At 65.6% G+C, this 57,671-nt stretch carries 43 protein-coding genes and 1 pseudogene (2 of these 44 cut by a window edge); 38 read left to right on the top strand and 6 right to left on the bottom strand.

Annotation, left to right across the window (positions count from 1 at the left end; all coding sequences use genetic code 11):
* The 6 genes from GE073_RS20500 to msrB all read left to right on the top strand — a co-directional run.
* Nucleotides 1-2,624, top strand: partial view of a CHASE3 domain-containing protein gene (locus tag GE073_RS20500; protein WP_052333101.1) — the 3' portion only. 190 nt of this gene lie to the left of the window's left edge; only the last 2,624 of its 2,814 coding nucleotides appear in the window; the start codon falls outside the window, past its left edge; the stop codon is at nucleotides 2,622-2,624.
* 104 nt (nucleotides 2,625-2,728) lie between these two features.
* On the top strand, nucleotides 2,729-3,031 hold the full coding sequence (locus GE073_RS20495; RefSeq protein ID WP_307719986.1) for a LapA family protein: 303 nt from the start codon (nucleotides 2,729-2,731) through the stop codon (nucleotides 3,029-3,031).
* Nucleotides 3,032-3,149: 118 nt separating this feature from the next.
* Nucleotides 3,150-4,598 (top strand): nicotinate phosphoribosyltransferase, encoded by a 1,449-nt coding sequence (locus GE073_RS20490; protein WP_028598328.1) that lies wholly within the window; start codon nucleotides 3,150-3,152, stop codon nucleotides 4,596-4,598.
* On the top strand, nucleotides 4,576-5,730 hold the full coding sequence (locus GE073_RS20485) for an alpha/beta hydrolase (protein ID WP_052333100.1): 1,155 nt from the start codon (nucleotides 4,576-4,578) through the stop codon (nucleotides 5,728-5,730). The genes GE073_RS20490 and GE073_RS20485 overlap by 23 nt, the downstream gene beginning before the upstream one ends.
* Nucleotides 5,705-5,932 (top strand): hypothetical protein, encoded by a 228-nt coding sequence (locus GE073_RS20480; RefSeq protein WP_127464505.1) that lies wholly within the window; start codon nucleotides 5,705-5,707, stop codon nucleotides 5,930-5,932. The genes GE073_RS20485 and GE073_RS20480 overlap by 26 nt, the downstream gene beginning before the upstream one ends.
* 59 nt (nucleotides 5,933-5,991) lie before the next feature.
* Nucleotides 5,992-6,954: a peptide-methionine (R)-S-oxide reductase MsrB gene (msrB, locus tag GE073_RS20475; protein WP_028598326.1), complete on the top strand. Its 963-nt coding sequence runs from the start codon at nucleotides 5,992-5,994 to the stop codon at nucleotides 6,952-6,954.
* Between the two features lie 123 nt (nucleotides 6,955-7,077).
* On the opposite strand, the gene GE073_RS20470 is transcribed toward msrB, so the two are convergent.
* Nucleotides 7,078-7,671, bottom strand: a complete 594-nt coding sequence (locus GE073_RS20470; protein WP_028598325.1) for a TetR/AcrR family transcriptional regulator — start codon at nucleotides 7,669-7,671, stop codon at nucleotides 7,078-7,080.
* Between the two features lie 245 nt (nucleotides 7,672-7,916).
* Here GE073_RS20470 and GE073_RS20465 point away from each other — a divergent pair.
* The 7 genes and pseudogenes from GE073_RS20465 to nrdF form a co-directional block, all read left to right on the top strand.
* Nucleotides 7,917-9,419: pseudogene (locus tag GE073_RS20465) on the top strand (YhgE/Pip family protein); the annotation flags it as partial.
* Nucleotides 9,420-9,551: 132 nt separating this feature from the next.
* Nucleotides 9,552-10,193: a YhgE/Pip family protein gene (locus GE073_RS26095; RefSeq protein ID WP_416362108.1), complete on the top strand. Its 642-nt coding sequence runs from the start codon at nucleotides 9,552-9,554 to the stop codon at nucleotides 10,191-10,193.
* Between the two features lie 212 nt (nucleotides 10,194-10,405).
* The gene (locus GE073_RS20460) at nucleotides 10,406-14,053 is read left to right on the top strand and encodes an S-layer homology domain-containing protein (RefSeq protein WP_194843425.1); all 3,648 of its coding nucleotides are present in this window, start codon (nucleotides 10,406-10,408) and stop codon (nucleotides 14,051-14,053) included.
* A gap of 243 nt (nucleotides 14,054-14,296) precedes the next feature.
* Complete coding sequence (locus tag GE073_RS20455; protein WP_228551680.1) at nucleotides 14,297-14,941, top strand: TVP38/TMEM64 family protein; 645 nt, start codon at nucleotides 14,297-14,299, stop codon at nucleotides 14,939-14,941.
* 555 nt (nucleotides 14,942-15,496) lie between these two features.
* Complete coding sequence (nrdI, locus tag GE073_RS20450) at nucleotides 15,497-15,856, top strand: class Ib ribonucleoside-diphosphate reductase assembly flavoprotein NrdI (protein WP_028598323.1); 360 nt, start codon at nucleotides 15,497-15,499, stop codon at nucleotides 15,854-15,856.
* Nucleotides 15,843-17,927, top strand: coding sequence for a class 1b ribonucleoside-diphosphate reductase subunit alpha (gene nrdE / locus GE073_RS20445; RefSeq protein ID WP_028598322.1), 2,085 nt, complete (start codon nucleotides 15,843-15,845; stop codon nucleotides 17,925-17,927). The genes nrdI and nrdE overlap by 14 nt, the downstream gene beginning before the upstream one ends.
* An 81-nt stretch (nucleotides 17,928-18,008) precedes the next feature.
* Nucleotides 18,009-18,965 (top strand): class 1b ribonucleoside-diphosphate reductase subunit beta, encoded by a 957-nt coding sequence (gene nrdF, locus GE073_RS20440; RefSeq protein ID WP_028598321.1) that lies wholly within the window; start codon nucleotides 18,009-18,011, stop codon nucleotides 18,963-18,965.
* Between the two features lie 95 nt (nucleotides 18,966-19,060).
* Here the strand turns inward: nrdF and GE073_RS20435 are convergent, their stop codons facing one another.
* The 3 genes from GE073_RS20435 to metE all read right to left on the bottom strand — a co-directional run bounded on the left by GE073_RS20435 (nucleotide 19,061) and on the right by metE (nucleotide 25,848).
* Nucleotides 19,061-22,846, bottom strand: a complete 3,786-nt coding sequence (locus tag GE073_RS20435; RefSeq protein WP_153784209.1) for a DUF7507 domain-containing protein — start codon at nucleotides 22,844-22,846, stop codon at nucleotides 19,061-19,063.
* Between the two features lie 133 nt (nucleotides 22,847-22,979).
* Nucleotides 22,980-23,297 (bottom strand): hypothetical protein, encoded by a 318-nt coding sequence (locus GE073_RS25600; protein WP_043111142.1) that lies wholly within the window; start codon nucleotides 23,295-23,297, stop codon nucleotides 22,980-22,982.
* Nucleotides 23,298-23,529: 232 nt separating this feature from the next.
* Nucleotides 23,530-25,848, bottom strand: a complete 2,319-nt coding sequence (gene metE, locus GE073_RS20425; protein WP_153784208.1) for a 5-methyltetrahydropteroyltriglutamate--homocysteine S-methyltransferase — start codon at nucleotides 25,846-25,848, stop codon at nucleotides 23,530-23,532.
* A 256-nt stretch (nucleotides 25,849-26,104) separates the two neighbouring features.
* Between metE and GE073_RS20420 the strand changes: the two genes are divergently transcribed.
* From GE073_RS20420 to GE073_RS20330, 18 genes are all read left to right on the top strand, one after another.
* Complete coding sequence (locus GE073_RS20420) at nucleotides 26,105-27,799, top strand: PucR family transcriptional regulator (RefSeq protein WP_153784207.1); 1,695 nt, start codon at nucleotides 26,105-26,107, stop codon at nucleotides 27,797-27,799.
* Nucleotides 27,800-27,821: 22 nt separating this feature from the next.
* Nucleotides 27,822-29,138, top strand: a complete 1,317-nt coding sequence (locus GE073_RS20415) for an XdhC family protein (RefSeq protein ID WP_194843424.1) — start codon at nucleotides 27,822-27,824, stop codon at nucleotides 29,136-29,138.
* Nucleotides 29,139-29,380: 242 nt separating this feature from the next.
* A complete protein-coding gene (locus GE073_RS20410) occupies nucleotides 29,381-30,061 on the top strand; it encodes a nucleotidyltransferase family protein (protein ID WP_153784205.1) in 681 nt (226 codons plus the stop codon).
* Between the two features lie 1,616 nt (nucleotides 30,062-31,677).
* Nucleotides 31,678-32,877, top strand: coding sequence for a BMP family ABC transporter substrate-binding protein (locus GE073_RS20405; RefSeq protein ID WP_194843423.1), 1,200 nt, complete (start codon nucleotides 31,678-31,680; stop codon nucleotides 32,875-32,877).
* Between the two features lie 109 nt (nucleotides 32,878-32,986).
* On the top strand, nucleotides 32,987-34,594 hold the full coding sequence (locus tag GE073_RS20400) for an ABC transporter ATP-binding protein (protein WP_084137045.1): 1,608 nt from the start codon (nucleotides 32,987-32,989) through the stop codon (nucleotides 34,592-34,594).
* Nucleotides 34,591-35,793, top strand: coding sequence for an ABC transporter permease (locus tag GE073_RS20395; protein WP_153784204.1), 1,203 nt, complete (start codon nucleotides 34,591-34,593; stop codon nucleotides 35,791-35,793). The genes GE073_RS20400 and GE073_RS20395 overlap by 4 nt, the downstream gene beginning before the upstream one ends.
* A 21-nt stretch (nucleotides 35,794-35,814) precedes the next feature.
* Nucleotides 35,815-36,744 (top strand): ABC transporter permease, encoded by a 930-nt coding sequence (locus GE073_RS20390; RefSeq protein ID WP_028598491.1) that lies wholly within the window; start codon nucleotides 35,815-35,817, stop codon nucleotides 36,742-36,744.
* A 54-nt stretch (nucleotides 36,745-36,798) separates the two neighbouring features.
* Nucleotides 36,799-37,851, top strand: a complete 1,053-nt coding sequence (locus tag GE073_RS20385; protein WP_153784203.1) for an FAD binding domain-containing protein — start codon at nucleotides 36,799-36,801, stop codon at nucleotides 37,849-37,851.
* Nucleotides 37,848-40,292, top strand: coding sequence for a molybdopterin cofactor-binding domain-containing protein (locus GE073_RS25595; protein ID WP_153784202.1), 2,445 nt, complete (start codon nucleotides 37,848-37,850; stop codon nucleotides 40,290-40,292). The genes GE073_RS20385 and GE073_RS25595 overlap by 4 nt, the downstream gene beginning before the upstream one ends.
* Nucleotides 40,293-40,653: 361 nt before the next feature.
* Complete coding sequence (locus tag GE073_RS20375; RefSeq protein WP_043111186.1) at nucleotides 40,654-41,109, top strand: (2Fe-2S)-binding protein; 456 nt, start codon at nucleotides 40,654-40,656, stop codon at nucleotides 41,107-41,109.
* 14 nt (nucleotides 41,110-41,123) lie between these two features.
* Complete coding sequence (locus GE073_RS20370) at nucleotides 41,124-41,606, top strand: nucleoside deaminase (RefSeq protein WP_028598493.1); 483 nt, start codon at nucleotides 41,124-41,126, stop codon at nucleotides 41,604-41,606.
* Nucleotides 41,603-42,109: a 2-oxo-4-hydroxy-4-carboxy-5-ureidoimidazoline decarboxylase gene (uraD, locus tag GE073_RS20365; protein WP_101808115.1), complete on the top strand. Its 507-nt coding sequence runs from the start codon at nucleotides 41,603-41,605 to the stop codon at nucleotides 42,107-42,109. Before GE073_RS20370 ends, uraD begins: the two co-directional genes overlap by 4 nt.
* Nucleotides 42,110-42,127: 18 nt before the next feature.
* Complete coding sequence (uraH, locus tag GE073_RS20360; protein ID WP_028598495.1) at nucleotides 42,128-42,511, top strand: hydroxyisourate hydrolase; 384 nt, start codon at nucleotides 42,128-42,130, stop codon at nucleotides 42,509-42,511.
* Nucleotides 42,512-42,566: 55 nt separating this feature from the next.
* Nucleotides 42,567-44,024 carry an allantoinase AllB gene (allB, locus tag GE073_RS20355; protein WP_153784201.1) on the top strand — a complete coding sequence of 486 codons (1,458 nt, stop codon included), beginning with the start codon at nucleotides 42,567-42,569 and terminating at the stop codon, nucleotides 44,022-44,024.
* A 25-nt stretch (nucleotides 44,025-44,049) separates the two neighbouring features.
* The gene (locus GE073_RS20350) at nucleotides 44,050-45,588 is read left to right on the top strand and encodes a Zn-dependent hydrolase (RefSeq protein WP_153784200.1); all 1,539 of its coding nucleotides are present in this window, start codon (nucleotides 44,050-44,052) and stop codon (nucleotides 45,586-45,588) included.
* Nucleotides 45,585-46,958: a pyridoxal-phosphate-dependent aminotransferase family protein gene (locus tag GE073_RS25590; protein WP_228551678.1), complete on the top strand. Its 1,374-nt coding sequence runs from the start codon at nucleotides 45,585-45,587 to the stop codon at nucleotides 46,956-46,958. Before GE073_RS20350 ends, GE073_RS25590 begins: the two co-directional genes overlap by 4 nt.
* A complete protein-coding gene (gene ggt, locus GE073_RS20335) occupies nucleotides 46,955-48,550 on the top strand; it encodes a gamma-glutamyltransferase (RefSeq protein WP_153784199.1) in 1,596 nt (531 codons plus the stop codon). The genes GE073_RS25590 and ggt overlap by 4 nt, the downstream gene beginning before the upstream one ends.
* A 135-nt stretch (nucleotides 48,551-48,685) precedes the next feature.
* Entirely contained in the window at nucleotides 48,686-49,234 is a 549-nt protein-coding gene (locus GE073_RS20330) for a chromate transporter (protein ID WP_028598498.1), read from the top strand.
* Between the two features lie 115 nt (nucleotides 49,235-49,349).
* Here the strand turns inward: GE073_RS20330 and GE073_RS20325 are convergent, their stop codons facing one another.
* Nucleotides 49,350-49,583 (bottom strand): pyridoxamine 5'-phosphate oxidase family protein, encoded by a 234-nt coding sequence (locus GE073_RS20325; RefSeq protein ID WP_153784198.1) that lies wholly within the window; start codon nucleotides 49,581-49,583, stop codon nucleotides 49,350-49,352.
* Nucleotides 49,584-49,857: 274 nt separating this feature from the next.
* On the opposite strand from GE073_RS20325, the gene GE073_RS20320 reads away from it, so the two are divergent.
* A complete protein-coding gene (locus GE073_RS20320; RefSeq protein WP_153784197.1) occupies nucleotides 49,858-51,093 on the top strand; it encodes a PAS domain-containing hybrid sensor histidine kinase/response regulator in 1,236 nt (411 codons plus the stop codon).
* 81 nt (nucleotides 51,094-51,174) lie between these two features.
* Complete coding sequence (locus GE073_RS20315; RefSeq protein ID WP_153784196.1) at nucleotides 51,175-51,714, top strand: NADPH-dependent FMN reductase; 540 nt, start codon at nucleotides 51,175-51,177, stop codon at nucleotides 51,712-51,714.
* Between the two features lie 791 nt (nucleotides 51,715-52,505).
* Here the strand turns inward: GE073_RS20315 and GE073_RS20310 are convergent.
* Nucleotides 52,506-53,459, bottom strand: a complete 954-nt coding sequence (locus GE073_RS20310) for a D-2-hydroxyacid dehydrogenase (RefSeq protein ID WP_153784195.1) — start codon at nucleotides 53,457-53,459, stop codon at nucleotides 52,506-52,508.
* 489 nt (nucleotides 53,460-53,948) lie between these two features.
* On the opposite strand from GE073_RS20310, the gene GE073_RS20305 reads away from it, so the two are divergent.
* From GE073_RS20305 to GE073_RS20285, 5 genes are all read left to right on the top strand, one after another.
* A complete protein-coding gene (locus GE073_RS20305) occupies nucleotides 53,949-54,422 on the top strand; it encodes a hypothetical protein (protein WP_153784194.1) in 474 nt (157 codons plus the stop codon).
* 29 nt (nucleotides 54,423-54,451) lie between these two features.
* Nucleotides 54,452-54,826, top strand: coding sequence for a hypothetical protein (locus GE073_RS20300; protein WP_153784193.1), 375 nt, complete (start codon nucleotides 54,452-54,454; stop codon nucleotides 54,824-54,826).
* Complete coding sequence (locus GE073_RS26090) at nucleotides 54,822-55,055, top strand: S26 family signal peptidase (protein ID WP_153784785.1); 234 nt, start codon at nucleotides 54,822-54,824, stop codon at nucleotides 55,053-55,055. The genes GE073_RS20300 and GE073_RS26090 overlap by 5 nt, the downstream gene beginning before the upstream one ends.
* Nucleotides 55,056-55,431: 376 nt before the next feature.
* Nucleotides 55,432-57,435 (top strand): threonine--tRNA ligase, encoded by a 2,004-nt coding sequence (gene thrS / locus GE073_RS20290; RefSeq protein WP_153784192.1) that lies wholly within the window; start codon nucleotides 55,432-55,434, stop codon nucleotides 57,433-57,435.
* Between the two features lie 63 nt (nucleotides 57,436-57,498).
* On the top strand, nucleotides 57,499-57,671 hold the 5' portion of the coding sequence (locus tag GE073_RS20285) for an aspartyl-phosphate phosphatase Spo0E family protein (RefSeq protein ID WP_153784191.1). It continues 10 nt past the right edge of the window; the window shows 173 of its 183 coding nt (coding positions 1-173); it begins with the start codon at nucleotides 57,499-57,501; its stop codon lies beyond the right edge, outside the window.

The following is a 57,671-nucleotide window of genomic DNA, read 5'->3' as shown; positions in this document are numbered from 1 at the left end:
CCAACGCGATCGAGAAAAACCTGCTCGACATGGAAACGGGACAGCGGGGGTTCATCATCACCGGGGAAGAGGCTTATCTCGATCCGTACCGCTCGGGCTTCTCCCAATGGCAGAACAACTACAGCGAGCTGCTGGCGCTCGTGAGCGACAATCCGAGCCAGACCAAGCTGCTGGAGCTGGCGAGAGGCTCGATCGAGCAATGGCTCGCCATCACGATGCCGGTCATCGAGGCCAAGCAGAACGGCGACGAGGCGAAGGTCGGCGATTTTTACGCGATCGACCGCGGCAAGCAGAACATGGATCAGCTGCGCGGCAGCTTCGACGCGTTCCGCCAGACGGAGCATAAGCTGGCGGGGCAGCGGCTGGAAAGGCTGGACCGGAGCAACAGCCTGCTGCGGACGACGCTGCTTTCCCTGTTCCTCGTCTCCATCGTCCTGTCGGGCCTGTTCGGCTGGCTGATCTCGCGCTCGATCGTGCGCACGATCGGCAGCGTCACGGAATCGATCGCCGGCATGGCGGATTCGCGCGGCAGGGACCTGGCTCAGCTCGCCAAGCGGATCGAGATCCGCTCGCGCGACGAGATCGCCGATCTGGCGGCCGCGACGAACCGGCTGCTCGACGAGGTCGAGGGCCACGACTGGAAGCAGCGGCAGGCGCTCGCGATCGGCTCCGCGCTGCAGCAGACGGGCGGCGCGGCCGAGACGCAGGAAGCGTTCCTGCGCTTCGCTGCCGAAGCGCTCCGGGCGCCGTTCGCGGTGCTGTACGCGGTCGAGTCGCTCAAGCCGAGCCGCCGGCTGCAGCTCGCCTGCTCCGTGACGGGCAGCGGCGACGGCGCGGCTGCGCTGCCGCCCGCCATCGAGCACGGCGAAGGCCTCGTCGGCCGCTGCTTCGCCGAGCAGCGGATGCGGCAGTATGACGTGCCGGAATCGTACGTGAAGATCGGCTCCGCCCTCGGCGAGGCGAGTCCGCCGCAGCTGCTGCTCGTGCCGGCGGTCTACGAAGGCCGTACGCTCGCCGTGCTGGAGGCCGCCCGCTTCGAGCCGTTCACGCCGCTGGAGCAGGACTTGGCGCTGGAGGCCGCCGAGCAGCTGGCCTTGGCGCTGCACCGCGTCCATACGGGCGAGGAGATCCGCACGCTGCTGCAGGAATCGCAGGCGATGACGGAGGAGCTGCAGCAGCAGGCGGAGGAGCTGCAGACCCAGCAGGAGGAGCTGCAGACCCAGCAGGAGGAGCTCGAAGCCTCCAACGAGCAGCTTATCCGGCAGGCGCGACTGTCGGAGGAGAAGTCTCAGGAGCTGCAGAGCATCCAGCAGGAGCTGACGCTGTATGCGGCGGAGCTCGAGCGCAGCTCGCGCTACAAGAACGAGTTCATGGCGAACATGTCCCACGAGCTGCGGACGCCGCTCAACAGCATGCTGATCCTGTCCCAGATGCTGGCGGAGAATCCGGGAGGCAACCTGTCGCCCAAGGAAGAGGAGTTCGCCAAGGTCATCCATACGGCCGGCGAGGATCTGCTGGTGCTGATCAACGATATCCTGGATCTGTCGAAAATCGAAGCCGGGAAGATGGAGATCAGTCTCGAGCCGCTCAATCTGAGCGAGCTTCCGGCGCTGCTGCAATCGAGCTTCCGCGCGCATGCCGAGCGGAGCGGGCTCGAGTACGCCGTCATCCGCAGGCTGAACGTGCCGGACATGATCGTCAGCGACGAGCAGCGGCTGATGCAGATTCTCAAAAATCTGCTGTCCAATGCGTTCAAGTTCACGAAGCAGGGCGGCGTGACGGTGACGATTTCGCGGGCGACCGAAAGGGAGGTGCTGCAGCATCTGCCATCCCATGCGGGACGTCAGGTCGTGGCGTTCGAGGTTCGGGATACGGGCGTCGGCATCGATCCGTCCAAGCTCGACCTGATCTTCGAGGCGTTCCGCCAGGCGGACGGCACGACGAGCCGGCAGTTCGGCGGCACGGGCCTCGGCCTGTCGATCTCCCGCCAGCTGGCGAGCCTGCTGCAGGGCTGCCTCTTCGTCGAAAGCCAGCCGGGCCTCGGCAGCGCGTTCACGCTGCTCTTGCCGAGCCTTGGCGAGGCCGTCCGCGCGGAGGAGCCCGGCCGGGCTTCCGGCTTGCTGCAGGAGGCGGCAGGTTATTTGGACGAGGAAGCGGCGGCCGGCCGTTCCTTGGAGGAGATGCTTGCCGAGCGGCTCCGCCTGCCGTCGTCCGAGGCGGAGCCGCCGAGGCGCGGCAGCCGGTACGGAGGCCGGCGCGTGCTGATCGTCGACGACGACATCCGCAACGTCTACAGCCTGACGAGCTTCCTTGAGCAGCAAGGCATCGAGGTGCTGACGGCGGCCAACGGCCGCGAGGCCCTTGACGCGCTGGCGGCGTTCGGCTGCGATCTCATTTTGATGGACATGATGATGCCGGTGCTGGACGGGTACGATGCGATCCGGGAAATCCGCTCCATCGAGGCGCATCGCAGCTTGCCGATCATCGCGCTCACGGCGAAGGCGATGCCGCAGGACCGGGAGCTGTGCCTGCAGGCGGGAGCGACCGATTATATCACCAAGCCGCTCCATCTGGAGCAGCTCAGCTCGCTGCTCGAGGTATGGCTGCCGCGGCGCAAGGTTTGACCCCGGGAGGCCGGGGTAAAAAAGGTTGATTAAGGATACAATGCGGATAGGGTGGTTGAACGATGAGAACGCAGGGGTTGCTTATTTCGGGTCTTGTCTTCGCTTTGCTGATAGCCATTTTCGCGGTCATTAACGTCGATCCCGTTCAGGTGAACTTCCTGTTCGCGCAGACGAACCTGCCGCTCATCCTCGTCATTCTCGGCTCGGCGCTGCTGGGCGGCGCGAGCGTGGGCCTGTTCGGCATCATCCGCTCGTTCAGGCTGCAGAAGCAGCTCAAGGCGCAGCAGAAGGAGCTGGACGGACTGCGGGCGCAAGCGCGCCTGGAAACCGCGCCTGTGCTTGCGGATGATCCGCTGCCGGCAGGCTCCATCGAGGCGGGGCCGGCGGCACGGCCTTCGGCCGAGTAACGGACGAAACGACGAGCTGCGCCCTGCGAGGCGCAGCTTTTCCCTTTTATGACGCGGACGGCGCGTGCCTGCGGCGGCCGAGAGCCGCGGGATGCCGATGAAAAGGAGGACGACACGGATGGAGACGGCGAAGCTGGCGCTGCATACCGACAAATATCAAATCAATATGATGTATGCCCATTGGAAGATGGGGACGCATGAGCGCAAAGCCGTGTTCGAGATGTACTTCCGCAAGCTGCCGTTCGGCAACGGCTATGCCGTCTTCGCCGGGCTGCAGCGGATCGCCGACTACATGCTCGGCCTGAGCTTCACGGAGGAGGAGCTCGCCTACCTGGAGGAGCAGGAGGAGCGGTACGAGCCGGAGTTCATCGAGGAGCTGCGGCGGTTCCGCTTCAGCGGCAGCATCGACGCCGTGCCGGAGGGCACGCTCGTCTTTCCGAACGAGCCGCTCGTGCGCGTGGAGGGACGGATCTTCGAGGCGCAGCTCGTGGAGACGGCGATCCTGAACATGGCGAACTACCAGACGTTGATCGCGACCAAGGCGTCGCGCATCAAGCAGGTCGCAGGCGCCGACGCGCTGCTGGAGTTCGGCACCCGCCGCGCCCAGGAGCTGGACGCGGCCGTATGGGGAGCGCGCGCGGCTTACATCGCGGGCTTCGACGCGACGAGCAACATGCGGGCAGGCTGGCTGTTCGGCATCCCGGCCAAAGGCACGCACGCGCATGCCTGGGTGCAGGCGCATGAGTCCGAGCTGCAGGCGTTCGAGCGTTATGCCGACGCGCTGCCGGACGGCGTGACGCTGCTCGTCGACACCTACGATACGCTCGGCAGCGGCGTGCCGAACGCGATCGAGGTAGCTCGGCGGCTGCGCGCCAAAGGGAAGGAGCTGCAGGCGATCCGGCTCGACAGCGGCGACCTCGCCGTCCTGTCCAAGGAGTCGCGGCGCCTGCTGGACGAGGCGGGCTTCCCGGACGTGCGCATCGTCGCCTCCAACGATTTGGACGAGAACATCATCCTCAACCTCAAGGCGCAAGGAGCGGCGATCGATACATGGGGCGTCGGCACGCAGCTGATCACGGCGGCGGACCAGCCCTCGCTCGGCGGGGTGTACAAGCTCGCGGCGATCGACCGCGGCGCCGGCTATGAGCCGGTCATCAAGCTGTCGGGCAATCTCGACAAGGTGACCAATCCGGGGTCCAAGACCGTGTACCGGCTCCTCGACCCGGCGACGGGCTGCGCGGTCGGCGACTACATGGCGCTGAGCGCGGAGGCGGCCCCGTCCGGAGAGCCGCTCCGCCGCATCGACCCGGCTCATCCGTACGTGAAGTCGGTGCTGACCCGATACGAGCCGGTGGAGCTGCTGCAGCCGCTGCTGCGCGAAGGGAGTCTCGTGCGCGAGCTGCCGGATCTGGAATCGATTCGGCGCTACCACCGGGAGCAGCTGGCGCTGTTCCGCCAGCCGCATTTGCGCAAGCTGCATCCGGAGCCGTATCCGGTATCGTTCAGTCCGGAGCTGTGGAAGCTCAAGACGGAGATGATCGAGCGTGTCCAAGACAGGAAAGAGTGAGCAAGAGCGGCCGCCTGCCGGCCGGCTGGCGCTGCCGCTGCGGCTGCTGCTGGCGGCCGTGCATGCCGGCGCTTGGATGACCGGACGGCCGCTCGCGGGCATGCGCGGACGGATGGCCGCCTTCATGCGGGCGATGGATGCCGTCGCCTGCCTGCGCCTGCCTGGCCGGGTCGACTCGGGGGACATCGACCTGCAGGCGGAGGACGGCCGCTTCATCCCGGCGCGCTGGTACCGGCCGGAGATCGAAGCGGGCGAGAGCGGCCGGGCGGAGCCGCTGCCGGTCATCCTGTATTACCACGGAGGGGGCTTCGCGCTTGGCGGCCACCGGCTGCGGCATCGCTACAACCGCGCCTGGGCGCAGCTGAGCGGCTGCCTCGTGCTGTCGGTCGGCTATCGGCTGGCGCCGGAGCACGGCTTCCCGAAAGGAGCCGACGACGCCTACGAGGCGCTGCTCTGGGCATCGCGCGAGGCAGGCTCGCTCGGCGGCGATCCGGCGCGGCTCGCCGTGGCGGGCGAGAGCGCCGGCGGCAACATCGCGGCGGTGACCGCGCTGCGCGCCCGCGACGCCGGCGGTCCGCCGATCCGGGGGCAGGCGCTGCTTTATCCCGCGGTCGACCTGACCGGGCGGGGCGGTCCGGGGGCTGCGAGCCAGCCGTCGCTGCGACAGAACGGCCGGCAGTACATGCTGACGCTGCGGCTGCTGCGTCAATTCGCCGACGGCTACGCGCCGGCGGAGCTGCGCGCGCAGCCGCAAGTATCGCCGCTGCTCGCGCCGGATCTCGGCGGACTGCCGCCGGCGCTCGTCGTCACGGCGGAGCTGGATCCGCTGCGGGACCAGGGCAGGCTGTACGCCGAGCGGCTGCGCGCCGCGGGCGTGCCGGCCGAATACCGCTGCTATGCGGGCATGATCCATGATTTTACGGCGATGATGCCGGGCTGGCTGCCGGAAGCGGAGCAGTCGCTGCGGCAGGCGGCCGGGTTTTTGAACGATCGGCTGCGCCTTCCCGCGCATGGCGGCAGCCGTGCGGAAGCGTCCGTCTCCGACGATCCAGACGGAGGGATCGGGAGCGCAGCGGCGGGGCAGCAAGGAGAGGAGACAAGAGAGCATGAGCATGGGCAACCATTCGGCTGAGGGCGGTTCGCAGGAGGAGCTGATGCAGCTGCGGGCGCGCTGCGCGGAGCTGGAGAGCCGGCTGGCCGCAGCCGAGGCGGAGCGCGAGCGGCTCGCGGCGGAGACGGCGAGGCTCGCGGCGGAGGCGCAGCGGCTGCGCCGCAGGCTGGGCGGAGCGGAGAGCGCGATGCATTCGCGGCTGAAGGACGCGCTGCGCGAGTAGCGGCTTGGACTTCGGTCCCGGACGTCCGCTATAATAGAAGTCTGAGGAGGGATGGCAATATGGCAAACAACAACGAGCAGCTGGCGACATTCGCCGGCGGCTGCTTCTGGTGCATGGTATCGCCGTTCGAGGAGCTGCCGGGCATCATTCGCGTCGTCTCCGGCTATACGGCCGGCCACGTGGAGAATCCGACCTACGATCAGGTGTGCGAAGGCAACACCGGCCATACGGAAGCCGTGCAGATCACGTACGATCCGGATGTCTTCCCGTACAGCAAGCTGCTGGATATCTACTGGCAGCAGGTCGATCCGACCGACGCGCTGGGACAGTTCGCCGACCGCGGCGATTCGTACCGGCCCGTCATCTTCTACCATACGGAGGAGCAGCGCAAGCTGGCGGAGGAATCCAAGCGCGCGCTGCAGGAAAGCGGCCGCTTCGACAAGCCGATCGTCGTGACGATCGAGCCGGCCGCTCCTTTCTACGAGGCGGAAGACTACCATCAGGACTACCACAAGACGCATCCGTTCCGCTACAAGATGTACCGCAGGGGCTCCGGCCGCGACCAGTTCATCGAAGAGCACTGGAAAATGGACAAGAACGAGGACGAGCTGCGCGCCCGGCTGACGCCGATGCAGTACGAGGTGACGCAAAACAGCGGCACCGAGCCGCCGTTCCAAAACGAGTTCTGGGACCACAAGGAAGAGGGCATCTACGTCGACATCGTCTCCGGCGAGCCGTTGTTCAGCTCGCTCGACAAGTACGATTCCGGCTGCGGCTGGCCGAGCTTCACGAAGCCGCTGGCCAAGCCGAGCATCAAGGAGAAGACGGATACGAGCCACTTCATGGTCCGCACCGAGGTGCGCAGCGCCGGCGCCGACTCCCACCTGGGCCATGTGTTCGACGACGGCCCCAAGGATCAGGGCGGCCTGCGCTACTGCATCAACTCCGCCGCGCTCCGGTTCGTACCCGTGTCGCAGCTGGAGGACGAAGGCTACGGCGAGTACCGGAGCCTGTTCCGCTAAGCGTTTTCGATCCGTCAAAAAAAGCTGCCTTCCGCCATTACGGCGGGGGCAGCTTTTTTGCGCTTGAAGCAGAGGGGAAAAAAGGCGGTGATAGATGCCCCTGAGCGGGTCAGTCAATACGTCCTAAAGCGGCGAGCCGCTCTTTTGCGAGATGCCGTCCAGGAAATACAGCTCGAACAGGCGCATGACGTCCTCCTCCTGGAACGGCCTGCCCGAGACGGACGGCCAGTCCACGACGAGCGTAATGAACAGCTTGACCAGCACATACGCCGTCAGCTGCGGATCGCAGGGCTTGATCTCGCCCTTGGCGACCGCGTCCTCGACATGCCGCGCGACGAACTCCAGCAGCGCCTCCTCCATCATGCGGATGCCGAAGCCGGCGGCGGCCGTGCCGATCTCCTTCATCTCCAGCGACAGCCTCGTGAACAGCTCATGCTCCCGTCGAAAGTTGAGCACGTCGAGCAAGGCGCGGTGCAGATTCTCGGCGAACGGCTTGGCCGGGTCGACCGCCTTTTCGGCGAGCTGCACGATCTCCTCCACGAACGCGTTCATGATCTCTTCGAACAGCTGCTCCTTGTTGTCGAAAAAGGTGTAGATCGTTCCTTTCCCGACGCGCGCGATCTTGGCCACCTGGTCCATCGTCGTCGCCTTGTAGCCGAACAAGGCGAATGACCTGGCGGCGGCCTGGACGACCTCGGCTCTCCGATCGATCGACATCACGTGCAGACCTCCCGTATATGACTCTAGAACGAAAATGGTTCTTCTGGTCATTTTGATCGTAGCATAAGGTTTTTATACGGTAAACTGCCGTTTCGGGTTTCAGAAATGAAATCGCTTCAAGGGAAAAAAGCGGACAGGCGGCCGAAAAGAGCCGGTTGCATGTTGAAAACAAGCGTGATAAAGTAGGATTCTGACCAAATGACCAAAATAGATTTTTAGTCAGAGAGGAGAAGGGAATACCCATGAAGGCTGTGAAAACGATCGGCCACGACTTGAAAGAGATGTTCAAGAAGCCGATGCTCGCCATCTCCTTCGTCGCCGTCGCGTTTGTTCCTATCCTTTATAGCGGCTTTTTGATCGAGGCTTCCTGGGATCCGTACGGCCATCTGGACAAGATTCCGGTCGCGGTCGTGAACGAGGATCAAGGCACCGTATACGAAGGAGAGCGGATGGATGTCGGCCAGGAGTTCGTCGACGAGCTGAAGAAGAACGGGAAGTTCGCCTGGAGCTTCGTCACGCCGGAGCAGGCGGCGCAGGGAATCGCCGGCAACGACTATTATATGGCGATCAAGATTCCGAAGGACTTTTCCGCGAAGGCCGCCACGTTGATGGACGATCAGCCGCAGCAGGCGGAGATCGTCTTCGAGCCGAACGGCGACTACAACTTCATCGCGGGCCAGATCGGCTCGACGGCGATGAAGGACGTCCGCGCGGAGTTGAATGCGAGCATCACGGAGGCGTATGCGCGCAGCATGCTGTCTCAGGTGAAGGAAGTGTCGGAGGGCTTCGCGGAAGCGGCGGACGGAGCCGGGGAGCTCAAGGACGGAGCCGGCAAGCTGGACGAGGGCGCACGCGCGCTCCAGGAAAATCTCGCCAAGCTTGCCGAGGGCACCGGCAAGCTCAAGGAAGGGGTATCGCCGCTCGTCGGCGGAGCGCTCAAGCTCAAGGACGGCACGGCGACGCTCGCCCAGGGCAGCGGCTCGCTCGCCTCCGGCCTGGCGCAGCTGCAGCAGGCGGGCGGACAGCTGGCCGATGGCGCCGCCGCTGCCGACAATGGAGCGGCTCAGCTCGAGCAAGGGCTGGCGGCAACCGCCACAGGCGCGGCCAAGCTGCAGCAAGGGCTGCAGCAGTCGGAGCAGGGCAGCGCTAAGCTGGCGGACGGCCTCGAGCAGTCTGCGGCCGGCAGCGCCAAGCTGGCCGATTCGCTGGCGGCTGCGGAGGAAGCCGGCGGCAAGGTGTCGTCCGGCGCGGCCGAGCTGAGCGCCGGACTGGAGGCGCTGCTGCAGGCGAACCCGCAGCTGGCGGAGTCCGAGCAGGGCAAGCAGCTGCTCGCGGCGAGCAAGCAGCTGGCCGAGGGCAGCAGCCGGCTGAGCGCGGCCCAGCAGCAGCTGAGCGCGGGCGGCCGCCAGCTGGCGGACAGCCAGCAGCAGCTGGCGGCTGGCGCGGCCTCGCTGCATGACGCGCAGAGCCAGCTGCTGCAGGGCAGCGGCGAGCTGAGCGCGGGGCAGCAGCAGCTGCTCGCCGGCGCGAAGCAGCTGCACGCGGGCACGACGCAGCTGAGCGGCGGGCTGCAGCAGTTCGGCGCCAAGCTGGGCGAGGCTGCGAGCGGCAGCGCCGAGGTCGCCGGCGGCGCCAAGACGCTGAGCAGCGGCGCGACGCAGCTGACGAGCGGCATCGGCCAGCTGGCCGAGGGCGTCGGCACCGTCGCCGGCGGCGCGGTTCAGCTGGAGGACGGAGCCGTCCGGCTGCAGGACGGCACGCTCAAGCTCGTCGACGGCTCGGGCGAGCTGCAGAGCAAGCTCGGCGAGGCGGCCGACAAGACCGCCAGCGTCCACGACGGCGACGACACCGTGTCGATGTTCGCCGATCCGGTCCGCATCAAGGAAGACGACAGCCGCAAGGTCGAGAAATACGGCCTCGGCATCGCGCCGTACTTCATCTCGATCGCGCTGTTCGTCGGCGGCCTGTTCTTCACGACGGTCATCTCCTCGCGCGACTCGTTCCAAGCGGATGCGACGCGGCTCGGCCGCTTCCTCAGCCGCACGGCGACATATGTGCTGATGAGCGTCAGCCAGTCGCTGGCGGCGGTGCTGATTCTGCTGTACGGGCTGAAGCTCGACATCGGCAACGTGCCTCTGTTCATCGCCTTAGTGTTTGCCGCGAGCCTGACCTTTACTCTGATCATTCAGGCGCTCGTCACCTGGGGCGATCAGGTGGGCCGCTACGTGGCCGTCATCATCATGATCCTGCAGCTGACGTCCAGCGCGGGCACGTTCCCCAAGGAGCTGCTGCCGGACTGGATGCAGGCGGTCCATCCGTGGCTGCCGATGTCGCACAGCATCGCCGGCCTCAAGGCCGCCATCTCCAGCGGGGATGCCGCGGTCGTCTACGAGCAGCTGAGCTATCTCGGCATTTATGCCGCCATTGCGCTCGCCTTTACCGGCCTGTACTTCGCGGTGAAGGCGCGGCGAACCGCGGAGGCTTCGCCTCTGGAGCGGGATGGAGCGCTGCAGGCTTGACGGGAACTAATCGCTCGTTCTGATTTCATGAGTTTCAGCGCCTAGACCGGCTCCTTTGAGCCGGACGGGCGCTTTTTTCATGTCGTGAAGGAGCTGCCCCCGCTTTCGAGCGGACACCGTTTTTTAGCGCCAATTTCTTCCGTTGCCAGAAACTTTCTCCGATGGTATAACCAAGCATGGATCATTCAATCGAATTATCGGAGGAATCATACGTGGGGTGGAAAGCAACATACGCAAAGAGCGCCATGGCGGCGGGACTGTCTTTGCTGCTGGCGGCAGGGCCGGCATTCGGCGCAGCGGGAACGGCTAGCGCGGGTCTGTATGCATCGGGAGCGGACAGCTCCGCTTATCGGGATATCAAGGGCCATTGGGCGGAGCAGCGGCTCGCCGAATGGGCGGCGGCGGGATGGCTGTCCGGCTACGGCAATGGCGAGCTGCGTCCCGATCAGCACATCAGCCGCAGCGAGTTTGCAGCGCTCGTCAACCGGGCCTTCGCGCTGCAAGGAACGGCGCAGCTGTCGTTCAAGGACGTCAAGCCGCAGGCGTGGGATTATGCCACGGTCTCGACGGCGGTGTATGCGGGCTATGCGTCGGGGTACGAGGACGGCACGTTCCGCCCGGCGGGACAAGTGACGCGCCAGGAAGCGGCGGTCATGCTCGGCAAGGCGTCTGGCGTCGAGACGGCTTCCGCGGCAGAGCCAGCGTTTCGCGATAGTGCAAAGCTCGGCGCATGGAGCCGGCCGTTCGTCGCCGCGCTCGCCGCTCAAGGCGTGCTCGGCGGCTATCCGGACGGCAGCTTCAGGCCGGCGGGCCGGCTGACGCGGGCCGAGGCTGTCACGGCCATCGGCAAGGCGGCCGAAGCGCGGAGCGGAGCGGCTTCTTACGCCAAGGCAGGCGTATACGGCCCGGCCAGCGGCCAGAACGAGATCAAGGGAGACGTTCGCGTCGAGGCGGGCGGCGTCTCGCTGCGCAACCTGCATGTGCGCGGCGACCTGATCGTCACGGAGGCGGTAGGCGAAGGAGACGTCAACCTGTCCGGCATCCAGGTCGACGGCAAGACGATCGTGCGCGGCGGCGGCGTTCGTTCCATTCATATTTTGAACAGCAATCTCGGCCATGTAATCGTAGAAAAAACGTCCCCGGTCCGCTTGTCGCTCGAAGGGACGAGTCGTCTCGGCACGGTAATCGTCTCGCAGCAGTCTTCAGGTTCAGTCGTCGCTCTCGGCGCGGACAGCCGGATCGACGTGCTGCAGCTGGAGGGCAAGACGTTCGTATCCGGTCAGGGCACCGTCTCGCAGGCCAAGCTTGCGGAGGCGGCCAAGGACAGCGTATTTGAAAAGGAGCCGGGCTCCAAGACGCTGCCGACGCCTAGCGTCTCGCCGAGTCCGACCCCGGCTCCTGGCGGGGGCGGAGGCTTCTTCCCGGGGTTCCCGGGCCTGCCGGGCAACCCGAGCCCGACGGCGTCGCCGACGATTTCTCCGACCGCGTCGCCTAGCGCGACTCCGACGGCAACGCCGACCGCGACGCCGGCAACCGGCGATTTCCTGACGAGCTTGTCGATCGGGTCCTATCCCCTTGTCCAATTCGTGTCGGGCAAGTCCGGGTTTGATCCAGAAGTGATGGAATACGATCTCATCCTTCCGGTGGATTATGCTGCGGGACAGATTGAACTCACCGCTGCAACAAACGTTTCCGGAGCTAAGATCAGATTGCTTGTGCGGGACGAGTTCATGGAGACGCTGGCGGATTGGAAAGATTTTGTCGGAGGCAAGTCCAGCTACCTCCAGAACGCTCGCGAGAAGACCAACCTCTCCGTTTCGCTTGAAACGGCCGATGGCGAGTTTTTGAGCGGATATTCCATTCGCGTGCTCTACGAGCCCGCGCTAGCTGAAAAAACGAGGGCAACCATCAATGGCGAAATAATCGTCGAGAAAGTCCCCAAAGGCGCAACCGTAAGGACGTACCGTTCGGAATCGGATGCGCAGCCCTATTCGGAGATTACTCAGCTAGAAGACGGGCGTGGGATCGGCATGAAGCCTTTCGTCGGAATAGACATGGATGTTTTGAAAGGACAGAAAGGGCAGTTCTGGATCAGCATTCAATATCCTTCCCAGCCGGAGCAGCCGCGCCAAAAGGTGGAGTATGACTTTTCGCCTCTTGCCAAGACGTCGGGAGGACTGAAGGGGCGAAGCCTTACCGCGGCGGAAATGGAAGCCGTCTATGGTTCTTCCATAACCTACAACGTTCAGCTGTTGAGGGACCCTTCTTCGGAACTTCCGTCAGGAGCGGTGTACGTGAAAACCAGATGGTGGGACAGTTACGAGCCTTACCTTGAACGTCCGTATATTTCGATGGAGGATGCCAAGCAAGAGATGCTAGGACCGTCGGTCTTGAGCAAGTTGGAAAAGGCGAATCCATACCTCGACGATTTCATCGGTTGGAAAGGCGACGATTTTACAGGTGCGTTCAAGGTATTTTATTACGACAAGGACCGGAAGCCGATCGGCTATGACTTCCTGCCTGTGAACGTGAAGGTCAACCTGACCTCAGCTCAAGTCATGCATGCGATCTCGAGGCTTTCCGTACCGGTGCAGCTCAAAGACATCCAGCCCGTGTATGAAGCCTTGGCTCTGTACGACCGGCTGAGCGCGGAGGAGCAGAAGAAAGTCGCCAACTACAGCGTGCTGCAGGCGGCGCTGGCGGAGCTGGATCGTCTGAGCCAGCAGTCGGGCAATTCGGACAAGCTGAACTCGCTTGCATTGTCCGGCGCGCGGTTGGACCGTCCTTTCGACAAGACTTACTCTAATTACTCCGCAACTGCCGCGCTTGGCTATGAACAAAAGGAAGCCGTCCTGAACCTGGATTATGATGAGAACATATCGGAAGTTTCTGTGTGGGTTCAAGGAATGCACGATTTGTTCGTTCCAGTGGAAGGGAAAAGCTTCCGTTTCCGCTTCCCTCCTCAAATGCAGCAATGGCTGTTAGTCAAGGTGAAATCGAAAATCAACGCGAATGAGCGCGCCTACGCTTTGAGCGTAAAAGGGGAGCAGTCGGTTTACCTTTCTGCGCAGGAAGGCATCGTCACAGGTCTGGAGAAAGGCGACGCCCTCCATGTATATGCTGCCAAAGAAGACGTGGACGCTTATGATGTCGCACGCCTTGCAGATCCAAATTCAGAAACGCCTTATGGTCCAATGCTCGCCCAATTCCGCTACCCGGTATCTTCCTCGCAACGAGGAAGCATCTGGCTGGCTGTAGAGAAGAACGGCGTGCTCGGGGAACGAATGGAGAAGCAGTATGATTTTCGTCCTCTGCAGGAAGTAACGTTGGATCAGCCTCTGACGGCTGTTTCGAATGAGTTCATGGTCAATGCAGCGAATGCCTTCGCTGGCATCAGAGGATTTTTCAGCTTTACCGATTTCAAGCTCAATTCAGCCGCCTTGGCTCCTTCGGTTCGTTATGTCGCGTTGGAACCTTCTTTGACGGAGTACACGCCTACGCATCAGCATGCGCTGCAGGCGGGCCGGCGAATGACGACGGCAGGAAATCCTCTTTTGGACAGCAAGGCAGGCGAAGATATCGCTCCAACTGTCCAGCAAGCCGTTCTTTATCTCTATGATGCAGACTACCGTCCGATTGGTTTTGTTCGATATTACTATATGCCGACCGTAATCGTGATTTCTGCTGCGGTTCGCAGCGCAATCAGCCAGATTCGATTGAACGATGACAGGGCGGTTCTTCAACTTAACGTGGAACGTGCTCGCAAAGCCTACGATCTGCTTGCCGAAGACAGCAAGCAGGAAGTTTACAACTACGCTTTTCTCCAGGCTGCCGAAGCCTACCTGAAGCAGCCTAATTGAACAACCGTGCCAGCCTCCCTAGGGAGGCTGCTTTTTTTCATCATGCTGTCCCTCGCCAAAATAAAATGCCGCCTGGCCGGATCGCTCGACAGGGATGCCCGCATCCCCGTCGAATGGAGGAGGAGCAAGCGCGTCGGGCTCTTCTCGGGCTTGGAAATCCATGTATTTGTGCGGAGGCGTCCGAATAGACTACACTTACTAAAGGCAGCGGCTGAAAAAATGAGCGGATGAGGAGGAGGAGCCATGCTGGATCGCATGAACGGCTGGATCGATTCGCTCGTCGCCGCGAGCGGCTTGGGCGGACCGGCCATCCTGCTGCTTACGATTCCGCTCGCCGTGCTGCAGGGGCTGTTCGGCTTCTTCCCGTTCGCGACGATCATCCTCATCCATATCTCGATCCTCGGCATCGCGGGCGGCCTGCTCGCCAGCTGGCTCGCCGGCACGGTGGCCGCGCTCGTCGTCTACCTGCTGTTCCGCTACTTCTTCTACGGCAAGGTGCAGCGGCGCTTCCAGGCGCGTCTGGAGCGCTACGAGCGCTATCAGGCCGCGCTCGACGAGTACGGAGGCTGGATGGTCATCCTGCTGCGCACGATCCCGGTCATGCCCAACAACCTCATCTCGTTCATGTCGGCCATCGCGCCGGTCAAGCTCCTGCCCTATCTCTGGTCGTCGATCATCGGCAACCTGTCCCATATATGGATGTTCGGGCTCATCAGCAGCTCGCTCATTTTCCCTGGCCACGACCTGCGGCTGCTGATCGCCGCCTACCTTGCGTTCCTTCTGATCCTCTCGATCGCGTTCGCCGCGGTGCGGATTCGGAAGGCGTTCCGAAGACGAAAAATTTTGCGGATGGGCGGAGAGAACCCATCCACAAATATCCCGCTCTAGCGTTGTGGATAAGCTTGGGATAAACGAGAAAGAGCCCGTCGGACGGGCTCTTTTTTGCTTATTCACAGCTGTGGGCAACCGCCTGTTTCAAGCCCCGGATCTGGAGGGTAATGCCCGTCCATCGGCTTGACAACCACAATATATTGAGGTAAATTTAACTCCTAGCCTCTACATATGGATAATCAAGCACGAACTAGACAGGCTGTCAAGTCCCAAAAATAGCCTTTAGCCGGACGCCCGCAGGCATCCCCGGCACGCGTCGGACCGGAAGCGCCGGACGCGTCCGGGCAGCCGCTTTCCGCCCGAAGAGGCGGGGGAAGAGCAGGACGGGCGCAGCCATGCATCGACAACTTAGGCAAGGCCCGGACGGAGAGAGCACCCAACGAGTGACAGCTCCGATCGGGTTGTTTCGGCTGTTTCCGCAAGCCGCCTTGGCCGCTGCTTCGCCGTCGGAGCCCTGGTTTCTCCAGCTGGAGGAGCTACTAGATCTAGTAGCAGGGCTTTGCCGGCGAATTCGCCCCGAGACAGCCACAAAAGAGAGAAGGAGTGGACCGCATGCTCATCGCCTACACGTCCCGCACGGGCAACGTGCGCAAGTTCGTCAGCAAGCTCGGCTATCCGGCCGTGCAGATCAGCGATTCGACGACGATGGACGAGCCTTTCGTCCTGGTCACCTATACGACGGGATTCGGCGAGGTGCCGCCGGCGGTCGACGCCTTCCTCGAAAAGAACCGGACTTATCTGCGCGGCGTGTCGGCCAGCGGCAACCGCAACTGGGGAACCTGCTTCGCCGGCAGCGCGGACAAAGTCTCGGAGCGGTACGAAGTGCCGGTCATCTGCAAGTTCGAGCTGTCGGGGACGGCTCGGGATGTCGAACAATTCATGCGGGAGGTGCAGCCCCTTGCGGCATATTGAGCTGAACAACGAGATCATGAAGCGCGGAGCGGACGGATTCTTCAAGCTGGAAAAGGATAAGGAAGCCGTCGCGGCGTTCATGGAGGAAGTCCGGGCCAAAAGCCCTTCCTTCGCGAGCCATAAGGAGAAAATCGATTACCTGATCGAGAACGACTACTACGAGGACGTATACAAGCACTATTCCGAGCAGGAAGCGGTCGCCGTGTTCGAGCTGGCGCACAGCCTCGAGTTCGAATTCCCTTCCTATATGGCGGCATCCAAGTTCTACACGGACTACGCGATGCGCAGCAATGACCGCAGCCAGTTCCTCGAGCACTACCCGGACCGCGTCGCGATCACGGCGCTGCATCTCGGACGCGGCGACGCCGAGCTCGCCAAGTCGCTGGCCGTGTCGATGATGGAGCAGCGCCTGCAGCCGGCGACGCCGACGTTCCTCAATGCCGGCAAGAGCCGCCGCGGCGAGATGGTCAGCTGCTTCCTGCTGGAGATGGACGACTCGCTCAACTCCATCAACTACAACCTCTCGACCTGCATGCAGCTGTCCAAGATCGGCGGCGGCGTAGCGGTCAACCTGAGCAAGCTGCGCGGACGCGGCGAGCCGATCAAGGGCGTCGAGGGCGCGGCCAAGGGCATCATGCCGGTGCTCAAGCTGATGGAGGACGCCTTCTCCTACGCCGACCAGATGGGCCAGCGCAAAGGCTCCGGAGCGGCGTACTACAACATTTTCGGCTGGGACATCATGGAGTTCCTCGACAGCAAGAAGATCAACGCCGACGAGAAGACGCGCCTGAAGACGCTGTCGATCGGACTGATCGTGCCGAACCGCTTCTACAAGCTCGCCGAGGACAACCAGCCGCTGCATGTGTTCGCGCCGTTCTCCGTGTTCAAGGCGTACGGCAAGCATCTCGACGACATGGACATGGACGAGATGTATGACGAGCTGATGGCCAACCCGGCCGTCCGCAAGAAGCTCATCATGGGCGCGCGCGACATGCTGGTCAAGATCGCTACGATCCAGCTGGAGTCCGGCTATCCGTACATCATGAACAAGAGCAACGCGAACCGCTTCCATGCGCTCAAGGATATCGGCAGCATCAAGATGTCCAACCTGTGCACGGAGATCTACCAGCTGCAGGAGACGTCGGAGATCGGCGACTTCGGCGAGCCGGATACGATCCGCCGCGACATCAGCTGCAACCTGGCCTCGCTCAACATCGCGAACGTCATGGCGCACGGCAAGATCCGCGAGACGGTGCAGGAGGGCATCGCCGGCCTGACGGCCGTCAGCGACATGACCCGCGTCTCCAACGCGCCGGGCGTCGTCAAGGCCAACGAGGAGATGCACTCCGTCGGCCTCGGCGCGATGAACCTGCACGGCTATCTGGCCAAGATGAAGATCGCCTACGAGAGCCCGGAAGCCCGCGACTTCGTCCGCACGTTCTTCATGATGATGAACTTCTACTCGCTCGACAAGAGCGCCGACATCGCCGCCGAGAAGAACGAGCGCTTCCGCGACTACGACCGCTCGGAGTATGCCAAGGGCACCTACTTCGACCGTTACCTGGCGACGGACTACCGTCCCGTGACGGACCGCGTCAAGGAGCTGTTCGCCGGCATCGAGATTCCTTCGCCGCAGGACTGGGCGGAGCTGAAGGCCAAGGTCGCCCGCCAAGGGCTGTACCACGCGTACCGCCTGGCGATCGCGCCGACGCAGAGCATCTCCTACGTGCAGAACGCGACTTCGAGCGTCATGCCGATCGTCGAGCCGATCGAGACGCGCACTTATGCGAACTCGACGACCTATTATCCGATGCCGTTCCTGTCGCAGGACAACTTCTTCTACTATAAATCGGCCTACGCGATGGATCAGTTCAAGGTCATCGACCTGATCGCCGAGATTCAGGAGCATGTCGATCAAGGCATCTCCGCCGTGCTGCACGTCAACAGCAGCGTGACGACGCGCGAGCTGGCCCGGTATTACCTGTATGCGGCCAAAAAGGGACTGAAGTCCCTCTATTACACCCGCACGAACCGGCTCGGCGTGGAGGAGTGCGTCAGCTGCGCGGTCTAATTTAAGGAGGAACCACCCATGAAACCGATCGATCTCGCCACGCCGGCAGCTCCGGCCTCTGGCGCCGCCGCTGCCGCGCCGCTGCGCGCCGTCAACTGGAACCGTCCCGACGACGACTTCACAGCGACGTTCTGGAGCCAGAACCTGATGCAGTTCTGGACGGACGAGGAGATTCCGCTGTCCGACGACAAGATGAGCTGGATGTACCTGAACGACCAGGAGCGCGACACGTACATGAAGGTGCTGGGCGGCCTGACGCTGCTCGATACGGTGCAGGGCGGCGTCGGCATGCCGAGCCTCGTCGAGCATGTCGAGGGACTTCAGCGCAAGGCGGTGCTCGGCTTCATGGGCATGATGGAGCAGATCCACGCCAAGTCGTACAGCAGCATCTTCACGACGCTCGCTTCGACGGAAGAGATCGACGCCGTATTCCGCTGGGTGGAGAAGCATCCGCAGCTGCAAAAGAAAGCCTCCGTCATCTCCGGCTACTACCGCAGCATCGAGTCGCCGCGCGACTTGTACATGGCGATGGCCGCTTCCGTGCTGCTCGAGAGCTACCTGTTCTACAGCGGCTTCTTCTATCCGCTCTATCTCGCCGGCCAAGGCAAGATGACGAGCAGCGGCGAGATCATCGACCTGATCCTGCGCGACGAGAGCATCCACGGCCTGTACGTGGGCGTGCTCGCGCAAGAGGTGCATGCGTCGCTGAGCGAGCAGGAGCAGGCGGAGACGCTGCAGGAGCTGGACCGGCTGCTGCGCGAGCTGCATGCCAACGAGGAGCAGTACACGGACGAGCTCTACGTCGGCATCGGCCTGCAGGACGAGGTCAAGAAGTTCGTGCGCTACAACGCTAACAAGGCGATGATGAACCTCGGCCTGGAGCCGATCTTCGAGGACGAGGACATCAATCCGATCGTGCTCAACGGCATCAGCACCCGGACGAAGCAGCATGACTTCTTCTCCAAAAAGGGCAACGGCTATGTCCGCACGCTCAACGTCGAGCCGCTGCGCGACGAGGACTTCCTCTTCGACTTCTAGATTCGGACTCAAACAAACGGCAAGCCCCCCGGAAAAGCGCGCCTAGCGCGGTTTTCCGGGGGGCTTTTTTTGCGGACTGGAGCCGATCGGCAGCGTTATTCCTCTTCTTCCTCGATCAGCACTTGAACGGTGTTGGAGAGGGCCACCTGCGGAAGACGGCTGCCGTTCGGCAGCAGAAGCTCATAGCCGGCCGAAGCGGAGTTGACGACGACCGGGATCGGCGGCGCGAACGCGGCGAGCACTTGGAAGGCGACGATGACGGAGCTTCCTGCCGGAACGGCGCCGATCGGGATGCGGGACGGCGTCAGCTCGGGGGGCAGAGCCGTGCCGCCGACGGTCAGGCTGCCGGGCACGAATTGAAGTCCCGCGGCCAGAGCGTCGTAGACGATGACATTTTCGATCGGCTGCGTGTTGGGGTTGAGCACGGCAAGCTCGAAGCGCACGGAGCCGCCGACCGTGACGGTCGAGGCGCTGGCGCGCTTGACCAGAGAAGCGAGCGCCAGCACGGGCACGGTGACCGGATTGGTAGAGATCGTCTGCGAGAAGATCCGGCCGTTCGGCAGCTTGAACGTCAGATCGAGCCGGGCCTGGTTGACCAGCACGCCTCCGGGAGGGAAAGAGACGACCTTGAGCTTGAACGTCACGGTCGCCGTGCTGTTCGCCTCGACCGTGCCGACGAAGGCTCCGGTGTACATGTTCACGCCAGGGACGGGCACATGGTCGAGCTGGAGGCTGTTCTCGACAAAAACGCTGCCTTCCGGGAGATGGTCGCTCCAGATGATATCTGCGTTGTAATTGCCGGTATTGGTGATGTCCACCTCATACAGCACCTCGTCGCCGACGAAGGCGTACGGAGTCAGCGCCCGCTTGACCGCCGTCACGGAAGGATTCGCGACCGAGACGACGACGAGGTTGGAGAGCGAGGCAACCGTCGCGCCTCCTAAGGTGAAGGTGGCCGTCGCGACATCGTCCACATCGTAATCGGGCTCGTTCAGCGAGACGACCTCTTCCACGAACGTCAGCACGGCTTGCTGGCCGGGAGCGAGCGTGCCGAGGCTGACTCCTGCGGCGATGTTCCCGGCCGACGGCACGCCGTTCACGGTGAGGCTGCCCGGCACGAAGACGGCTCCAGGCGTCGTGTCGTCGGTGACGACGACATTCGCCGCCGGCCCGGCGGAAACGTTCTCCACGACGATCGTGTACGTGATGCGGTCCCCGACGAGCGCATAGGTCTGGGAGGCGGACTTGACGACCGAGAGCTGCGGATCCGTCTCCAGAATCGTGACGAGATTGGACAACGCCGTGCCGGAGCCGGTCGCGCCGGAAGGGGAGCTGAACGTGAAGGCGGCCGAAGCCTGATTGTCGAACTGTCCGTCCGGCGGCGATGACGTCAGCAGCACGTCGTAGCTGACGGAAACCGTTCCGCCCGGAGCGACCGTGCCGGCCGCGATGCCCGTCGTCGGATCGGCTCCCGGAACGAGGATGCCGTCGACCCGCGCCGTGTCGGGCACAAAGGAGCTGTAGGCGTTCAACGGGTCGAGAATCGTGACGGCCGCAGCGACGTTGCCCGTATTGGTCGCCGTGACGGAGTAGGAAACGACCTCGCCGACCGCGGCGACCGTGACGGACGCCCGCTTCGTCAAGCCGATGACCGGCTGCAGCACCTCCACGTCGACCGGATTGGACGTGGAGCTGTTCGGCGCGCCGAAATACGTGAACGCGAGCGAGGCTTCGTTCGTCAGCACCGGCGGCTCCGGAGCGGAAAGGACGAGGAGCTGGAACGTCACCGTCGCTGTCGCGCCGGAGGCAAGCGTGCCGAGCGGGATGCCGGAAGCCGGATTCGCGGCTGGATTCGGCACGCCGCCAACGACGACGCTTCCCGTCACGAACGCGTAGCCGCTTGGAATCGTGTCCGTCAGGACGGCGTTGTCGATCGGACCGACGCTCTCGTTGGCGACGGAGACGGTGAATGTGACCGTCTGGCCGATGATCGCGCTGCTGGCGTCGGCCGATTTTTCGACGGGCACGATCGGCGGGTTGACCGGAGCGACGACCGGAATGACGACTGTATTGGAAGGCGTCCGCCCCGTCAGCGTGCGGCCGTCCGGAGGCTGGTACGTATAGGAGGCGGTCGCTTGGTTGACGAGATTGCCGTCCGGCGGAATGGAGGTCGCCTGCACTTCGAACGTAACGACGGCGGACTCGCCTGGACCGACAGGACCGACCGCGATGCCGGTGACCGGACTTTCGCCCGGAGCGGGGACGCCGCGGACGGTGACGCTGTTCGGCACATAGGTCGATCCCGCCGGAATCGGATCGACGATCGTCACGTTCGCCGCGATGTTGCCGCTGTTTTCGACGAGCAGCGAGTAGGTCACGATGCCGCCGAGCGGAGCGAGGGACGGACTGCCGCTCTTGACGAGCGTAAGGATCGGCTGATAGACGGGGATGCGCACGATATTGGACGGCACGAACGTGGAGATGACGGGCGAGTCGGGCGTCGGCTGATACGTATAGGCGACGCGGCCTTGATCGTCCAGCGTCCCGCTGAACGGCACCGCCGTCACTTTGTACTTGAACGTGATGACGGCCGTGGCACCGGGAGCGAGCGAGCCGACGGTCACGCCGGTGTCCGGATCGGCGCCGGGCAGAGGCGTGCCGTTCAAGGTGACGCTGCCGGCCACGAAGGAGGAGGCGGTTTCGTCGATGCCGTCGGTTACTTGAACGTTGGTTGCCGTCACGCTGCCGGTATTGCGCACGGTCAGCGTGTAGGTGATGCTGTCGCCGACGACGGCGTCTGCGGCCGACGCTGATTTGACGATCGTCAGGATCGGCTGCGTGATGTCGATCTGGATGCCGACGGAGTCGACGAGATAGCCGTCTCCGCTCGTCGTCAGCTGCAAGACGGCGGAGGTCTGGGCGTTCTGCAGCGTGCCGGCCAGGCTGACATTGGTCACGTCATAGCCTTGCCGGCCTGCCGGGATGTCCGATCCGGGATTGCCGTTGATCTGGTTGCGCGTGCCGAACGTGCCGGAGGTGTCGAGCAGACCGGCGTCGTTGTTGATCTGCGAGGCGAAAAAGTTGTTGGCAAAGTTGTTCGGTCCTGACAGCGTCCTCAGCGTCGCGGCCGTCGGCCCGAATCGGGCCTGGTCGCCGGTCTTGTTGGCGTCGCCTTCCTGGGCGCTGATCGCGATCCTGCCGTCGAGCGCGCCCTGGAACGGCGTCGCGAAGCCGGTGATGACCGTGCTGACCGGTCCCGATGTCGCCAGGATGACGGCCGCGCCGACGCGGATCGAAAGGTTGCGCAGCGGCATCGACGGATCGGCGTATGCGACGGCGAGCGTCCACATGGCATGGTTGGACGTCGGATCGGGCACGACGATCGTGCCTACGACTCCGCTCGTCGTATACGCGCCTGCTCCTGCCGTCTGCACGATCGAGGTGACGTCGGCCGAACGGACGTAAGCGTAGCCGGGAGGATAGGGAGGGCTGTTGGCCAGCAGCACCTCGAACGCCGTCGCCGGGTCCGGAGCGATGCTGGCCGATCCGAGCGGCGTCGTCAAGGTGACCGGATCGTTCAGGAACGAGCTGAGATTGACGCCGTTGTTGATGTACATGCCGCCCCAGATGAGCTCGGCATAAAGCACGCTGCTGCCGGCAGGAAGATTCAGCAGCGCCGTCGAGCTGTTCTGCTGGAAATTCGATGTCGTCCCGGCCGGGTAAAGGCCGAATTTCTGCGTGGTGTCGATCGTCGTGAACGCGCCGATGCTGTCCACGGTGCCGGGCACTCCGACCGTGTTCGACCGGCTGAGGCCGAGCGTATTACCCGTATAGGTGATCGCTCCATTTTGGTTCAACAGGAATCGGTTGACAAAAGGCATTTTAAAATCCTTTCCGCCGCTGCTCGCCGGCATGAAGTCACCCCTCACATCTATGCCGAAACGAGCGAATTATGCGGAAAATCAAAAAAGCTCCCCCGATGCCCGGTCGGGAGAGCGGATTCAACAAGCTGAATTACTTGAGCTCGATGATTTCGTTGATGTTGCGGATTTTCAGCGCATCAGCGATGGAGCTCAGATGATAGATGTTGATTGTGCCGCGCTGCAGATGGCAAATTTCCGTGATGACGTTCGGACGTACGCCGGCCAGACGGGCGAGCGCGCCTTTGGTCAACGGCTTGTACAGCCGTTTCGCGTCGCTAGCCAGCTCCGCGTAGGCACGGATGGGAAGAAGCGTGTTCGTCGACTCGTCGATGAAGTACTGCCGAATCAGCGTTTCCAGATTGCTTTGGATGCGATGGGTCGCTTTGTCATACGTACTGGTTGTGCTCATAGCAAACTCCCTTTCCTTATTATGTAAGTCCAATGACCTAGTTGATTGTTATATCGGATGAATAACGGGATATTTGCACTATTTTTATCATCATTTTTAAGTTTTCTTTCGTTCTTACCGATTTTGCTTTCCTCGAAAAGCGAACAAAAAGAGACCGCCGACCCACCCGATCGAATCGGGGAGGACGACGGTCCGTCTCAGCTTGATTTCCAGCTGACGAGGATGGCGGCGATCAGGTCGAGCTTGCCGCGAGCCGCTTGGACGAGCGGATCTCGCGCGCGGCGGCGACCATATTGTGGAGGGAGGCGGCGGTTTCTTCGCGGCCGCGCGTCTTGAGGCCGCAGTCCGGATTGATCCAGAACAGCTCGGGATCGAGGCTGCGCAGGGAGCGCTCGATCATCGAGACCATCTCGGAGACGGACGGCACGCGCGGGCTGTGGATGTCGTAGACGCCGAGGCCGATGCCTTTTTCATAGGTGTTCTCCTCGAAGCTGTGGATCAGCTCGCCATGGGAGCGGGACGTCTCGATCGAGATGACGTCGGCATCCAGGTCGCGAATTGTATCAATGATATCGGAGAACTCGCAATAGCACATATGGGTATGGATCTGCGTCGTATCCGTCACGCCGGTCGTAGCAAGGCGGAAGGCGTCGACGGCGGCGCGCAGCTCCTCGGGCCAGCGGCTTTTCTTGAGCGGCAGCCCTTCGCGCAGCGCCGGCTCGTCGACCTGGATCATGCCGATGCCGGCGTTTTCCAGCTCGGCCACCTCCTTGCGGAGCGCGAGCGCGATCTGCAGCGCCACCTCGCTGCGCGGCAGGTCGTTGCGCACGAACGACCAGTTGAGGATCGTGATCGGGCCGGTAAGCATGCCTTTGACCGGCTTGCTCGTGAGCGACTGCGCATAGACGGTTTCCTGGACCGTCATCGGGTCGACGAAGTCGACGTCGCCGTAGATGACCGGAGGCTTCACGCAGCGGGAGCCGTACGACTGCACCCAGCCGTTCGACGTGAAGGCGAAGCCGGCAAGCTTCTCTCCGAAAAATTCGACCATGTCGGTGCGCTCGAACTCGCCGTGCACGAGCACGTCGAGGCCGATCTGCTCCTGCAGCGAGATCCAGTCCTGGATCTGCTCGCGGATGAACGTCTCGTAGGAGGCATCGTCCAGCGTGCCCTTGCGCCACTTGGCGCGGGCGGAACGGATCTCCGCCGTCTGCGGGAAGCTGCCGATCGTCGTCGTCGGCAGCAGCGGCAGCTGCCAGCGCTTCTGCTGCTCGACGCGGCGCTCGGCGAATGCGCTCGTCCGCTCGGAGCGCTTGCCGCCGTGCTGCTCTACGCTCGCTCGCACCGACGCGACGCGACGCTCCGGCAGCGCGTCGAACGCGGCCAGCGCTTCACGGCTGGCGGCGAAGCCGGCCGTCACCGCCTCGGCCTGCTCGTCTGCTGCGAGCGAGGCGGCAGAAGCGAGCAGCGCCAGCTCGGCGAGCTTCTCGTCGGCTCCGGCCAGCGCGCCCTGCAGCGCCGGATCGAGCTTCGCTTCGCCGGCCAGGGAGACCGGCACATGCAGCAGGCTGGACGACGGCTGCAGCAGCAGGCGCTCGGCCGGCACGACGGCTTGCAGCTGGCGGACGAGCGCCAGCGCCGCGTCGAGATCGGCGCGCCAGATGCCGCGGCCGTCGAGGATGCCGGCGGCGAGCGTCAGCTCTTGCGGGAAGCCATGCTCGGCGATCGCCTGCAGGTTGCGGCCGCGGTCATGGACGAAGTCGAGGCCGATGGCGGCGACCGGCAGGCTCGTCAGCGCCTGGTAGTCGTCCGGAGCGTCGAAGTACGTCTGCACGATCAGCTTCAGCTCGGGAGCGGCCTTCGCCAGCTCGGCGTAGATGCGCTGCAGTCGCGCCGCGTCGCCTTCGGCGAGATCGCCGCAGACGACCGGCTCGTCGAGCTGCGCCCAGGCGGCTCCGGCCGCCTGGAGCTCGGCCAGCACCTGGCTGTACAGCGGCAGCAGGCGGTCCAGCCAGGCGTCCGTCTCGGCAGCGGCGTAGCCTTTGGACAGCTTGAGGAACGTCAGCGGTCCGATCAGCACCGGCTTGCCGTCGATGCCGAGCTTCTCCTTGGCTTCGCGGTACGCCTGCAGCGGCAGGTTGGCCGTCAGGGCAGGCTCGGCGCCGCCGAGCTCGGGCACGATGTAGTGGTAGTTCGTGTTGAACCACTTCGTCATCTCGCAGGCTGTCGCCGAAGCGTTGCCGCGAGCCATCGAGAAGTAGAGCGCGAGCGGCACCTCGCCGCCCTCGTAGCCGTAGCGCTGCGGCACGATGCCGAACATCGCCGCCGTGTCCAGCACGCGGTCATAAAACGTGAAGTCGCCGACCGGAATCAGGTCGAGGCCGGACTGCTGCTGGCGGCGCAGCCGCTCCAGGCGGATCGCCTCCATCTCCTGCTGGAACTGCGGCTCCTCGATCTTGCCGGACCAGAACGCCTCCAGCGTCTTTTTCCATTCCCGATTCTCCCCGATATTGGGATAGCCGAGGCTGCTGCTCTTCACCGTGCTGCCCATTGCTTCCAACCTCCTGTTGCAGGCCGTTCGCCTGTCTCGAATATAGGCTTCATTATGCCGAAGCGGCGGCGATCTGCCTAATTGCAAATAGGAATAGCTGGTTATAGCCTGCGGTTAGGATCCCGAATGGATTTCCGCTAAAAAACCATTGTTGCCTTGCCGTCGGAAGCCTATAATGTTAGATAATCTAACATTAGAATGGATCTCGCGGCCGGGAGAAGGCGACCGGCCAGGCAAGAACGAGGAGGCGGCAAGCATGCATATGACGGTCGAAGAGGCGATGTCCGTATTTCCGCTGTCGGAGGGCAGGCTCGTAGCGGGAGCCGCAGGCAAGGGACGGATCGTGAAATCCGTCAACGTCATGGATGCGCCGGACATCTGGGATTGGATCAAGGAAGGCGAGATGCTGCTGACGACCGGCTACCTCATCAAGGACGACCCGGAGGGCGGGGCGGGGCTGCTGCGCCAGCTCGAGCGCCGCGGCTCGTCGGGACTCGGCATAAAGCCGGGACGCTTCTGGCCGCAAATTCCAGCGGAGCTGATCGCGGCCGCCGACGAGCTCGGATTCCCGCTCATCGAGCTTCCGTACGCCTACACGTTCTCGGATCAGATGAACGGGCTGTACCGGGCGGAGATGCAGCGCAGCACGACTGCCCTGCAGGCGGCGCTCGACAAGCAGAAGCAGCTGATGCGCTTCGCCATGCAGAGCGATCCGATCCGACATCTGCTTGACGAGATCGCCGGCGTCGTCGGCTATCCGCTCGCCGTCGTCGACCGCAGCGGCGAGATGATCTACAATTCCAGCCGCGTCGAGGCGGCGGCGCTGCTGCAGGGCTGGCCGTGGACGGCGGGGCGCCATCCGTGGACGAAGGGCGACGGGTGGCATTGCTGCCGGATTCCGCTGGAGACGGAAGGCGGCGCCGGGCAGGACGTCCAGGGCTTTGCCTGCTTCGTGACGGAGGAGCCCTTTTTCACGACGCTGGAAGAAAGCCTGTTCCATCAGGCGGCGCAGCTGATCGCCTACCAGCTGGAAGCGCGGCACGCGGCCGCCGGCAGCGCGGCGCGCAGCTACGAGGCGCTCGTCCGCAGCTATCTGGAGGGCGGCATCGCCGCGTCGGAGCTGGCGGCGCACGGAGGTACGGCGGAGTCGGCGGCCATCTCCGGCGCGTATGTGCCCGTGCTGACCGATGCGGGCTCGGCGCCGGACGAGGCGGCGTGGGAGGCGCGCCTGGAGCGGACGCGGCTCGAGTATGCCCGGCATCCGCAGCTCGGGCGCTGCGGCGCGCTTCATGTGCGGCTTGAGGAAGGGCTGCTCTCGCTGTTCCCGGAGCCGGCGGCGGGCGAGCAGCTGGAGGCGCAGCTGGCCGCATGCGCGGCGAGCCTGCGCAAGGAATCGGGCGGCGCGGCGCGAGTCGTCGTCGGCAGCCGCCGCATCGGGGAAGCCGCGCTCGCCGGCGCCTGGACGGAGCTCAAGGAGGCGCTGCGCATGGCGCGCCGCTGGGGCGTGTCCGAGGCCGTCGTGCCGGCCCGGCGGATGGAGCTGGCGGCTTTGTTCGAGGACGTGCCCGCAAGCCGCATCGCCGCCTACTGCGACCGGGTGCTCGAGGGGCTGCTGCGCAAGGAGCCGGAGTACAGCCAGGAGATGCTGCGCACGCTCGAGGTGTATCTCGAGCAGGACGGCCAGCTGGCCGAGACGGCCAAGAAGCTTTATATCCACCGCAATACCGCCTCGTATCGGCTGGAGCGGATCAGCGAGCTGCTCGGCGTCGACCTCAAGAAGACGGACGACCTGCTGCGGCTGAAGCTGGCGTTCCGGCTGCGCGGCTTCGGCGCGCTGCCGGCGTCGGCTGTGCCGAGCAAGGCGGCCCGGGCGGAGGCCGAGACGGCGGCGGGGGATCATCCGGCTGGTCATGCGTCCGGCCGCGCGCCTGGGCGGCGCAAGGCGACCTAGAGCGCAGAGAGGGGGAGCAGGCATGGATGCAGGACGGGTTTTGGAAGGCTGGAACGGATCGGAGCCGTTCGTGCTGGCGACGATCGTGGATGCGGCCGGCCATTCGTATCGCAAGCCGGGGGCGTGCATGCTGCTCGGCCGCGATGGGCGTCGCCGCGGCAGCGTCAGTCCCGGCTGCCTGGAGGCGGATTTGGCTCAGCGCGCCGAGATGCTGCTGGACGAGTCGGAGCGCGGCGCAGGCGGGGAGCCGGGCTGGCAGCGGGTGCTTTACGACATGAGCTCGCCGGACGATCTGCTGTGGGGCGAGGCGACCGGCTGCGGCGGCTCGCTGACGGTGCTGCTGGAGCGGATCGAGGGCGAGCTGGCGGACGTGCTGCGGCAGGCGGCGAGACTGCAGGATGACCGGTGGCTGGAGCGCCGGCTGCATCCGGGACGCATCGGCTACCGGCTGCTCGATCAGCCGCTCTGTCCGGCGGAGGCAGGCGACGAGAATGTCGTCCGTTATGTGACGCATCTGGCAGCGCGCCCGCGGCTGATCCTGTTCGGCGCCGGAGACGACAGCATTCCGATCGCCGAGCAGGCGCTGCGCGCGGGCTTCCGCGTCGTCGTCGCCGACTGGCGGGAGGGGATGTGCGCGCCGGAGCGGTTCCCAGACTGCGAGCTGCGCATCGGCTCGCCGGCAGAGCTGCTGGACGCGCTGCGCATCGGCACGGCCGACTATGTGCTGCTGTGCAGCCATCGGCTCGGCTTCGAGCGCGAGCTGCTGGAGCGCCTGGCGGCGGCGCCGCCGCGTTATGCCGGCGTGCTCGGCTCCCGCCGGCGGATCGCTCTGCTGCGGGACGGCCTCGATTATCCGGGCTTGATCTCCGGTCCGGTCGGGCTCGACATCGGCGGCGACGGAGCCGAGGAGATCGCGCTCAGCATCGCGGCGGAGCTCGTTGCCGTGCGGCGGCGCGGCGCGCTGCCGCAGCTCGCGCTGACGCGGCAGCCGGCCGCTGCCGTGCCTTTGGAGCGCATGCGCGAGGACGGCAAGGCGGCTGCGAGCGGCGCGCTGACGGGAGGGAGCGTGAAGGCGGCTGCGGGCGGCGCGCTGACGGGAGGGAGCGTGAAGGCGGCTGCGGGCGTCGCGCTGACGGGAGGGAGCGTGAAGGCGGCTGCGGGCGTCGCGCTGGCGGGAGGGAGCGTGAAGGCGGCTGTGGGCGGCGCTGACGTCGGGACGGCAGCGCTCGCGAGCGGCAGGAGCTCCGACGCGGCTTATTCCAACGGTAGTGCCGGGCTCCTGGCGGACAGCTGCCTGCTGCAGCCGGGACGCGTCATCGCCGAGGGAGGCGGCCGCTGATGGCGACGGCGGGACAGATCGGACGGGGGATCGGAGCCGGAATCAGCAACGGGCCGACGAGCGGAAGCGTGGTCGGCACCTGGAGCGTAGACGGGATCGGAACCGGTACAGGAAACGAGCGCGGAATCGGGAACGGGATCGGGACCGGTAACGGAATCGGCAACAGGATCGGCAACAGGATCGGTAACAGGATCGGAATCCAGGCAGAAGGCCCCGGCCAGGTGGACGGAGGCAAGCCGCTTATGCGAGCGGTCGCGATTTGCCTGGCGGCTGGCGCAGGCTCGCGCATGGGCGGGGCCAAGCCGGCCCGCGAGCTGGCGCCGGGCGTCAGCCTCGGCTCGGCGGTGCTGAGCGAGCTGGCGGCGAGCGGAGTCGAGCGGGTGGTGGCCGTGCTGCGTCCCGGCGACGACGGGACATGGCTTCCAAGCGGAGCCGGGGCGGCGCGGTCCGATCCGGCCGGCTGCTGGCCGCCGCTCGAGCGGGTGACATGTCCCGACGCGGATCAGGGTATGGCGCATTCGCTTCGTTGCGGCCTCGCAGCCGCTCTCGGCAGCAGCGGCGATGAGCCGAGGCTGGACGCGGTCCTGATCGCGCTTGCGGATCAGCCTTTCACGGACGCCGCTTTGATGCGGCGTCTCCTGGCTCGTCTGGCGGAGCGTCCAGAGCTGGACTGGACGGCTTGCGCCGGAACCGACGGCTTGCCCGTGCCTCCTGTCGCGCTACGCTCCACGATGTTCGACGCCGTCTGGCGCCTGAGCGGCGATCAAGGCGCCCGCAAGCTTCTGCGGGACACAACGTTCCAGGGCGATGCGCTCCACGATGTGCCGGAGCAGATGCTGCTCGACGCGGATACGCCGGAGGAGCTGGAGCGGCTGCGGCAAGCCTGGGAGCGGATGCACTCAAGCCGCAGCGGCATCGCCTGAGCGACCGCAACGGAACTGCAAGACGTTATTTAGTCGGATAGAGGCTGTCTTTGATCGTCCATGAAGCGGTAGATCGCGATGTAGCGGAACGAAGCTGAGGCTTTCATGCGCCGGTTCAGACGCAAAGACTCCAACAAAACGAAAAACGTACATCCTCCAAACAGCCGCGGTCGCCGGGGCTGTTTTTGCGTTGACGCTATATCTATCCAGCGATGGAGTTGCGCGGAAAATCCGAGTAACTGTGCTCAAACAGGTGTCCCGACGCCGGAGTTGCGCGGAAAATCCGAGTAACTCCGCTCGAACAGGTAGCCCGACGTCGGAGTTACGCGGAAAATCCGAGTAACTGTGCTCAAACAGGTGTCCCGACGTCGGAGTTGCGCGGAAAATCCGAGTAACTGTGCTCAAACAGGTGTCCCGACGTCGGAGTTGCGCGGAAAATCCGAGTAACTCCGCTCGAACAGGTGTCCCGACGTCGGAGTTATGTGGAAAACCCGAGTAAGCAGGCGGTCTGAGGGGCGGAGCCGAGGCGATAAGTCGAAAAAATCGGGTTAGCGGGCCGTCAGAGCAGGGTTGGCGGGCTGTAACCCGAAAAAATCAGGTTAGAGAGCCGTCGGAGCAGGGTTGGCGGGCTGCAACCCGAAAAGATCGGGTTAGAGAGCCGTCGGGGTGGGGTTGGCGGGCTGTAACCCGAAAAAAACGGGTTAGAGAGCCGTCGGAGCAGGGTTGGCGGGCTGTAACCCGAAAAAATCGGGTTAGAGAGCCGTCGGAGCGAAGTTGGCGGGCTGTAACCCGAATAAATCGGGTTAGCGGGCCGTCGGAGCGGGGCTGGTGGGCTGTAACCCGAATAAATCGGGTTAGAGAGCCGTCGGAGCGGGGCTGGTGGGCTGTAGCCCGAAAAAATCGGGTTAGAGAGCCGGAGGAGCGGAGCCAAGGCGATAAGTCGAAAAAATCGGGTTAGCGGGGGCGAGGAAATCCAAACGGGCGGAGTTGAGCAGGAAAATCGACCAGCTGTCCGGACGGATGGTGACAGGCAAGCCGCTTAATCGGGTTGCAGATGGCAAGCGTAGCGGGAGCCCGCCCCGCGCCTGCCCCGCGCCCACCCCCGCGCTCGCGCCCGTCCGGCGCCCATCCCGCGCCGCCCCGCGCCCACCCCGCGCCCGTCCCGCACCAATCCCGCGCCCACCCCGCGCCCATCCCGCGCCCATCCCGCGCCCACCCCGCGCCTGCCCCGCGCCCGCCCCGCCCCGCGCCCGCCCCGCGCCCGCCCCGCGCCCGCCCCGCGCCCATCCCGCGCCCGTCCGGCGCCCACTCGCGCCTGCCCTGCGCTCGCCACGCTCCCGCACCCATGCATAAATATGACATGCATATAACGCGAAGAAGAGCCGGAATAAATCGTTTCGGCAACCGTTCCGACGTATTTTCGTGCGCCGCGCACAATGAAAGCCGATCCATTTCCATTCATGCACAAATAAATGTGAGATAAGTTGACGTGAAAACGAACCGCCTCCTATAGTGGAAGACATGGCAGCGCGGCAAAGCGCCGAATGCCCGTACTTCCAGCACATCCTGCGCCGTCTGGCCATTATCGGACGCGCAGCATTTAAAGGAGGATAAGGATGAAAAAGAGGGTCAGAACGTTCAAAAGCGCCATGTGGCTATGCGTGGCGGTCATGCTCGTGCTAGCCGGATGCTCCGCGGGAGGCGGCAGCTCGAACAATGGAGCGGCGGCTCCTAGCAACGAAGCGTCGAACAGCGGCGCAGCGGCGAACGCCGGAACTGCAAGCGAGAACGCAGGCGGCGAAGGCGGCACGATGCCGAAAATCGAGAAGCCCCGCGTCGCTTTCGTCTACATCGGTCCTCCAGGAGACGGCGGCTGGACGTACGAGCATGACAAAGGCCGCCAATACATGGAAGAGCAGACCGGCCTCAAGGCCGATACGGTCGAGAACGTGCCGGAGAGCGCGGACGCCGAGCGCATCATCACCGAGCTGGCGCAAAACCACGACATCGTCTTTACGACGAGCTTCGGCTACATGGACTACACGCTGAACGTCGCGAAGAAGTTCCCGAAGGTCATCTTCGAGCATACGGCCGGCTACAAAACGAACGACAACATGAGCACGTTCTTCGGCAAAAACTTCGAGGCGAGCTACCTGTCCGGCATCGCGGCCGGTAAGCTGACGAAGAACAACCAGATCGGCTACGTCGGAGCGTTCCCGATTCCCGAGGTCATCTACAACATCAACGCCTTCGCGCTCGGCGCGCAGAGCGTCAACCCGGACGCCAAGGTGAGCGTCGTCTGGTCCAACACCTGGTTCGATCCGACGACCGAGCGCCAGGCGGCGGTCAGCCTGCTGGACAAAGGCGCGGACGTGCTGATGGCGTACCAGGACAGCCCGGCGACGATCCAGGCGGCGGCGGAGCGCGGAGCTTTCGCCGGCGGCAACGATTCGGACATGAGCCGCTTCGCCCCGGACACGTACATGACGAACCCGGTCTGGAACTGGGGGCCGTACTACACGATGGTCGTCAAGTCCGTCATGGAAGGCACGTGGAAGAGCCAGCAGTACATGGGCAGCATGCAGGACGGCATGGTCGGCCTCGCGCCGCTCGGCGCCAAAGTGCCGGACGACGTCAAGGCGCTCGTCGAGGAGCAGCACAAGAAGGCGATGGAAGGCAAGCTTGACGTGTTCCAGGGCCCGATCAGCGATCAGAGCGGAGCGGCCAAGGTCGAGGCGGGCAAGTCCTTGACGATGGAAGAGATTCTGAACATGAACTGGTTCGTGAAAGGCGTGGAGGGAACGATCCCGAACTGACGGCCTTTCCTGCGGCCTGACGGAGCTGCGCTCAGATCCCTTGCAGAAGGGATCTGAGCCGCTTCCGGGGAGGCGCGCGAGCTGCATTTCAAGGAGGCGGATTGAGGCGATGAGCACCCATCCAGCGGTGGAGATGAGGAAGATCGTCAAGCGCTTCGGCAGCGTGACGGCCAACGATCAGGTGGACTTCACGGCGGAGCGGGGCGAGATCCACGCCCTGCTCGGGGAAAATGGAGCCGGCAAGAGCACGATGATGTGCATGCTGTCCGGCGTGTACCGCGCCACCGAGGGCGAGATCCGGATCCAGGGCCGGCCGGTCCGCATCCGCTCGCCCAAGGAGGCGGCCGAGCTCGGCATCGGCATGGTGTTCCAGAACTTCCGGCTCGTGCAGACGCTGACGGCGGCCGAGAACATGGTGCTGGGCGAAAAGGGCGGCTTCTGGCGCGGCGCCGGCTGGATGAAGAGAAAGACGAAGGAGATCGCCGAGCTGGCCGAGCGCTTCGGACTCGGCTTCCCGGTCGACCGGCCGATCTGGCAGCTGTCGGTCGGCGAGCAGCAGCGGGTGGAGATCGTCAAGACGCTGTACCGCGGCGCCGACATCATCATCCTCGACGAGCCGACCTCGGTGCTGACGCCGGGCGAGGCGGAGCAGCTGTTCGCCACGCTGCGCCAGATGCGCGCGGAGGGCAAGACGATCCTGATCACGACGCACAAGATGAAGGAGGTCATGAGCGTCGCCGACCGCATCTCCGTCATGCGCAAGGGCCGCATGATCGCCTCGCTCGCCCGCGAGGAGACGGACGAGCGGCAGCTGGCGCAGCTGATGGTCGGCAAGGAGGTCGTCCTCCAGCGCAAGGAGCGGGAGCCGGCCGGCATGGAGCCGCTGCTCGCGCTGCGCGGGCTGAAGGCGCTCGGCCACGGCGGACGCAAGGCGCTCGACGGGCTCGACCTGGAGGTGAGGAAGGGAGAGATCGTCGGCATCGCCGGCGTCGCCGGCAACGGGCAGAAGGAGCTGGCGGAGGTGCTGAACGGCCTGCATCCCTGGTCCGGCGGAGAGATCGAGTTTGACGGCGCGGTCTGGAAGCGGGCGTCGGCGCTGGAGGCGATCGAGTCGGGCATCGCGCATATTCCGGAGAATCGGATGAAAAGCGGCCTGGCCGGCAGCCTGGCGATCGCCGACAACCTGCTCTCCAAATCGTACCGCGGCCCGGAGCGCTCGCGCCTCGGCCTGCTGCGGGGAGGCGCCAACCGGCGCTGGGCGCAGTCGCTCGTCGAGCAGTTCGACGTGCGCACGCCGAGCCTCGATACGCCGGTGCGGATGCTCTCGGGCGGCAACCAGCAGAAGCTGCTGTTCGCCCGCGAGATCAGCATGCGGCCCAAGCTGATGGTCGCCGTGCATCCGACGCAAGGGCTGGATGTCGGGGCGGCCGACAGCGTGCATCGCATGCTCATGGAGCTGCGCGCCTCGGGCAGCGGAGTGCTGCTCATCTCCGAGGATCTCGACGAGATCCTGCAGCTGTCCGACCGCGTGCTCGTCGTCTTCGGCGGGCGCATCATCGGGGAGATGGCGCATGACGAGGCGGACCGCCAGCGCATCGGCCTGCTCATGACCGGCTCCGCCGGCGCGGAGGAGGCGGCGGCGGGACGCGCCGGGGCCGAGGAGGCTCTCCGGCAGCCGGACCAACCTGATCCTGACGGCAAGGAGGCCATCGTATGAATCCAACATCCGGCCCGGCGGGACTCGAAGCGGTGCTCGCTCCGGCCCGGCAGGCGGCCCAGGCGTCGGCGAGCCTCGCGGGAGGGGCGCCGGGCAGTTCGGCCGCAGCCGCAGCCGCATCGACGCCGGGAGCGGCGCGCAAGCCGCGCTTCCCGCTGCGCTTCGAGCTCGATCCGGCAGGCAAGGGCTCCCCGTGGTGGACGCCGATCGTCTCGGTCGTCGCGGCGCTCCTGATCTGCGCCGTCTTCATCGCCGCCAACGGCATGAACCCGCTGACCGTCTACGCCAAGATGATGAACGGCGCGTTCGGCTCCAGCTTCGGCTTGACCGAGACGCTCGTCAAGGCGATTCCGCTGCTGCTGTGCGGCCTAGGCGTCTCGATCGCCTACCGCATCTCCGTCTGGAACATCGGCGCGGAGGGGCAGCTGCTCGCCGGCGCGATGGGCGCGACCGCGATCACGATCTACCTGCCGGGGCTTTCGCTCTGGCTGACGATTCCGGCGATGCTGCTCGCGGGCATCGCGGCGGGCGCGCTGTGGGGGCTCTTCACGGCCATTCCGCGCACGTATTTCCAGGTCAACGAGCTCATCACCTCGCTCATGCTGAACTACATCGCGCTGCTGGCGCTCAATTACTTCGTCTTCGGCCCGTGGAAGGATCCCAAGGGCTTCAACTTCCCCGGCACGCCGATGTTCGGCGACAACCAGATGCTGCCGGTGCTCGGCGACACGCGCCTGCATCTGGGCCTCGTCTTCGCCGTAGGCGCCGTCGCCCTGTACGCCGTCCTCATCCGCTACACCCGCTGGGGCTACGAGCTGCGGCTGATCGGCGCCAATCCGGACGCCGCGCGCGGAGCCGGCATCAACATCCGCAAGCATATCCTCATCGTCATGGCGGTTAGCGGCGGCCTCGCCGGCATCGCCGGCATGGCGGAGGTGGCGGGCGTGTCTCACCGCCTCATGTACGGCATCTCGCCGGGCTACGGCTACACGGCGATCATCGTCGCCTGGCTCGCCAAGCTGCATCCGGCCGGCCTGCTCGTCACGTCGTTCCTGTTCGGCGGGCTCATCGTCGGCGGCTACAGCGTGCAGACGATCGGCATGCCGTCGTCGATCTCGTCGATGATCCAGGGCGCGATCCTGTTCTGCCTCATCGCCGGCGACATGGCCGCACGCTTTCGCATCCGCCGCGCCGCCTAATCCCGATCGGAGGAACCTGACATGGACTTCATCACTCTGCTGCTTGCCGCCGCGATCGCCTCCGGCACGCCGCTGCTGATCGCGACGCTCGGAGGCATCCTGAGCGAGCGCGCCGGCATCATCCAGCTCGGCACGGAAGGCATCATGCTTATGGGCGCGGTCAGCGCCTGCCTCGTCTACATCCGCTCGGGCAGCCTCTGGGCGGCGCTCGCCGCCGTCGTGCTCGTGTCCGCGGCGCTCGGCCTCGTGCATGCGTTCATGACCGTCACGCTGCGCGCCAACCATATCGTCAGCGGGCTGGCGATGACGCTGTTCGGCGCCGGCCTCAGCGCCTATCTCGGCAAGCCGGTCGCCGGCCAGCCGCTTCCGGGCGCTTTTCCGAGGCTTGAACTGGCGTTCCTGGACGGCGTGCCGTTCCTCGGGCCGATCTTTGGCCGTCTTGACTGGTTCACCTGGATCAGCTTCGCGCTCGCGCTCGGGCTGCATCTGCTCATCCACCGCACGTCGTGGGGGCTGCATCTGCGGGCGATGGGCGACAATCCGGCGACCGCCGACGTCATGGGCATTCCCGTGCAAGCGGCGCGCTACGCCTACGTCGTCGGCGGGGCGGTGCTGATCGGGCTCGCGGGAGCGAACATGCTGCTCGTCTACTCCCCGACGTGGAACGAAGGGATGACCGCCGGCCGCGGCTGGATCGCCGTCGCGCTCATCATCTTCGCCCGCTGGAACCCGCTGCGCGCGCTGCTGTGCGCCTATTTCTTCGGGGCGCTCGACTCGATCGGCTTCCGCATCCAGCTGGAGGGCTCGCTTATTCCGTCGTACTTCCTCAAGATGATCCCGTACGTCGTGACGATCCTCGTGCTCATGTACCTCGGCTGGAGAGGACGCGGTAAGCCGTCCGGCTCGCCGGAGTCGCTCGGCCTGCCGTATATCCGCGAGCAGCGGCTGTAGCGTAGAGAGCGGCGATCGGATCGGATAGGACATGAGGGCGAAGGGGGAAAAGGGATGAGCTTGAAGGAAACGGCCGGGCCGCTGCTGCTGCAGCCGGCCACGCTGGAAGAAGCCTGGCGGCTCCGGTCGAGGCACGGCTTCGCCGCCCTGCCCGTCGCCGGCGGCACGCTGCTGCGGACGCAATGGGAGAACGGCGTGCTGGCGCCGCCGTCCGTCCTGCTCGACCTGCGCCGGATCGGCGGACTCGCGGACATCGGGCCGCAGCCGGACGGGAGCCTGCGCATCGGCTCGCAGGCGACGCTGTCGGCCGTGCTGAAGGCGCCGGCGAGCGCCGGCTGGCCGCTGCTGCGCGAGGCGCTGCGCATGATCGCCGCGCCGGGCGTGCGCAATCTCGGCACGCTCGGCGGCAACATCGCGTCGGCCGTCGGCGACAGCCTGCCGGCGCTGCTCGCGCTGGACGCGGAGCTGGAGTGGTACGACGGCGCCTCGCTCGCCGGGCAGAGCCTCGAGGCCTGGCTGGAGGAGCGCCGGGCCGGAGCGGCTCCGGAGCGCCGCCTGCTGGCGGCGGTGACGCTGCCGGCGCCTGGCGGAGCTGCCGGCGCTGCCGGCGCGGCTGGCGAGGCGGGCGGCGCCGGCGAAGGGAGCGGCAGAGCTCGGGCCGCTAGCGGCAATGGCGCCGGAGCCGGAGGCGCAGAGGGAGCCTGCGCCGCTGACTTCAGCGGCGGGCATGCGAGCGGCGGCCGCTGGCACGCCTGGCGCAAGATCGGGCGCCGCGAGTCGTTCACGCCGGCGCTCGTCTGCGTCGCGGCGGCGGGCGGCCCGGCCGCGCCCGGCGGCGCGCCCGGCGCATGGCTGCGGCTCGCGGCCGGAGGCGGCTCCGCTCCGCCGCAGCGGCTGCGGCTCGCCGAGCGGGCGGCGCTCGCGGCGCTGGCCGCAAGCGGCGATGCCGCCCGCGCGGCGGCGGCCGCGTTCGAGGCGGCGCTGACGGAGTACGCGCCGGCGGGAGACGCTTTTGCCGATGCGGACTATCGGCGGCGCTGCGCGGCCAATCTGGCCGCGGCGGCGGTATGGGAAGGATGGACAGCGAGAGGAGGAGAGCGGCGATGATCCTGACCCGGGAAGGAAGCGGCGAGCGCTGGCGGATCCGTCCGGACGGCGCTGCCAAGGTGGACGGCAGCCTGGCGTACCTGACGGACATGAGCCGTCCCGGCACGCTGTGGGCGCGAGTGCTGCGCAGCGAGCACGCGCATGCGCTCATCCGCTCGATCCGCACGGAGCGGGCGGAGGCGCTGGCGGGCGTGCATGCGGTCATCACCCATCGCGACGTGCCGGGGCTGAACCGGTTCGGCATCGCTTTTCCGCATCAGCCGGCGCTGTGCAGCGACCGGGTGCGCTACGTCGGCGACGCTGTCGCGGCGGTCGCCGCCGACACGCCGGAGATCGCGGCGTTGGCGCTGGAGCTGATCGAGGTCGAGTACGAGCCGCTGCCTCCGCTGACCGACCCCCGCCTCGCGCTGCTGCCGGACGCGCCGCAGCTGCATGAGGACGGCAATCTGCTGCATCGCACGGAGTACCGCACCGGCGAGCCGGAGGAGCTGGAGGCGCTGTTCGCCGAGTGCGCGTTCGTCGTCGAGAGGGAGTATGCGACGCCTCGCCAGATGCACGCTTATATGGAGACCGAGGGCGGCCTGTTCATCCCGGAAGCGGATGGCAGGCTGACCGTCTACTCGGCGACGCAGCACGGCCTCATGGACCGGATGCAGCTCGCCCGCATGCTGGACTGGGAGGAGGAGCGCATCCGCGTCGTGTCGAGCCCGATCGGCGGCTCGTTCGGCGGCAAGGACGAGCTGAACGTGCAGCCGTACGGCTCGCTGCTCGCGCTCAAGACCGGGCGTCCGGTGCGGCTGCACAACTCGCGCATGGAGTCCGTGCGGGCGGGGCTGAAGCGCCATCCGATGCTCATCACGATGCGCACCGGCACGGACCGGTCCGGGCGGCTGCTCGCGCATCGCGCCCGCATCCTGTCGGATACGGGGGCGTACGCGACGCTGGGAGCGGAGGTGCTCAACTTCTCGACCGAGCATGTGATCGGGCCGTACCGCTGGGGCATGCTCGATGTCGAGGGGCATGCGGTGTACACGAACAACGGCGTGTCCGGCGAATTCCGCGGCTTCGGCGGCAACCAGGCGATCTTCGCGCTGGAAAGCCAGCTCGACGAGCTGGCGGAGCTTCACGGCATCGACCCGTGGGAATTCCGGCGGATGAACATGCGCGAGCCGTCCGATCCCGGACCGCTCGGCCAGCCGATCGCGCCGACCGACGGCGCGCGGCAGGTGTGGGAGGCGCTGGAGCGCTCGCCGCTGTGGCGGTCCCGGCACGGCGCCAAGGCGGGCGCCGGCGGGCAGGCTGCGCGGAGCGGCGAGGCTGTGCGGAGCGGCGAGGCGGAGGCGGCTCTGCCGGCGGATAAGCGGGCTGCGGCGGCGTCGAATGCGGCGCGGGCCGCAGCGCAGGCGGAGAGCGCGGCAGGCGCCGAAGCGGCTCCGGCGCCGCCTCCGTGGGTGCGCGTCGGCTACGGCGCGGCGCTGACGATGCACGGAGCCGGACTCGGCTTCGGCATCCCGGACCCGGCGGGCGGCATTCTGCGCCTGGCGGCGGACGGCGTCATCGAGGCGGTGTTCGGCTACGAGGAGTTCGGCCAAGGGCTGATCGCGACGCTGAGCGGCATGCTGATCGAGCAGTTCGGCTTCGCGCCGGACGATTTCCGCATCCTCATCGGCGACACGGATATCGTCCCCAACAGCGGCTCGTCGACCGCCTCGCGCGCCACGAGCATGATGTGGATGGCGCTGCGGCGGCTGCGTCCGGAGCTGACGCGGCGGCTGACGGAAGCGGCAGCCGAGGCGTCGGGCATTCCGGCCGAGCGGCTGCGCGTCGGCGCGGGCGGCGTCCGGGACGCAGGCGGCGGGCTCGTCGCCGCGTATGCGGAGCTGGCGCGCCGGACGGCGGCGGACCCGATCGTCTGCGAGACGACGTTCCACTACCCGACTACGAGCAAGCCGCATGTCGGCGCGCATTTCCTGTACACGTACGCTGCCGTCGCCGCCCGCGTCGAGGTCGACCTGCTGAGCGGCAGGGTCAAGGTGACCGACCAGCATCATGCCGTCGCCGCCGGTCCCGTCGCCAATCCGCAGGGATATCTTGGACAGATCGAGGGCGGCGCCTCGATGGCGCTCGGCTTCACGCTGAGCGAGGATGCGGTCATGGAGGCAGGGCGCTACGCGACGCGCAACCTGGATACGTATCTCGTGCCGTCGGCCGCCGATGTCGGCCGGCTGACGGTCGAGGCGATCGAGGAGCTGCCGGAGGACGACGCGTACGGTCCGCGCGGCGTCGGCGAGATCGGCTCGGTGGCGCTCGCCCCGGCGATCACGGCCGCGATCCGCGACGCGGTCGGCGTGCGGGTGCGCAAGCTGCCGCTCGAGCCCGGCGTGCTGCTGCAGCCATGGAGCGACGAGTGGCAGGCGAAAGGAGGCGGATGCGATGAGTGACGACAAGAAGCGCTATCCGATCGGCGAGTCGGAGCCCGAGCGGCGCCGGCAGGCGGAGCGGGCCGCGAGCGGGCCGCAGGCTGCGGCGCAAACGCCGGAGCCGGCCCGTCGCGGGACGGAGGCGCCGGCCGAAGCCGGCCCGGAGGCCGCGGCCATGCGGATGCCGGCCGGCGCCCCGGCGCCGGAGCCGCCGGTCGCGGCCGGAGAAGAAGGCGCCGCCTCCGCTTTGGCGGAGCTGGCTTCGGCGCAAGCGGTGCTGGCGCCGGAGCGGCTCGATGCCGATGCTGCGCGGGCCGAGCTTGCGCCGGCCGAAGCCGCGCCAGCGCCGCCGGCGGGCGGTCCGCTCTGGCTTCGCTTCCGACTGAACGGGCAGCGGCGCGAGCTGCGGGTCGACCCGTCGCGCCGCCTGCTGGCGGTCATCCGCGAGGACCTCGGCCTGACCGGCACGAAGCGCTCCTGCGAGATCGGCCGCTGCGGCGCCTGCATGGTGCTCGTGGACGGCGAGCCGATGAACAGCTGCCTGCTGTCCGCCTACCAATGCCAGGAGGCCGACATCGTGACGATCGAAGGGCTGCGGGACGAACGGGCTGAGCGCGTGAAAAGCGCCTTCCTTGAGGAAGGCGGCTTCCAATGCGGCTACTGCACGCCGGGCATGGTCGTCAGCGTGACGTCGATGCTGGCCGCCAATCCGTGCCCGTCCCGGGCCGAGACGGAGGAGGCGCTGGCCGGCAACATCTGCCGCTGCACCGGCTACGGCAGCATCTTCCGCGCGGTATGCCGGGCTTCGGCCGGCGAGCCTGACGCGAACCTGATTTAAAAGGAGAGATCGCCATGAGCGACAGAGACCATATCCGCTATCTCAAGCGGGCCGTCGAGGTGTCTGAGGCGGCGCGCGAGTCCGGCAATACGCCGTTCGGCGCGCTGCTCGTCGGCCCGGACGGCGAGATCCTGCTGGAGCAGGGCAACATCGAGGTGACCGAGCGCAACTGCACCGGCCATGCCGAGACGACGCTGATGGAGCGCGCCTCGGGCCTTTACGACAAGAAGTTCCTGTGGGACTGCGCGCTGTACACGTCCGTCGAGCCGTGCGCGATGTGCTCGGGCTCCATCTACTGGGGCAATGTCGGCACCGTCGTGTACGGCATCAGCGAGAAAAGGCTGTTGGAGCTGACCGGCGACGACGAGCAGAATCCGACGCTCGACCTGCCGTGCCGCGAGGTTTTCGCCGCCGGCCAGAAGCCGGTGACGGTCATCGGGCCGTTCGAGGAGCTGGACGAGGCGATCGTCGCCGTGCACGCGGGGTACTGGACATGAGCGGGCAGGTTACGATCGCGGAGCTGAACGCGATGACGCCGGAAGCGTTCGCCAAGACGCTCGGCGGCATCTACGAGCATTCGCCGTGGGTCGCCGAGCGGGCGGCGGCGGGCCGGCCGTACGCCGGCCGGGAAGAGCTGCATGCCGCGATGGAGCGGGCCGTGCGCGAGGCCGGCGAGGAAGCGGTGCTGGCGCTGCTGCGGCAGCATCCCGATCTCGGCGCGCGGCTCGCGATGAGCGAGCATTCCGTCGCCGAGCAGCAGGGCGCGGGCCTCGACCGGCTGAGCCCGGAGGAGTACGAGACGTTTTCGGCGCTCAATCGGCAGTATGTGGAGCGGTTCGGCTTTCCGTTCATCCTCGCGGTGAAGGGCAAGGACAAGGACGGCATCCTGCAGGCGCTGCAGGAGCGGACGCCGCGGGAGCGCGAGGCGGAGCTGGAGCAGGCGCTGCGGGAGATCGGGCGCATCACCGGCTTTCGGCTGGCGGACCTGATCGCGGACTAGGCAGGGAGGAGGAGCGAGATGGACGGAGGGAGATTGACGACGCATGTGCTGGACACGTCCAGAGGACGCCCGGCGGCGGGCATGGCGCTGACGTTGACGCGCCTGGCCGGAGAGGGGCAGGCCGGCCTGCTGCGCGAGGCGGTCACCAATGCCGACGGCCGCATCGACGGCCCGCTGCTGGCCGGCGAGGAGCTGACGCCCGGCACGTACGAGCTGCTGTTCGAGGCCGGCGCGTATTTCCGCTCGGCGGCAGCGGCGGCAGGCGCAGGCGCGGCCGCTGCGGCGGGAGAGGCGTTCCTGGAGCAGGTGCCGATCCGCTTCACGATCGCCGACGGCTCGCAGCATTATCATGTGCCGCTGATCGTCGCGCCGGGCGGGTACAGCAGCTATCGGGGCAGCTGAGGCAGGCGGGCCTCGCGCGCTTCCGTCATCAGCGGTTAGGAAAGGGGCGAACATCATGGGAGAGAAGAGGGACCTTCCGGCCGCAGGCTGGACAACGGTGATCAAGGGCGGCGACATCGTCCTGCCGGACGTCGCGCAGCCGCAGCGGCTGGACATCGCGATCGCCGGCGGGGCGATCGCCGCGATCGGTCCGGAGCTGGACGCGGCCGGGGCGGAAATCGTCGACGCGTCGGGGCTGCTCGTGCTGCCGGGCGGCGTCGACGTCCACGTGCATTTCAACGAGCCGAACATGGGCCACTGGGAAGGGTTCCCGACCGGCTCCGCCGCGCTCGCCGCCGGGGGCGTGACCGCTTACGCGGACATGCCGCTGAACGGGCTGCCGGCGACGGTCGACCGGGCGGCGCTGGCGCTCAAGGCCTCCTGCGCCGAAGGCCGCTCCGCCGTCGACTATGCGTTCTGGGGCGGGCTCGTCCCGGGCAAGCTCGAGGAGCTGGAGCCGCTGGCGGAGGCCGGCGTCGTCGGCTTCAAGGCGTTCGTCTCCAAGCCGGGCGGAGAAGGCGAAGGCCGCTTCGTCGAGGCGGACGACTGGACGCTGTACGAAGGGATGCGGCGCATCGCCTCGTTCGGCGGCGTGCTGGCGCTGCATGCGGAGAACGACAGCATGACGACGGCGCTCGGCGATTCGATGCGGCGGGCAGGCCGCGTCGGGGCGCTCGACTTCGCCGCCTCGCGGCCGCCGGTGGCGGAGCTGGAGGCGGTGCACCGGGCGCTGTTCTACGCGGAGCTCACGGGCTGCCGGCTGCACTTCGTGCACATCAGCCATCCGGACAGCGTGGAGCGGATCGACCGCGCGCGCCGGGACGGCCTGGACGTGACCGTAGAGACATGCCCGCATTATCTGATGCTGACGGCGGACGACATGGCCCGGATCGGGCCGGTGGCCAAATGCGCGCCGCCGCTGCGGGACGCTGAAAGCGTCGAGCGGCTGTGGGCGCAGCTGGCGGAAGGCAAGATCGACCTCGTCGCCTCCGACCACAGCCCGAGCCCGATCGAGCTGAAGGCGGGGCCGGGGCTGAGCTTTTTCGACGCCTGGGGCGGCATCTCCGGCGCGCAGAGCACGGTCGAGCTCGTGCTCGGCGAAGGGCTGCGGCGCGGCATTCCGGCCGGCCGGCTCGCGCGGGTGCTGGCGGGGGCGCCGGCGGAGCGCTTCGGCTTGACCGGCAAGGGCGGAATCGCCGTCGGCAAGGACGCCGATCTGGCGCTGATCGACCGCAGCGCGGGCTACACGCTGGAAAGCGGCCACCTGCAGTACCTGCATCCGCATAGCCCGTACACGGGCATGCGGATGGACGTCCGGGTCGTCCGCACGCTGCTGCGCGGACAGGTCGTCTACTCGCTGGACGGCGGCGTCGTGCCGGCGGGAGGCGTGCGCACCGCTGGCGGCCTGGGGGCGCCGGCAGAGCGGCGGCAAGCCGCCGAGGCCGGGACGGGCGGATCGTTCGGCGGACGCTGAAAGCGGAAGAGAGGAGGGAGCGCGGATGGCGCTGACAAGCGAGCAGATGGAGCAGGCAGCCTCCTTCATGATGGAGCTGCTGCGGGAGCTGGCCTGGATCGGCGCGGAAGGCGCCGCGAACGTGGCGGCGGCGGACCCGCTCGGGACGACGGCGCAGCTTTCGGCGGCCGCCGTCGAGGCGGCTGGAGGAGCGGGCTCGGCGCAAGCGCCGGGCCAGGCGGCGAGCGCTGCGGCAGGCGCAGCGGCGGGAGTGCCTGGGGCGGCGGAGGCAGGCGCAGGGGCTGTGCCGCCAACAGCGTCGGTGCCGCCAACAGCGTCGGGCGCGGCATCCGCCGTGGAAGCGTCCGGGACGCCGCATGCGCCGCAGGGCCTGATCGGCCCGGCCGGCGCGCTCGGCGTGACGCGCCTGCTGTACGACGACGCTTGGCTGCAGGCGCAGCGCCTGCTGGAGCGGCGGCTCGCCGCAGCCGGCCTTGAGCCGCGCTTCGACCGCGCGGGCAGCCTGTTCGGCCGGCTGCCCGGGACGGACGGCGGGAGCCGCGTCGTCCTGACCGGCTCCCATATCGACACCGTGCGCCGCGGCGGCCACTATGACGGCGCCTACGGCGTCGCCGCCGGCATCGCCGCGCTGGCGGCGCTGAAGCGCTTTTGCGGACCGCCGCGCCGGACGCTGGAGGTCGTGTCGCTGTGCGAGGAAGAGGGCAGCCGCTTCCCGCTTTCCTACTGGGGCTCGGGCACGATGATCGGCCGCTACGGGCTCGAGGGAGCCTCGTTCTACCACGATCCGGACGGCGAGACGCTCGAGCAGGCGATGCTTGCGGCGGGCTTCGGCCGCCCGGAGCAGCCGCATCCGCGGCGCGATGACCTGGATGCGTTCGTCGAGCTGCATGTCGAGCAGGGCATCGTGCTGGAGCGGAGCGGAGAGCCGATCGGCGTCGTGCAGGCGATCGTCGGGCAGCGCCGCTATACGTTCACGGTGGCGGGCGAAGCGAACCATGCCGGCACGACGCCGATGCCGCTGCGGCGCGACGCGCTCGCCGGGGCGGCGGAGATGGCGCTGGCCGCCGAGCGGGCGGCCGTCCGCCGAGGCGAGCCGATGGTCGCCACCGTCGGGCGGCTCGAGGCCGAGCCCGGCACGCCGAACGTCGTGCCGGGCCGCGTCCGGTTCACGCTCGACGTCCGGCATGACGACGTCGAAGCGCTAGAGTCGTTCTGCCGCGAGCTGCTGGAGGAGCTGGACGGCATCGCCGCCCGGCGCGGCCTCGAGCTGCAGGGCGAGCTGTGGATGGACGCGCCGCCTGCGCGCATGGACGCGGAGCTGGCCGACCGGCTCGCGCGGGCGGCCGGCCGGCGCGGGCTGGCGGTCCGCCGCATGGCGAGCGGAGCTGGACATGACGCCCAGCTGCTGTCGGAGATTTGTCCGGCGGCGATGCTGTTCGTGCCGAGCCGGGCCGGAATCAGCCACTCTCCGCTGGAATTTACGGAGGAGGCGCAGCTGGCCGCAGGCTTGGCGGTTTTGATCGATGCGCTATACGAGCTTGCCTACGAGGAGAGAGTGCCATGAAACGATACGCCGACCTGTCGCCGACGCCGAGGACGATCATGACGCCGGGGCCGGTGGAAGCCGACCCGCGCGTGCTGCGGGCGATGAGCCATACGATTCTGGGCCAGTTCGATCCGGAGTTCACCGCCATCATGAACGAGACGATGGAGATGCTGCGGGAGCTGTTCCGCACGGACAATCGCTGGGCGTATCCGGTCGACGGCACGTCGCGCTCCGGCCTGGAGGCGGTGCTGACCGGGCTGATCGAGCCGGGCGACCGCGTGCTCGTGCCGATCTTCGGGCGCTTCGGCCATCTGCTGACCGAGCTGTCGCAGCGGCTCGGGGCGGAGGTCTATACGATCGAAAAGCCCTGGGGCGAGGTATTCGAGCCGCAGGAGGTGATCGAGGCGATCGACGCCTGCCGTCCGGATCTGGTGGCGATCGTGCACGGCGAGACGTCGACCGGCCGCGTGCAGCCGCTCGAGGCCATCGGCAAAGCCTGCCGCGAGCGCGGCATCCTGATCGCCGTCGACGCGGTCGCCACGCTCGGCGGCGTGCCGGTCGAGACCGACGCCTGGTGCCTGGACGCCGTCGTCGGCGGTGCGCAGAAATGCCTGTCGGTGCCGTCCGGCATGGCCCCGATCACCTACAACGAGCGCGCCGAGGCGAAGCTGCTCCGCCGCAAGCGCGTCGAGCGCGGGCTGCAGCCTCCGGCCGAGCCGGCGGCAGACGGCGCGGCCGCTTCCGGTTCCGCCGCGCCAGCAGCTGCGCCGGCAGGCCTTGCCGCCTTGCCCGCCGTCGGCAGTTTGAGTCCGGCCGCCCTCGCATCCGCCGCGCCGAGGCTGCAGCCGCCTGCCGCGAGCGAGCTCGGCGGCAGCGTCATCCGCAGCAACTACCTCGACCTCAGCCAGCTGCAGGATTACTGGAGCCCGGCGCGGCTCAACCATCATACCGAAATGACGTCGATGCTGTACGCGCTGCGCGAGGGCGTGCGGATCGTGCTGGAGGAAGGGCTCGAGGAGCGCTTCGCCCGCCATCGGCTGCATGAGTCGGCGCTCGTCGCCGGCCTGGAGGCGATGGGCCAGCGGCTGTACGGCAATCCGGCATGCAAGCTCGCCGTCGTCGCCTGCGTCGAGATCCCCGAGGGCATTGACGGCGAGTCGGTGCGATCGATGCTGCTGGAGCAGTTCGGCATCGAGATCGCCAGCAGCTTCGGCCCGCTCAAAGGCCGCATCTGGCGCATCGGCACGATGGGCTACAGCTGCTCGAAGCGCAACGTGCTGCTGCTGCTCGGCGCGCTGGAGGCGGTGCTGCTGCGCCACGGCGCGGAGCTCAAGGCCGGCGCGGCGGTGCAGGCGGCGCTCGACATCTATGAGGGGGGAAGCGTATGAAGCCGGTCATGCCGATGGGCTACCAGGGAATGGTCGCGACGCCTCATTACATCGCCAGCGAGATCGGGCGGGACATCGTGCGCCGCGGCGGCAGCGCGGCGGATGCGGCCGTCGCTATCAGCGCGGCGCTCGGCGTCGTCTACCCGCATATGACCGGCGTCGGCGGCGACGCGTTTTTCATGCTCTACGACGCGGCGAGCGGCGAGATGGCCGGCTACAACGGCAGCGGCCGCGCCGGCAGCCAGGTGACGCCGTCCGTTTATGCGGATGCCGGGGAGACGGCGATTCCGCAGCGCGGCGTGCGCAGCTCCATCACCGTGCCAGGCATGGTCGACGCCTGGTGGGAGGTGTGGCGGCGCGGCGGCCGGCTGCCGTGGGAGGAGCTGCTGGAGCCGGCGGCGCAGTATGCCGAGCAGGGCTTCCCGATCTCGCGCAACCTCGAGCACTGGATGCGGATCGGCGAGCGCGAGCTCGCGGCTTGCCCCGCGCTCGCGGCCGTCTACCTGCCGCAGGGCCGGCTGCTGCGGACCGGCGAGCGGCTCGTCCAGCCGGATCTCGCCCGCACGCTGCGGGAGCTGCAGGCGGCGGGCCGGGACGGCTTTTATACGGGGACGGTCATGGAGCGCATCGTCTCTGGGATGGAGCGGGACGGCGGGCTGCTGACGCGCGAGGACTTCGCCGCCCATCGCGGCGAGTGGGTGCCGACCGTGTCGGTCAGCTATCGCGGCTGCGAGGTGCATCAGATGCCGCCGAACTCGCAGGGCTTCTCCGCGCTGATGATGCTGAACGTGCTGGAGAACGCCGACCTCTCCGAGATCCCGCGCGATTCGGCCGCGTTCTACCATCTGATGGCCGAGACGGTGAAAAAGACGTTCCGCGACCGCGACCGCTACTTGACCGATCCGGACTTCGCGCATATTCCGCTGGAGCGGCTGCTGTCCAAGTCGTACGCCCGCCATCTGTACGACGAGATCGGCCGCAGCTTCCCGAATCCCGCAACGCATCTGTCGCCGGCGATGGGCCAGGATACCGCCTACGCCGCCGTCGTCGACGGCGAGGGCAACGCCGTTTCCTTCATTCAGAGCTTGTATTATGACTTCGGAGCGGCTTACATGCCCGAGGACACTGGCGTGCTGCTGCAGAACCGCGGCTCGTTCTTCTCGCTCGATCCGTCCGCTCCGAACGTGCTGGCGCCGGGCAAGCGCTCGTTCCACACGCTCATGCCGGCGATGATCCTGCGCGGAGGCAAGCCGTGGGCGCTCGTCGGCTCGCAGGGCGGGGAGGGCCAGCCGCAGACGCAGCTGTCCGTCATCACCGGCCTGATCGACTACGGCTGCACCGTCCAGGAGGCGCTGGCGCTGCCGCGCTGGATCTACGGTCGGACGTGGGGACAGGACAGCGACAGCCTCAAGCTGGAAAACCGCGGCCTGGCCGGCGCAGCCGCGACGTTGCGCGGCTGGGGGCACCGGGTCGAGCTGGTCGACGCCTGGGACGGCGTCACCGGCCAGGCGCAGGGCATCGTCATCGACGCCGACGGCCTCATGACCGGCGCGGCCGACCCGCGCGGCGACGGCCTGGCGATCGGCTGGTAGGCCTAGAGCTGCCAACCAGCCGACGCCTTGGCGATCAGCTGGCAAGCCCAGAGGCTGCTTGCGAGCAGACGCCTTGGCGATCAGCTGGTTGGCTGGCTTTTCCCTCGGGCGCGGCATAGAAAGGAGCGAGCACGAGTGCTGGCGACATTATGGAATCTCTTTTACTCGTTCGGGGTGGCGACGCTGCTCGGCTACGGCGGAGGACCGTCGATCATTCCGATCTATCAGGATCAGGTGGTGGGCCGATACGGTTGGATGACGACCGACGAATTCGGCAAGGCGCTCGCCTTCGGCAACGCGCTGCCCGGTCCGATCGCGACCAAGCTGGCCGCCTACATCGGCTACAAGGTCGCGGGCGTGGCCGGCAGCGCCGTCGCGCTCGTCGCGGTCGTGCTGCCGACGGCGCTTGTCATGGTGGCGCTCTCGGGCATCATGATCAAGCTGAGCGGCAACCCCGTCATCAAGGGCATGATCCGGGGCATCCAGCCGGTCATCTTCGTCATGATGGCGATGCTGGCGTACGACTTCTCGAAGTTCGCCTTCAAGGAAAGCTCCGGCTTCCTGAACTTCATGCCGTTCCTGATCGCGGCGGCGTTCTTCATCCTCGTGCAGTACCTGAAGCTCAACGCCGTATGGGGCATCCTCGGCGCGCTGGCGATCGGGGCGGTCTTTCTGCGCGGCTAGGGCGTGCCGGCTTGGAGGGGCGCCTTGGATTCCAACGTAAAAACCCGATTCCCCTTCCGCTGAAGCAGCGCTTCGGCAGGTCGGGAAGCGGGTTTTTATCTGCATTGTGGCACATTTACCACTGGCGGAGGCGATGCGACGGAAATGGAGCGCATCCAGTGGCATAGCCTTCGCTCAGCGCGATCACGTCCGGTACGAGCTTCAGCACGCCGATGCTCGGATCGTCCGGACCCGACCAGCAGCGGTTCCTGCCGGACTCCCGCAGGCTGCGGATGGCCGAGCGGTTGTCCAGGATGGCGGCCCGGCCCTGCACGTCGACGATGTCCTTCGGCCACATAAGGCCTGCCATGCCCAGCCCCATCAGCAGAGGTGGCAGCGGGGTAGCCACCGGCCGGTTCGCCCTCCAGCAGCGCGCTCGCCACCGGCCAGCTCGCCTTCCAGCGGCGGCGGTCTGCCGGCAGCGTGGCCAGTCAGTCCGTCATGGGGATCGGCATGTGCCTCGATCGCGGGCAGTTCTTTTGCTCGCCGAACCGCGGCGGCTTCCGTTCGTCATCCGGTTCTATTCGCAGCCGAAAGGTTAATGCACTTGCAAAGGGATCCAGCCAAGAGAGGAGCGGTGCGCCATGGCAGAGTGGAACGGATTCGAGGCGATCGTCATCGTCGCCGTGCTGACGCTCGTCCTGTTCGCGCTGAGCCTCATGCTGGAAAAAAAGGCGGCCTGGAAGGAAGCCGCCGGCAACCGGAGCCGTTACGATTCCATTTTCGAATACAATCCCGACATGGTCTGCCTGTTCAGCCGGGACGGACGGCTGCTGCGCATCAATCCGGCGGCGGTGCGCCTGACCGGCTACACGGCGGCGGAGCTGGAGGGCGGGCGCTTCTGGTCGATCGTCGAGCCGGAAGACAGGAGGCGCGTGAGCCGCTGCTTCCTGCGCGCCAAGCAGGGGCGCGCGCAGACATCGGAGCTGCGCATCCGCACCAAGGACGAGCGCGAGCTGGAGCTCAGCACGGTGTTCGTTCCTTGGGACGGGCGCAACGGCCATATGGATATCTACACGATCTCGACCGATCTGACGCCGCGCAATGCGGCTTTGCGGGAGGCGTGGCAGGCCAAGCTGGAGGCGGAGCAAGCGCTCAAGATCAAAAGCGAGTTCCTCGCCGTCATGAGCCATGAGATCCGCACGCCGCTGAACGGCGTGCTCGGCATGAGCGAGCTGCTGCTCGACACCGAGCTGGACGAGAGCCAGCGGGAATACGTGCGCATCATCCATAGCAGCGGCAGCGGCCTAATGGACGTGATGGACGATGTGCTCGACTATTCGCGTCTGGAGTCGGGCGGAGAGATTCCGTTCGCGCAGGAGCCGTTCGTGCTTCGCGACGTCGTCGTGGGCTCGCTGCAGCTTTTTCTCGGCAAGCTCAAGGAGAAGAAGCTCGACGCCATCCTCGAGCTCGAGCCCGGCCTGCCGGAGGTGCTGGTCGGGGACGGCAAGCGGCTGCGCCAGGTGCTCAACAACCTGATCAGCAACGCCGTCAAGTTCACGGACGAGGGCGGCATCTCCGTCAAAGTCAGGGAAGTCGGACGGACCGGCGGCCGCATCCGTCTCGAGTTCTGCATTCGGGATACCGGCATCGGCATTCCGGAGGGCAAGCTCCATCTGCTCTTCAAGCCGTTCAGCCAGACCGACTCCTCCATCTCGCGCCTGTACGGCGGCACGGGCCTCGGCCTTGCGATCTGCCGCTCGCTCGTGGAGCGGATGGACGGGCGCATCGAGCTGAGGCCGCTCCAGCGGGGAGCGGAGGCGATCTTTGAGATCGAGGTTAGCGTTCATGAGGATGAGGACCCTTCGGCCACTTTGTAAATAAAATGCTTGAGAAAGTTCGCGAGCAGGCTATAATGGGAACAGGAACCCCATGAATGGAAACGAAAGGATGAACGATCGATGAAGCTTACGATCATTGCAGGAGGCAACCGCAAGGAATCGACCAGCACGAAGCTGCTGCGCTATATGGAGAAGGCTCTTCGGGAAAAGGAGATCGAGGTGACGTTCATCGATCTGCATCGCCACACGCTGCCGCTTTATTCGTCCGATGCCGCCGAGCCGAGCGAGCAGATCGACTTGCTCGTGCAGGCCGTCGCCGAAGCGGACGGCGTCATCCTCGGCACGCCGGAGTATCACGGGTCGTTCTCGGGTACGCTCAAAAACGCGCTCGATTACCTCGGCGCGGCGCAGTTCGAGGGCAAGCCGGTGCTCGTCGCCAGCTCCGCGGCCGGCGCGGTCGGCGTCAGCTCGCTGACGCAGCTGCAGACGGTCGTCCGCAACCTGCACGGCATCAACTGCACGGAGTGGGTATCGATCGGCGGAGACGCGCGCTCGTTCGGCGAGGACGGCGAGCCGGCCAGCGACAAGGTCAAGCAGCGCGTCCTTTACGCGCTGGAGCATCTGACGCGGCTCGTGCGCCAGCTGCGCCTGGCCGACTAAGCTCGCGGCGGCGTCCGCGCTTGGGCGGGCAGCCCGAGAGTCGGCGGCGCATGAGCGTCGGCAGCGGCAGAGGCGCGGCAGACGAGGCGGCAGAGCTGGCCTCGGTCAGGCGAGTGGGCGAGGCGGCGTCGGCCGGTCGTCCAGCCTTTGGCGCCGCGCAAGAGAAAGGAGCGTTCCCGATCGGGAACGCTCCTTTTTGCTGCTGGAACGGAGGGAGTTGCGCGGAAAAACCGAGCAACGCGGGCACGGAGGCGTCGGAAAGGAGGGAGTTGCGCGGAAAAATCGAGCAACGTGGGCGCGCAGGCGTCGGAAAGGACGGAGTTGCGCGGAAAAACCGAGCAACGCGGGCACGGAGGCGTCGGAACGGAGGGAGTTGCGCGGAAAAACCGAGCAACGCGGGCACGGAGGCAGCAGAACGGACGGAGTTGCGCGGAAAAACCGAGCAACTCTGGCGCGCAGGCAGCAGGACAGAGATAGTTGCGCGGAAAAACCGAGCAACGCGGGCACGGAGGCAGCAGAACGGACGGAGTTGCGCGGAAAAACCGAGCAACTCGGGCGCGCAGGCGCCGGAACGGAGGGAGTTGCGCGGAAAAACCGAGCAACTCGGGCGCGCTCCCGGGTTCGCGGCGACAGGCAGGAAAAAGGGACAAGGACGGAGTCAGGCTCCGCTCTTGTCCCTTTGCTCGCTTGGCGATGCCTGGCGGCATTTTCGCCGACTGGTCCGCTTTTCACAATCATCTTCGCATATCGAAGCCCTTCGCTCGGCAGTCGACGAGCTGCGCGCGAAGCACTCAGTACCCCCGCTCGTAGTCGACGATGTTGCGGGCCGGGCGGCCGTCCGCCAGGTAGCTCTTGAGGTTGTGGACGAACAGCTCGGTGACGCGTTCCTTGTAGCGCTCGGAGCTGCCGCCCATATGCGGCGTGATGATGACCTGCTCCATCGCCCACAGCGGATGGCCTTCCGGCAGCGGCTCGGGATCGGTCACGTCCAGACCGGCTCCGCCGATCGCGCCGCTGCGCAGCGCCTCGACGAGCGCATCCGTATCGACGGACACGCCGCGGCCGATGTTGACGAACACGGCGCTGTCCTTCATCGCGGCGAACTCGGCGGCGCCAAAAACGCGCTCCGTGTCCGGCGTGTGCGGCAGGACGTTCACGACATAGTCGGCGCGGGCGAGCGCGTCATGCAGCTGCTCGATTCCCATCGCCTCGTCCATGTGCGGCGTCGGCCGCGCCGTGCGGCGCACGCCGATCGTGCGCATGCCGAGCGCCTGGCCGAGCCGGCCGAGCTCGGTGCCGATCTCGCCCGCTCCGATGATCGCGAGCGTCGCTCCATTCAGCTCCGCGTATGGCTCGCGCGGCTCCCATTTGCCCCGGAGCTGGCTGCGCACCGAATGGTGCAGGCCGCGCGAGAAGGCGAGCATCATCGCCAGCGCCGTTTCGGACATCGGCACCGGATGCACGCCGCTCGCCGTCGTCAGGATGACGCCGGCCTGCTCCAGCTTGCCCAGCGGCATCTTGTCCACGCCCGCGGACCACGATTGCAGCCACTTGAGGGAGCCGCCCTCTCCAAGAGACTCCTTCTCGATGGCGGGGCTCCATCCGCAGATGACCTCCGCCTCGCGGAACAGCTTGTCGTCCAGCTCCTTGGGGCGGCCGAATACGATGTTCCAGCCCGGCGCGGCCTCGCGCACTCGCGCTTCCTGCTCCGGCGTCAGGCCGTGCAGGCAGATCATGGTTGGCATGCTTCTCATCCTCTCCTTTAGGATAGTCTATCAACGTTCGGCATTGGGTTTCAAACTATGCAGATCGTTACCTCTCTGAGGTCGGTCCTATATCCCGTTTTAAATCGATGAAAACGGTCCATAGAAAGTGATTAAGTCGACTCTTTTCCTTTACTTCCAGCACTATGCGACAATTCCAGATGTTTTTATACATCATTCTTGCTTAAGTGATAATTAACTTAACTTAGGTATATAAAACTATTTTAAAATAGAAACATGAAGTTCTATACTTGATGAAGTAGCGTGATTAGCTAAAAGGTGAAGCATCAAGAACGTTTAAAGAATAAAATTTATATCCTCGGTAGAATTATTTAAAAAGTGGTGATTTATATTAAAGTCAATAGATATTTCAAGTATGGATTACTGACCCTTTGCTTCCTTTTCATATTGATTCTACTCGGATCTCAATATAGTGAAAAAATGAAATATCAAAAGTATATCTCGAATCAGATGAATGATGATCTACATTCTTTAATGAATGTAATAGATGAAAATAAAAATTTATATGGCGATGTAATTTCGGGAAACAAAATATCAAGAGATCAATCTAGAGCATTGATGATCAACAATGAAAAAATTAGAGACATTATCGTCGAATATAGGCACTTAGCGGTAGCTCTTAAGGAGCGAAAAGAAAGTTTTGATTTTAATAATAGTTCATTAAATGCATACAAATTATCTCGTGTATATTATGAATGGAATGCAGAAGGCGCTGATCAAAGTTTAGGTATGCAAAAGCAAAATCAAGTTGAAATTTCCGATGAACTGAACTCCTCTTGGAGCGCGATTGCGGATGAGTTTATTTCTATTGATTTTGAATTAGGTCGAAATGACTGGCTGAACTTCATTGAAGCATTGGAATCACAAACGATTAGATTCATGGAAAAGAATAAAATAGATAGCATTGAAGAAATGTGGTCCTAAGCGAAAATGGAAAGCGAGGCTTCAATCTCTTGAAATTTGTTCTTTCCATCTTGATATTCTTTTGCGTATTGATTGCTTCTGCTTGTTCTATTTCAGAAAGCGGGAACCCGAAAATTGTTACGGACGAGACCACGCCATCAACGCCTGTAAAAGTGGATGTCGAGAGCGGCATGTTCGTGATCGATCATCGATCCGACAGCATGGATCGGGGGAATCATGAGTATGATTCCGCGATCGTAGGAGGCCTGGTGGTAGATCCGAAGGATGAGGCCGACGGATCTCTGTCCCGCGGGGATGTCGTTTACTTCAAGACGCCTGAGTTCAATCATGACTTCAATCCAAACTTGAAGCCGGCCGAATTCAACCTGGCTCGAGTCGTCGGCCTTCCCGAAGAAAAAGATTGAAAAGGGCCGGATCTACATTGACGGCAAAAAGCTGGATGCTTTTTACGGCCAAGAGCAATCCAGAGGGCAGGAGCTCGAGACGGCGAACCTGGGCGAGAACGAGATCGAGGTCCCGCCCGATCACGTTTTCGTATTGGGCGATACATGGTGGAGAAGCATCGACAGCCAGCTGTTCGGACCGCTTCCCATTTCGGCCGTGCGAGGAAAAGTAATCGGATACGAGAAATAAACTCAAAAATCCGTCTTGACTTGCCCGCCTCCGAGCGGGTAATATAGGCTCCAATCTCATTCTTCAGTGAGCCATGACCAGAGACAGGATCCCCTTCGCGGGCCGCCCAGAGAGAGAAGCGCACGCTGCGAGCTTCTTCGGTGCCGGATGCAGGGATTACCCCTCTGATAGCTGCAGCGCTGAACCCGCCGGCAAGTGCCGCGCGGCCGTAAGCCTGCCGGCTCGTCCCCGCTATCGGACGCCAATGAAGGACTTTCCGTGCCGCTCGTGCCGGAGGTCGAATCAGGGTGGAACCACGGGTCCTTAGCGCGCTCGTCCCTTCTCGGGATGAAGCGCGTTTTTTGTTGTTCCCAGACGAAGAAAGGAGGAGAAGCGCATGGAAATCAGAGAGCAGAAAAACGAAGGCGGCCCCGGAATCGATCCAGCCGCCGAGCTGCCCCGCAGCGAGTCCGCCGGCGAATGCGGCGGCAGTGAGATCCGCATCGCTCTGCCGAGCGGCAAGGTAAGGAGGTACCCGGCCGGCACGACCGCCGCGGCCGTGGCGGACTCGATCCGGCCGGGGCTGCGCGCCAAGGCGGCGGCCGCGCGGCTGGACGGACGGCTGGTCGACCTCGACCTGCCGCTCGAGAGCGGCGGCGCGCTGGAGCTGGTCCTGCCGGACGATCCGGAAGCGCTCGAGCTGCTGCGCCGGAGCGCGGCCCATGTGCTGGCGCATGCGCTGAAGCGGCTGTACGGCGATGACGCCGTGACGATCGGGAGCTGTTTCGCCGGCAAGGACGGCTTCGGCTGCGACGCGCGGCTGGACGCGCCGGTCGGCGCGGGAGAGCTCGTCCGCATCGAGAAGGAGATGGAGCGCATCGTCGCCGAGGATCTGCCGTTCACGCGCATGTCGCGGAGCCGCTCGGAGGCGGAGGAGCGGCTGGCGGAGCGAGGCGAGGCGCTGCAGCTGGAGCTGCTGCGGGAGCGTCCGGGCGACGGCCCCGTCGCGCTTTACGGGCACGGCGGCTTCGAGGCGCTCGAGGAGGGGCCGTTGCTGCCGTCGACGGGCCGGCTCAAGGCATTCCGGCTGATGAGCGTCGCGGGCGCCTACTGGCGGGGCGATTCCGTGCGGCCGATGCTGCAGCGGATCCACGGCGCGGCCTTTTGGAAAAAGGCGCAGCTGGGCGAGCATCTGGAGCGGCTGGAGGAAGCGCGCAGGCGCGATCACCGCAAGCTCGGCAAGGAGCTGCAGCTGTTCCTGTTCTCGGAGGAAGCGCCGGGCATGCCGTTCTACCTGCCGCGCGGCATGGCGGTGCGGACGGCGCTCGAGGACTTCGCCCGCAGGCTGCAGCTGCGCCGCGGCTATGAGGAGGTGCGCACGCCGCTGCTGATGAACCGCAGGCTGTGGGAGGAGTCGGGCCACTGGGACCATTACAAGGACCAGATGTACTTCTGCGACGTCGACGGCAGCCCGTACGCGCTCAAGCCGATGAACTGCCCGGGCCATATGCTCATCTTCGGCAGCCGGCTCCGCTCGTACCGCGAGCTGCCGCTGCGGCTGGCGGAGTTCGGCCAGGTCCACCGCCACGAGTTCTCGGGGGCGCTGAGCGGCATGATGCGCGTCCGCTCGTTCTGCCAGGATGACGCCCATCTGTTCGTCCGGCCGGACCAGATTGGCGAGGAGATCGGCCGCGTCATGGATCTGATCGACGAGGTGTACGGCCGGCTCGGCTTCTCGTACCGGATGGAGCTGTCGACGAGGCCGGCGGACAGCATGGGGGCCGCGGAGCTCTGGGAGCAGGCGGAGGGAGCGCTGCGGGACGTGCTGGAGCGGCGCGGGGCGGACTACCGGCTGAACGAAGGCGACGGCGCCTTTTACGGGCCGAAGATCGACTACCATGTGCTCGACGCGCTCGGGCGCAGCTGGCAATGCGGCACGATCCAGCTCGATTTCCAGATGCCGGAGAAATTCGATCTCGGCTACGTCGGCGAAGACGGCGCGCGTCATCGGCCGGTCGTCATCCATCGGGCCGTCTACGGCTCGATCGACCGCTTCCTCGGCATCCTGACGGAGCATTTCGCGGGCGCGTTCCCGCTGTGGCTCGCGCCGGTCCAGGCGCGCGTGCTGCCGGTATCGGAGGCGCAGCGCGAAGCCGCCGAGCGGATGCGGGAGCGGCTCGCCGAGGCGGGCCTGCGCGCCGATGCGGACAGCCGCGCCGAGAAGCTCGGCAGCCGCATCCGGGAAGCGCAGCTCGCCAAGATCCCCTATATGCTCGTCGTCGGAGAGGCCGAAGCGGATGCGGGCCGGGCGGCGGTGCGCAGCCGGGGCGGAGGCGATGTCGGGACGATGGAGCTGGAGGCGTTCGTCCGTCTCGCGGAACAGGAAATTCAATCAAAATAACGATGAAAATATATGGAAAAACATCCTGTGCCTGCCGATATATGAAGCAGGAGGGGATAGCCCATGGACCTGAACGTGTCCCGGATATTGGAAGCGGTCGAGCAGAAGCGTACCGAGATGATCAAAGCCGCCGAGCAGTGCGGAATCCGATCCGAATTGGTGCTGTTCCTGTCTCAAGAGCTGGACGCCCTGCTGAACGACTACGATCGAATCCGCAAGAGGCGAGGCATAGGCAT

This window comes from Paenibacillus sp. B01 (assembly GCF_009649995.1).
In the GTDB taxonomy this organism is placed as follows: domain Bacteria; phylum Bacillota; class Bacilli; order Paenibacillales; family Paenibacillaceae; genus Paenibacillus_O; species Paenibacillus_O pasadenensis.
This window is presented reverse-complemented; position numbering and strand designations above follow the sequence as displayed.

Coding starts and splice junctions, on each gene's coding strand:
- GE073_RS20490 (WP_028598328.1), top strand. CDS start 3,150: ATGGAGACGGCGAAGCTGGCGCTGCATACCGACAAATATCAAATCAAT.
- GE073_RS20480 (WP_127464505.1), top strand. CDS start 5,705: ATGAGCATGGGCAACCATTCGGCTGAGGGCGGTTCGCAGGAGGAGCTG.
- msrB (WP_028598326.1), top strand. CDS start 5,992: ATGGCAAACAACAACGAGCAGCTGGCGACATTCGCCGGCGGCTGCTTC.
- GE073_RS20470 (WP_028598325.1), bottom strand. CDS start 7,671: ATGTCGATCGATCGGAGAGCCGAGGTCGTCCAGGCCGCCGCCAGGTCA.
- GE073_RS20455 (WP_228551680.1), top strand. CDS start 14,297: ATGCTGGATCGCATGAACGGCTGGATCGATTCGCTCGTCGCCGCGAGC.
- nrdI (WP_028598323.1), top strand. CDS start 15,497: ATGCTCATCGCCTACACGTCCCGCACGGGCAACGTGCGCAAGTTCGTC.
- GE073_RS20435 (WP_153784209.1), bottom strand. CDS start 22,846: ATGCCTTTTGTCAACCGATTCCTGTTGAACCAAAATGGAGCGATCACC.
- GE073_RS25600 (WP_043111142.1), bottom strand. CDS start 23,297: ATGAGCACAACCAGTACGTATGACAAAGCGACCCATCGCATCCAAAGC.
- metE (WP_153784208.1), bottom strand. CDS start 25,848: ATGGGCAGCACGGTGAAGAGCAGCAGCCTCGGCTATCCCAATATCGGG.
- GE073_RS20420 (WP_153784207.1), top strand. CDS start 26,105: ATGCATATGACGGTCGAAGAGGCGATGTCCGTATTTCCGCTGTCGGAG.
- GE073_RS20415 (WP_194843424.1), top strand. CDS start 27,822: ATGGATGCAGGACGGGTTTTGGAAGGCTGGAACGGATCGGAGCCGTTC.
- GE073_RS20410 (WP_153784205.1), top strand. CDS start 29,381: ATGCGAGCGGTCGCGATTTGCCTGGCGGCTGGCGCAGGCTCGCGCATG.
- GE073_RS20405 (WP_194843423.1), top strand. CDS start 31,678: ATGAAAAAGAGGGTCAGAACGTTCAAAAGCGCCATGTGGCTATGCGTG.
- GE073_RS20400 (WP_084137045.1), top strand. CDS start 32,987: ATGAGCACCCATCCAGCGGTGGAGATGAGGAAGATCGTCAAGCGCTTC.
- GE073_RS20395 (WP_153784204.1), top strand. CDS start 34,591: ATGAATCCAACATCCGGCCCGGCGGGACTCGAAGCGGTGCTCGCTCCG.
- GE073_RS20390 (WP_028598491.1), top strand. CDS start 35,815: ATGGACTTCATCACTCTGCTGCTTGCCGCCGCGATCGCCTCCGGCACG.
- GE073_RS20385 (WP_153784203.1), top strand. CDS start 36,799: ATGAGCTTGAAGGAAACGGCCGGGCCGCTGCTGCTGCAGCCGGCCACG.
- GE073_RS25595 (WP_153784202.1), top strand. CDS start 37,848: ATGATCCTGACCCGGGAAGGAAGCGGCGAGCGCTGGCGGATCCGTCCG.
- GE073_RS20370 (WP_028598493.1), top strand. CDS start 41,124: ATGAGCGACAGAGACCATATCCGCTATCTCAAGCGGGCCGTCGAGGTG.
- uraD (WP_101808115.1), top strand. CDS start 41,603: ATGAGCGGGCAGGTTACGATCGCGGAGCTGAACGCGATGACGCCGGAA.
- uraH (WP_028598495.1), top strand. CDS start 42,128: ATGGACGGAGGGAGATTGACGACGCATGTGCTGGACACGTCCAGAGGA.
- allB (WP_153784201.1), top strand. CDS start 42,567: ATGGGAGAGAAGAGGGACCTTCCGGCCGCAGGCTGGACAACGGTGATC.
- GE073_RS20350 (WP_153784200.1), top strand. CDS start 44,050: ATGGCGCTGACAAGCGAGCAGATGGAGCAGGCAGCCTCCTTCATGATG.
- GE073_RS25590 (WP_228551678.1), top strand. CDS start 45,585: ATGAAACGATACGCCGACCTGTCGCCGACGCCGAGGACGATCATGACG.
- ggt (WP_153784199.1), top strand. CDS start 46,955: ATGAAGCCGGTCATGCCGATGGGCTACCAGGGAATGGTCGCGACGCCT.
- GE073_RS20325 (WP_153784198.1), bottom strand. CDS start 49,583: ATGGCAGGCCTTATGTGGCCGAAGGACATCGTCGACGTGCAGGGCCGG.
- GE073_RS20320 (WP_153784197.1), top strand. CDS start 49,858: ATGGCAGAGTGGAACGGATTCGAGGCGATCGTCATCGTCGCCGTGCTG.
- GE073_RS20315 (WP_153784196.1), top strand. CDS start 51,175: ATGAAGCTTACGATCATTGCAGGAGGCAACCGCAAGGAATCGACCAGC.
- GE073_RS20310 (WP_153784195.1), bottom strand. CDS start 53,459: ATGCCAACCATGATCTGCCTGCACGGCCTGACGCCGGAGCAGGAAGCG.
- GE073_RS20305 (WP_153784194.1), top strand. CDS start 53,949: ATGAATGATGATCTACATTCTTTAATGAATGTAATAGATGAAAATAAA.
- thrS (WP_153784192.1), top strand. CDS start 55,432: ATGGAAATCAGAGAGCAGAAAAACGAAGGCGGCCCCGGAATCGATCCA.